Here is a 47,050-nt window from a genome sequence, read left to right as displayed (position 1 = left end):
AAGGGAACAGCGAATCCATCACCAAGTCAACCAACAACTTCTCCAATAAAAGATATGCCACTGGAAGAGTATGAAATGTATCGGACGAAGAGTGTAATCAACCCTGACTCGGATACAATGACATTAGGTAAATATGAGCCTACAATTAGACCTGACGGGACTCAAGATTGGAGTACACCTGGTCCAAATTCATACATCAGCAAGGCTGGCGATACCACTTACTTTAGCTTAGGAGATGATTGGGATAAAATTACAGTTGAATATGGTTTGGATACAGAAGGCAAAGAAATGTTCAAATATTTCAATAAACCTGCGCTAGATGATGCGGTTGCACAAGGCAAGACCATTCGATTTTCTCATAATCCGGAACTTACTCAGTATGAAAAGTCAGCTATAAGATGGGAATGGGATTATTTGCAAGAAAAACATGGATATAATGGATTAAAACCCAAAGGGGGGTACTGGTATGGAATTAAATAATATGGATATTTTATCAGATGAATTTTTTGATATAGTTAAAAGAGTATTTAAAAATAAGATTAATGGTATAGTGTTTGATGATATAGTTGATGAACCCAATCGTCATACATTCAAACTGAACTTCCGCATCTATAATTTTGCTGGGGTAAAATTTCAGTACGAGAATGATTTCTTTGAGATTTATCTGTTTTTAAACGGCGAGGAAGGGTTATTGCTTTCTAAGCCAAACAGTCGTTATAGCGAAATAAGTGATTGGGATGCATATTTAAAAGAAATCATTGCAAAAATCGAGTCGTATATCCCAGAAAAGTATTTAAAAGCTAAGGGTTGGCGATAAAAGAGAAGGAGGTGTTCATATGTTGAAAAAAAGTATGCAAGAGCTAGCGACAGAAGTGAGTGAGCGTATTCAAAGAGCGTTTGGAGATAGGGCTTCAGACATGACCATTTACGATGTGGTAGAAGTACCAAATCATCAAATGTTTAGTATTAAATTTAAAGCCTATGATTATTATGAAGCTCATTTTGGTTATGAATTAAGTTTTACAGATTTTTATATTGTGATTAGTAAAGGGATTGGAATCTCACTCCCTAAAGAAAAATATGATTTTGGAAGTATAACAAATTGGGACAGCTACTTAAAAGAAATCATGGCAGAGATTGAATTACGTATCCCAGATGAGTTCTTACAAGCTAAGGGTTGGTTGTAAAATCGGTTTAAACTATAGTTTTACAACAGGCAAGTTCGCCTTTCTATGATAGAATAAATGAAGCAAGAGTTTACTAATGTTTTATTGGTAAACTTTTACTTTACAAGGACAACTACCAGAGACTCAAGGCAAGTCGCTATTATGAGGAGAATAAGGAAAGTCTCCAGTATGTAGATATGGGGATTAAGGCCTTAGCTGTTCTAGTAATGGCTGGGGGAACCGTACTAGCGGGTCCAACTGGTGGAGCATCACTAACAGCCACCTATGCGGCAGGTACTTATCTAGCCGCAGACAGTGCCTATTCGGCCATTAAGGGTCATACCATGCTTACAGGAACGCAGTTGACAACTGAGGAGCGAATATGGGCAGGTATTGATTCGGCAGTAACGATTGCGAGCATGGGTTCGGCAGGTTATTTGGCGAAACTAGCTAAGAGTGGGGCCGAAGGCTCTACCCTATTAAAAAACCTAGCGACGGCAGGGACACATGCGGACGATGTCAACGATGTCACTAAGGTTGTCTATGCGATAGGGACAGGTAAGGATCCAAGTTCAGACATTCAAAATCTCATGTTTGGTCAAATCATGGGCCTTGGAATGAACTCGGCAGGGAATTATATTGGTAAAAAATTTGGAGCACCGACCGTAGATGTGCCAGGCACCAAACCATCTCATCTGGATGTCCCACTTCAAGGCAAGCAAATACCTAAGCTGGATCCAGACAGTGTTCGCTTTAACAGTAGGCAAGACCTACATCTAAAAGCCAGCCCAGCTGATGGGACCCTGGCTAAGCTGAAAAACCATCCAACAGTCAGCATGGATGTGCCGAAGGTCAAGGATATATCAGGTGACAACGTATTCAAGGCTGTTAGCGGAGTCAAGCCAAGTGATGTGGACGTGCCGAAGGTGAAGGATGTCCACGATGTCGAAGCATCGAAGTATGATATCGAACGGATTAAAGAGAATATTAAAGAAAGCAAACTTGCGAGGGAATCCAGTAACTTTGACCAATATCTAGAGAAGGAGAAATTCCAGAAAACCTTGATTGGTATGGATCCTATGGACCGTCAAAGCTATCTTCAATGGCATGAATATGCGGAGGCAGGTATCGAACCATCCGATAGAGTCAAATTAAGAAATTGGTCAAATCCACCTGAGCCAGAATTTTACCTTAAAAATAAAAATGTGTATGATAATCCGGATTATTTTAATCAGTTAACAGGTGGTGCAATTTATCCAGGAACTCCTGAAAGTTCCTTAGGGAGAGTTGACGGCAGTATACATAAATATGGATTTTTGAATGGAAAATATAAAGAATCCGTAATATTACCTGGAACGAGAATAAATAGAATTGGTTCTAATCCGACAGGAAGGTATTTCTCTCCTGAAGGAGCAACATTTGGCGAGAAAGCTTTACCTCCGTTTATGAAACTCCAACCGAATTCAGATTACATTGTTCTGAAAGAAATACCAACAAAAGAAGGATTGGTTGCCCCTTGGTTTGATGAACCTGGTATGGGTATTCAACATTATACATACTTAACAATTGATGAATTAGAAAAAGGTAGATTTTTACTTAGATTGAAATAGGAATAATAATATGCTAATGAAATTAAAAAACAAAATTGAATCCGAAGTTGCAAAAATTGGAAATATAAAATTAGGTGAATTTGGGATTCATTTTTCCGAACAACCTCCCTATTTTCCAGAAGGAATTTCTATAATAGAAGATGGAAATGGGAGATATAATCTAGTTTTTACTGAACGAGGGAGAATAACATCCGAGATTTCTAAATTAGATGATAATGAAGTAACTTATCAAATTTTAAAGATAATCGTTAAAGATATTTCCTCACATAAAACTGATGAAAAGGATATAGATTTAATTGATAAATTGATCAAAAATAATGAATTTGAGAAAGTTAATCAATTAGTTGAGAAAGTACAAGAGAATAGATATCGATACGAAAAGGAATTATTTGAAAAGATCAGTCCATTATATACCTTATGGTTTGAAAAAGAGCACTAATAATTAGCATAAATCCCTTGTTATTTCAGTTCAAAACCCAAGAATTCCAAGTGGAAATGAAGATTCTGCTTTTGAAGGATTTTGGAAACCAGGAGGACAAACCTTCCCAAGAAATATGCCAGAAGCAGTCATTGACGAAGTTCCATGGGGAGAATTTACAATTAGAAAATTAGGAGGCGATTAAAATGAGTTTAACTAGAATAACATGGGAAGAGTTTGATACCTTTGAAAAGATTGAATCACCAAAAGGATATGATTTTCGAACACATGAAGGGAAATACTATACTTTTGGAGAGTTTGGAGTAGCTTCAGTTCGTCGTATCTTTGAGATTAATCCTTCTGATTTTAACGAATATTTATTAGGCAGGAGGACGGCAAGTGAAATTGATTTTAAAGCGGAGACCAATCGTTGGCCACCGACGGAAGAGGAAAAGAAAGCTAGTGAGAAACGATTCATAGAAGAGAGTCCTACATCTTTAAGTGATTTACCTGAAACTAGAGATTTATTTACTAAAGAAGAACTTGAAAAATTAATTCCGATTGCTGAGCAAATGTGGATTGACTGGAGAGGTAAACTTCCAGATGATTATGTGTCACCACTTAAGTAAAAGAGATATAAAATGAAACCAACTAACTTACAATGGGACGATGTCATCCAGTTTGAAGAAGTAAAAGGTTATGGTCAGCACATTTGGAGAGATGGCAATACTCTTTATTACGTTACTGAGGAAGGAGGAATTGCCCCTCAGCGTGTTGTTTATGAATTACCAAACGAGTTATTTGCCTTACTAGAGAGTGGTGATAGAACGATACGCGAAGTTTCTTGGAAGATTCAGAATGATTGTTGGCCACCAACGGAAGAAGAAAAGGACGAAATAAGAAAAAAAAGAGCTAGAGAAAAGCCAATTGTGCTGATATCAAACCGTAAAAATCAGTTGCTTTTTAGTAATAAAGAACTCGAAATACTTATTCCTCAAGCCGAACAACAATGGATAGAATCAATGGGTGAACTTCCAGACGATTATGTATCACCACTTAAGTAAAAGAGGTTTAAAATGAAACCAACAAAACTAGGCTGGGAAGATGTTATCCAGTTTGAAGAAGTAAAAGGTTACGGTCAGCATATCTGGATAGATGGTAATCATTTTTATTACGTTACTGAGGAGGGAGGAATTGCCCCTCAGCGTGTAGTTTATGAATTACCAAATGAGCTGTTTGCCTTATTAGAAAGTGGGGAGAGAACGGAGTTAGAAATATTAAGTAAACTTCAGACCGATCGTTGGCCACCGACGGAAGAAGAAAAGAAAGCTAGTGAGAAACAATTTATATTAAAAGGCTTAACTCCTTTAATAGCTAATCCTAAGAGTTGGGAATTATTTACTCAGGAAGAGCTTGAAAGATTAATTCCGCTTGCTGAACAGAAATGGATTGACTGGAGAGGCAAACTTCCAGATGATTATGTATCGCCACTTAAGTAAAAGAGGTTTGAAATGAAACCAACAAAACTAGGCTGGGAAGATGTTATCCAGTTCGAAGAAGTAAAAGGTTACGGTCAGCATATCTGGAGAGATGGTAATCATCTTTATTACGTTACTGAGGAGGGAGGAATTGCCCCTCAGCGTGTAGTCTATGAATTACCAAATGAGCTGTTTGCCTTATTAGAAAGTGGAGAGAGATCACTACTCGAAATATCTTACAAGATTGAGACCGATCGTTGGCCACCGACGGAAGAAGAAAAGAAAGCTAGTGAGAAACGATTCATAGAAGAGAGCCCTACATCATTAATTGATTTACCTGAAACTAGAGAGTTATTTACTCAGGAAGAGCTTGAAAGATTAATTCCAATTGCTGAGCAAATGTGGATTGACTGGAGAGGCAAACTTCCAGATGATTATGTATCGCCATTGAATTAGCCTGTGAGGAACTTGTTTATACACTGTTAGTTGTAGGCAAGTTCCTGTTTTTGCATTGAGGGCCTTGGGATGAACTCGGCAGGAAATTACTTTGGTAAGAAGTTTGGTGCACCATCTGTAGATCTACCAGGAGCTAAAGCATCTCATCTGGATGTCCCACTTCAGACCAAGCAGATACCCAAGCTGGATCCAGCTAATGTTCGTTTGGACAGTAGGCCAGACCTGCATCTAAAAGCCAGCCCAGCTGATGGGACCCTTGCTAAGCTAAAAAATCACCCAGCAGTCAGCATGGATGTACCGAAGGTTAAGCAAGTATCAGGCGACAGCGCAACTAAGGCTATTGGCGGAATTAAGCCAAGTGATGTGGACGTACCGAAGGCAAAGGGAACAGCGAATCCATCACCAAGCCAATCAAAAACTCGAGCAATCATTGATCAAAAACTACAAGAGTATGGTGTTTCTTGGGATGAGTTTAATCGACTAAGGAATACGCATGTGACCCAAATGACACAGTCTGAATATGATATGATGATTGATATTCGTAATACAATTCCGTATCCAAATAATTCAACAGTCATGCAAAAAATTATGCCTATTGAAGATGAGGTTTGGCTATTCAATAGGAAGGAAAAAGCAACAGTAGGTGGCTATGTAGCAAAACGTTCGGATGCCAAAAATATTACTACTATCCAAGAAGCTGTAGAAGGCTTGCGACTGGACTATGAAGGATCTCCATTTGTTGAAACTATGATTGATGCAAATGGCAATAGGGTTGCAGTACGTGATCAGAATGGTAATTTAGTTCTTAAAACCGATGCATACCTTCGTTTAGAGTATACTACTGATGAGACGGGCTATATTCAAATTCCATATGGGGATATGGATGGGAATTCAATCGATATCGATGGTAATATTAGAATGAATAGCTCTACAGGCAAGCCTGATAAAGTAATAGATCCTGCAAGCGGAAATGGCTTCATAAAATCAGATTCAGACGAGTTTTTGGTTCCAGAATATCGTCATTCAGATAGAAGTAGACTCAAGGAAGGCTCTAAATTGTATCTAAATGTCGGAGGAGAAGAAGTATTGGTTGGTAGGGTCAATAAAGATGGTATAATGGAATACGTGGAGGGATAAAATGCGTAAAGAATTTCTAGTTTACCAAAACAAAGTATATTCTAATTTTGTGAATTATATAAATGATTATATCCTGCTCTCGGAAGATCCAGCGATGTTGGAAGAAGGCTACGTTCCCTATAGTAATTTTGAAGATGAAGTCGAAGATGGGGTATATGGGAAGCTTATTTCTTATAGTGAGGTTAGTCAGAGGTATTCGGTTTATGATCGTGTCCTTTATAAAGGTCAGGAATTTGCAATGGCTGGTCACAAGCGTGGAGATGATGATTTTACAGCACCCGATTCTTATGTGCGAATATTGGTTTCTGATAAAGAATTTTTAAATGAAAACAATATAGCAGATGGTGCGGAATTGATGGATGATAAGTACGGTCTTATCACGTATGCATCAGGAAAAATCCCTGTCAGCGAAGTAACGATTCTACGTCGTAGAAAGGATTTGCCAGTAGACCGAAGGAGAAAAATATGAAATCAGTTAATTTTACAATAAAAAGCAACCAATCACTAAGAATTGGTGAGGTGCTTCAAGCAGAACTTTTTAAATGTTACAGCGTTTCCGCTAAGGATGCAGGATTAAAGCCATCTGCAGACTCTCTTATTTCGGATTTCCATTCTGTTCAGTTTGGGGTCAAAGAGAAGTCTAGTTTAGGGTTCCGTCTATCTTTTGATGATCAAGCCTATCAGGTATCTGTTCCAGATTTGGCGACAGCTTCTGACTGGACTGGGGCCTTGATGTTCTTGAAAACATTGCTCCTTCTCTTAGATGTAAGTGTGTGCGAACATGATGGTGTTGAGTATGATAAAGATTCTATTCTAGAATTTCATTTCACAGATATTTTCTTATCAGCTCTTTCAGAATTGACCAAGGAAGTAAAAGTCCATCCAATAGTAGAAGTTATGGGAGTGAAACGTCCTATTTACATCAATGAACTTTACCTAGGGCAGATTATCCATGTACCGGATGATCAACTCTTAAATAGTTATGACCAGCGTTTGCGCTTTACCCAACAGCTAAATGCTTATTACTCTGAGCAGCAAGTTTTTAAAGTAGAGCAAAATGGTGAGGATATCATCATTCCTATCAACTATCTAAATAGTGAAGGACGAACAATTTTGCCGGCTCAACCAGAGCTAGAACCTCAATATTTGCAACAGTATCGAGGAAGTAAGGTTGCAGTTGCACGACTATTTATCATGACAGCTGATGGGGAAAAACTAGCCGAGGTTCCTTATCGGGAATTCTTAGAGTCGTTGACGGAAGGTATTTATATGTTGGATGCCAAGTATGTTCTGGTCGACCCAATTTCACCGGAAACTCTGAAAAATCTAGAGTTTTAATACCATAAAAAGAGAGCGAACTCGCTCTTTTTTTATGATATAATGAAGGAGAATTCTTCCTCATCTCGGATGAATTTGCGGAGCTCAAGGTCAACCAATTAAAAAAATGATATGGTCATTGAGGACTATACTATCCATATCATGAATAAATTGGGTTAGTATAAAATGCTGAATGAATACTCATTAAACTAAGGTTATTCGTTTAAGAATTTCAAGTTGCTGAAATACTCTTATAAAAGAACACTAAAAATCACCAATCAGCAAAATATAATCAGTGATTAGATTGATGGTTTGAACTTATTGGTAAAATCTAGCTCAATTCGTGTATTTTTAGGGTAAAATTCACCCCAGTGTTCTTTGTCTTATACAATTTCTTCTTAGTATCAGTTTAGTATGATATAATTAAAAAAGAATAATTTAAAGGAGTTATAAATGAAAATAGGAAAAGGCATCAACTGGCTGTTGATTTTGTTATGTTCCTTAGTCCCGGTAGTGCTGATAAGTTCTCTCTTCTTCTTTAATCATAAGAAGCAAGATACAGAAGCAGTAAATGCTCCCACAACGGAACAGAGTTCTACTACTAGTGCGGCTACGACTAGTTCAACAACCACTAGTTTATCGACTACCCAAGATAGTGTTACGACTACGGAGGAAAAGCTTTCGACACAAGAAGAGCAAACGAATGCTAGATCACAAAAAATAGATGATCAAGCAATTCTAAACGGAGATTACTCTACTCTAGTTGGAACTTGGAGAAATGGACTCGGGCAAGAGTTTACATTCGATAAAAATGGACTAGTAAACAGTGGAAATATTGAAAAAGTGCGCATAGGAAACCATGGAACGATTGAATTCAGCATTAGAGATGGTATCTCAGGCTATGGAATGAGTATTTATCCTGCTGGGCTTATTATGCCTGGGTTAGATACTGATTTAACTAAAAATAGGCTGATTGCTGGTCAAGCTGCTCCAACTAGTTCAGAACAAGTTTTTTATAAAGTAGACTAAATGATTAACCATCTCATCAAATTTGAGATGGTTTTCTTCTTTATTTGTGAGTCATGATCATTTTATGAAGGTGAAGTAAACAGGGTTTAAAGTTGGATTTTTCCACTAGACATTCGTCTACTTTTTTTATATAATAAAACTAAAACAAAATGGTTGAATTTTTAAAATAAAGTCAACCTGCAACGAAAGCATCACGCTAGGAGGTAAAATATGTACCAACCAGAAAAACTCAAGGCTCGTAGGAAAGAGCTAAAACTAACACAAAAAGAGATTGCAGAGCAACTTGGGATTAGTTTTCAGGCTTATTCAGCTTGGGAGCGTGGAGTCAAGGAGCCTTCTAAAGAAAAGGTTAGTCAGCTAGAGAAAATCTTAAAAGTACCAAAAGGCTATTTTACTCAAATCGAAATTGTCCGTCTTTATAACAGCCTTTCCAATAAAGGAAAAGAGAAGGTAGTGCTCTATGCTCGCAACTTGGCTCAAGAAGAACAAGCCAAGAAGGTGACTGCTATTTCAGAAAAACTCTACGAGTATCATGTCTACGAACGCATGTCGGCTGGTATCGGAGCTTCAGTTTATGATGATCGAAACTTTGATACGGTTTATTTCAATGAAGAACTGGCTCACGATTTTGCTTCATGGGTGTCTGGAGATTCCATGGAACCCAAATATCAAAATGGTTCCGTGGCTCTGATTCGAGAGACCGGATTTGATTACGACGGTGCTGTCTATGCAGTGGTTTGCAATAACCAGACCTATATCAAACGGGTCTATCGAGAAGAAGATGGCTTACGTTTGGTCTCCATCAATCCTAAATACAAGGATATTCACATCTCTTACGAAGAAGATCCGCGGATTGTAGGCATTATCGTGGGTAACTTTGTGCCAATGGAGGGATAGTCTATGGGCTACTTTGATTATTCCAGAGAGCCCAAAAGTGATATTGCCTTTGTCGATATGAAGTCCTTTTATGCTAGCGTTGAGTGTGTAGAAAGAGGACTCCATCCCCTTAAAACCTCCCTTTGTGTTATGAGTCGGGCGGATAATTCTGTTGGACTGATTCTTGCCTCCTCGCCGATGTTTAAAAAGGTCTTTGGGAAAGCAAATGTTGGTCGTGCCTATGACCTCCCCTTTGATATCAAAACGCGTAAATTTTCCTACTACAATGCCAAGAAACAAGGTTTACGGACAGATCCAGCCTATGTGAAATTTATCGAAGATTGGGCTCGGGTGACCGTCATTGTCCCTCCTCGAATGGATAAGTATATCGCGGTCAATATGGAAATTCAGCGCATTTTCCAGAACTATGGCAGTCCAGATGATATTTATCCCTACTCTATTGACGAAGGCTTTATTGACCTGACCAGTTCGCTCAATTATTTTGTCCCAGATCGACAGATTTCTCGTAAAGATAAGCTGGATATGCTTTCGGCTCGTATCCAGCGAGATATTTGGCGGCAGACAGGGATTTACTCGACGGTCGGCATGTCTAATGCCAATCCTCTGCTTGCTAAGTTGGCCTTGGATAATGAAGCTAAGCGAACACCAACCATGCGGGCTAACTGGTCTTACCAGGATGTGGAAGAAAAGGTCTGGGGTATTTCTAAGATGACTGACTTTTGGGGGATTGGGCATCGAATGGAGAAGCGCTTGAATGGTTTAGGGATTCATTCGATTAAGGAATTAGCCAATAGCAATCCGGATGTTCTGAAGAAAGAACTTGGTCAAGCTGGGTTGCGCCTGTGGTTTCATGCCAATGGGATTGACGAGAGTAATGTTCATAAACCTTATAAAGCTAAATCTCACGGCTTGGGCAATTCACAAATTTTACCGAGAGACTATGTCAAACAACGAGATATCGAAATTATCCTTCGAGAGATGGCTGAACAAGTGGCTATCAGACTTCGAAGGGCCAGAAAGAAGACGACAGTGGTGTCTATCCATCTTGGTTTTTCTAAGCAGGAACAAAAACGCTCCATTCATACCCAGATGAAGGTGGAGCCGACCAATAACACCAGTATTTTGGTCGGCTATGTTCTGAAATTGTTCCATAGCAAATACACTTCTGGGGCGGTCAGAAGTATTGCTGTTAGTTATTCAGGATTTGTGGACGAATCCTTTGGATTGATTTCCCTTTTTGATGATGTTGACAAAGTAGAAAAAGAAGAAAGGCTCCAGACTACCATTGACTCTATTCGAGAGCAATTCGGCTTTACTTCTCTCTTGAAGGCGACTGCCTTAGAGGATGCATCGAGAAGTATTGCCAGAAGTAAGCTCATCGGAGGACACTCTGCTGGAGGATTAGATGGACTAAAATGATTGATCGCTCTTATTTGCCCTTCCAATCCGCGAGGGACTATCAGGATCCAGGCATGCAGAAGTGGATGGGTTTTTTTCTATCGGAGCATACGAGTTCACTTAGTGCAGAAAAAAATCGTGTCGATTTATCAACAGATTTGAATCCAGTCGAGAAGTTGCTCTTGCTATCTCAACTCTATATAAATCGACTAAAAGGGTATTTCGTGGTCAAGGAGAATAATCACAAAAGCACGATATTGGGTGAAGTAAGAGAATTATCTCCTCAAGAAGTCTCTGTTAAAACGGATGAGGGCTATAGATTAATAAGGGTAGATGATATTCTCTCAATCCAACTGTGTCAGGAGGAAGTTTATGACTAGAAAAGAGCTCTATGAAAACAAATTGCAGATGGATTATTTTTCAGATGACTACATTCGTTTTGAGGAAGATTTTCAAAAATACTCTGCCATGAATGTACCCTTGACTTTCTTGATTGATGATATTCTACGAACCATGGCTATGAACCAAAAGGACTACTTTGTCTTGAACAAGGAAAATGCCAAGGACGGAAGGGAACATCGGTTTTATTTTAGAGTGAAGATGGAAAAAGATTGTCCACGTACTCGAACCTATGCTTATCTTGGGCTGAAACAAAACTGCCCGTAGATTGCATAGGAAATACCGAAACATTAGTAAACATGGTATAATGAAGGAAAATCAGGAAGTATTACCTGGGAACAGGAGAAAAGCTTCTAGGAGGTAGCTTATGCTAGGAGCAATTATTGGAGATATTATTGGTTCTCGATTTGAGGCGGACAATCGTAAGAGTAAAGAATTTGATTTGTTCACTCAGGATTCTTGTCCGACTGACGATAGTATCATGACATTGGCGATTGCCAAAGCTTTATTGGCTAGTAGGGAAGATTGGAGTCAGCTCTCGAAAAATGCTGTGAAGTACATGCAAGAGATAGGGAGACAATATCCAGATTGTGGCTATGGTGGTCATTTTTTCTACTGGATCTTTTCAGATGATCCTCAACCCTATGGGAGTTATGGGAATGGCTCTGCCATGAGAATCAGCCCTGTTGGTTTTGCAGCAGAAAGCATAGAGCAGGCAAAAGCCTTGTCGCAAGCAGTGACAGAAGTGAGTCATGACCATCCTGAAGGACTAAAAGGTGCAGAAGTAGTTGCAGTAGCGATCTTCTTGGCTAGAAATGGTTCTAGTCGCCAAGAAATCAGAGACTATATCGATAAACATTACTATCCGATGGACTTTACCCTAGACCAAATCCGTGAAGACTATAGCTTTGATGTGACTTGTCAAGGGTCGGTTCCTCAGGCCTTCCAAGCCTTTTTCGAATCGCAAGATTTTGAAGATGCTATCAGAAATGCTATTTCGATCGGAGGAGATAGTGACACCATCGCTGCCATCTGTGGTGGTCTTGCGCAAGCCTACTATGGAATTCCTACTCCAATCAGAAATCAAGCAATGACCTATTTAGATGATCATTTAGTAGAGATAGTAGAAAGTTTTGAAAGTACCTATCCCTTCCAACCTAATAAATAATAGGTTGTGGGGAGTGAGGGTATAGGTATAAGATAAAAAAGTATCATTTCCAGCCATTCAGGAGCTATTTCTTGAATGGTTTTTTGTTTGTGTCTTGAAAGCAATTGAACTATACCAATTTTTATTCTTGACAAGCGAGAGAAACAAGTATATACTGTTTTTGCTGATTCGGCAAAGCGAGAATTAGACTATACCAATTTAAGGAGAAAGCACAGCTTGTCTGTGTCGTATATACTATGTGTGGAATTGTTGGTGTTGTTGGAAACACAAATGCAACTGATATTTTGATTCAAGGGCTTGAAAAGCTCGAATACCGTGGCTATGATTCTGCTGGAATTTTTGTCCTAGGTGGTGCTGAAAACCATTTGGTTAAGGCTGTTGGTCGTATTGCAGAATTGTCTGCTAAAACGGCTGATGTTGAGGGAACAACTGGTATCGGACATACTCGTTGGGCGACTCACGGGAAACCAACAGAAGACAATGCTCACCCACACCGCTCTGAGACAGGACGTTTTGTCTTGGTGCACAATGGGGTGATTGAAAACTATCTCGAAATCAAAGAAGAATACCTGGCAGGTCACCACTTCAAGGGACAAACGGATACTGAAATCGCCGTTCACTTGATTGGGAAATTTGCGGAAGAAGACGGCTTGTCAGTACTTGAAGCCTTCAAAAAAGCTCTTCACATTATCCGTGGTTCATATGCCTTTGCCCTGATTGACTCTGAAAATCCAGATGTCATCTATGTCGCAAAGAACAAATCACCACTCTTGATCGGTCTTGGCGATGGCTACAATATGGTCTGCTCTGATGCCATGGCCATGATTCGTGAAACCAACCAATACATGGAAATCCATGACCAAGAGTTGGTCATTGTCAAGGCTGACAGCGTTGAAGTGCAAGACTATGATGGAAACGTCAAAGAACGGGCTAGCTACACGGCTGAACTAGACCTTTCTGATATTGGAAAAGGGACTTACCCATACTACATGCTCAAGGAAATCGATGAGCAACCAACGGTGATGCGTAAGTTGATCCAAGCCTACACAGATGAGGTTGGTCAAGTTGTCGTAGATCCAGCTATCATCAAGGCTGTTCAAGGCGCGGACCGCATCTACATTCTTGCAGCTGGAACTTCTTACCATGCAGGATTTGCTTCTAAGAAGATGCTAGAAGAATTGACAGATACGCCTGTTGAACTTGGGATTTCCTCTGAGTGGGGCTACGGCATGCCACTTCTCAGTAAGAAACCACTTTTCATCTTTATCAGCCAGTCTGGTGAAACAGCTGATAGCCGTCAAGTTTTGGTTAAGGCCAATGAAATGGGAATCCCAAGCTTAACAGTTACAAACGTGCCAGGGTCAACTCTGTCACGTGAAGCCAACCATACTATGTTGCTTCACGCAGGTCCTGAAATTGCCGTAGCATCAACTAAGGCTTATACTGCCCAAATCGCAGCCCTTGCCTTCCTCGCAAAAGCGGTTGGTGAAGCAAATGGCAATGAAAAAGCCAAAGCCTTTGATTTGGTTCATGAGTTGTCTATCGTGGCTCAGTCTATCGAGTCAACCCTTTCAGAGAAAGAAATGATTGACGCTAAGGTTCGTGACCTTCTTGAAACAACACGCAACGCCTTTTACATCGGACGTGGTCAAGACTACTATGTGGCTATGGAAGCTAGTCTCAAACTCAAAGAGATCTCTTACATCCAATGTGAAGGTTTTGCGGCTGGAGAACTCAAGCATGGAACGATTGCCTTGATCGAAGATGGAACACCTGTTTTGGCCCTCTTGTCAGATCCAGTTCTTGCTAACCACACTCGTGGAAATATCCAAGAAGTGGCAGCTCGTGGTGCTAAGGTCCTCACCATCGCAGAAGAAAATGTTGCCAAAGATACAGACGATACCGTTCTTACGACCGTACACCCTTACCTCTCACCAATCTCAATGGTCGTACCAACACAATTAGTCGCTTACTTTGCAACCCTACACCGTGGACTCGATGTGGACAAACCACGTAACCTTGCTAAGTCAGTAACAGTAGAATAATAAAAAAAGTCTAGTTTAACTAGACTTTTTTTATTATAAATCTTGCATAGAAATCTTATTGAGTTCATTGACTACTTGCAGGATAGATAGTCGACTGATATTGATGACGAGCATATCTTCGAGACCTTTGATATCAAAATTAGTGATGATTGCATCATACTCACAATCTAAAATTTCTTCAATATTAAGAGTTTCCTTATCCCAAGTTTCATACTGGATGTTGTTAGAAGTATGGAATTCGTAGAGGGATATCAAAAACTGTGGATGGGCAAAGTCATACTCACTTAGGACTAAGACTTTGACTTTCTTTTTATGTTCAAACAATTGATCTGTAAGGCCCTCGGCGTGAGTAAAGAGAGTGTAGATTAGGTGAGAAAGGGCCGGAGTTTTCTCCTTTTGCCCCATAATACTCTTGTATCGCATCATTTCAAAGACTGTTGCCTCATAAAATTTGGGGAAGAATTTTTTTATCTTTCCAAGCGTGTAATCTTTATTTTGTGAAATGATTGATTCGGAGTTGATTTCTCTTCGCTCAAGCAAGGCAGTATTGTGTAAGTTCCAAATCAAGGTATCAGTATTTGAAAATTGAACACCAAATCTTCGAGTCAAGTTGTCTAGAATGTCTCGTGCAGCGTGGTAAGAACGATCCACTTGTTCGTAAGACTGACGGGCAACTAGGAAATCTTCAACTGTAAAGAAGAGGGCAGGTTCTGCAAAGGGACTGAAAATCTGATTGAGGTTTTCTGGTGTAATTTCAACATTGAGCCCTTGAGCCAATTCTTGCAGTTGCAGTTGGAAATCATCAAGCTGGTCGTAGATCGGACTCAACCAAGAAGTGCTTTGTTTTGGTAAACGGACAAAATAGCCTCTCTTCATTCGGTGCAAATCGACTGTAGCCTGCGTTCGGATTTGGTAGAGATTTTGATATTTTGCAGGGAATTTTGCTAAATTGATAAAGAAAGAAACAAAGTTATCAATATCTACTTCTTTGATTTCTGTGAAAGGCCACTCTAAAAAGCTATAGGCTTCGTGGAAATATTGGGAGAAGAAAAAACGAATATCTTTTTCGTCTCCAATGATAGAAATAGGAGTTACCTTCAGCTTAAAGCGATAGGTCCCGTCAAGTATCTTGTTAATATCTGCAACCTTCTTTCGTAAGGACGGAAGTGAGATATCTAGAGTTTCAGAAAGATGTTCATAGGTAAAGGGACTGTCTAGGAGGAAAAAGGCCTTTAAAATTTGAAAATAATCAGATGTTTGTAAAAAATATTGGTAGATTCGCTCGATGCCATTATTCTGGACATTGACCATCATAATCCCTGCAGTTGAGTGTCTGATATCAAAGTCAGGAAAGATTTCACGTAATTCCTTGATATCACTCTTGATGATGCGAGCATTGTAGTCAATGATTTTAGATAAATCATCAAGATAAATCCAGTCGGGATTTTCAAACAAATATTCTAAAATCTTTAATTGTCTTTGCTCTTTTTGACTGAGTAATTCTCTCATTATAAATAAACTCCCTAAGTAATGTTAGAATAATTAGAAAAAAAGATAATCGTAGATTGCCAGAGTTCTTATATAAAATAAAGTCACCCCTTAAGAGAGATTTGAAATCTATCGAAGAGGGGTGATACTTGGTAAGAAGTTTCTACTAGTCTTCAATCTACTTACGATATAAACGATCGTATTGGTAGTAGGGATCAAAGGTTACGTTAATTCCTAATTTACGGAGAACATTCTTGTCTTCATCTGTTAAGATAATCGTAGAATGAGCTTCGCTACCTTTGAGATTTCCGAGTTCTTTCATAGCGCGGTCTGCATCAGGATTCTGCATAGCTGTGATTGCAAGAGCGATAAGAATCTCATTAGAATGAAGACGTGGATTGCGACTACCTAAGTGATTGATTTTCAAACCTTGGATTGGTTTTACCACTTCGGGTTCAATTAACTTGGTTTCGGCATCGATGTTCGCTGATTTCTTGATAGCATTGATCACGGCAGCAGCTGTCGGACCAAAGAGTTCTGAATTCTTACCAGTGACGATTTCACCAGAAGGTAACTCAAGTGCTAGAGCAGGTCCATCGGTTTCTTCAGCTTTTTGTCGAGCAGCAACAGCAACCTTACGGTCAGCTGGCGTAATGCCGAGATCATTCATGAGAAGTTCGATTTTCTTGACAGCAGACTCAGCAACTTTTTCAGCCTTGAAGTCGAGAACTGTTTGGTAGTAGCGACGGATAATCTCTTGTTTTGATGCTTCAATTGCAGCATCGTTATCAGTGATTGCAAAACCAACCATATTTACACCCATGTCAGTTGGAGATGCATAAGGAGATTCACCCAAGATACGTTCGAGCATACGCTTGAGAACAGGGAAAATCTCGATATCACGATTGTAGTTGACTGTAGTTTCTCCGTAAGTTTGGAGATGGAATGGGTCAATCATGTTGACATCATCAAGGTCTGCTGTAGCAGCCTCATAAGCCAGGTTAACTGGATGATGGAGAGGGAGATTCCAAACTGGGAAGGTTTCAAACTTAGCATAACCAGATTTGATACCATTCAGTTGGTCGTGGTACATGTTGGACATACAAGTTGCCAACTTACCTGATCCAGGTCCAGGAGCAGTCACGACAATTAAATTGCGACTCGTTTTGATATAGTCGTTTTTCCCCATACCTTCAGGAGAGATGATATGGTCCATATCTGTCGGATAACCCTTGATTGGGTAATGGAGATAAGAGTCGATCCCATTTTTAGCTAATTGATTACGGAAGGTATCTGCAGCAGGTTGACCGGCGTATTGTGTGATAACGACAGAGCCGACAAAGATACCAAGTTCGTTGAATTTGTCAATCAAACGAAGCACTTCTTGGTCGTAAGAAATACCCAAGTCACCACGAGCTTTTGAGTGCTCGATATTGCTAGCGTTAATGGCAATAACAACCTCGACTTGTTCTTTCAACTCTTGCAAGAGTTTGATTTTGTTATCTGGCTCATATCCAGGAAGTACACGGGCAGCGTGGAAGTCCTCCAACATCTTGCCTCCAAACTCCAAGTAGAGTTTGCCGTCAAACTGGTTAATACGCTCCAAAATATGGTCGCGTTGTAAATTTAGATATTTTTCAGAACTAAAAGCTTGTTTTTTCATTTTTTTACCTCTATTTTCTATTATATAAAAAAAATAGAAGATAAGAAACTACAGAGTAATAAAAGTAAGAAAAAAGATAACGCAAACGCTTGCATAAATGATAAAAAAAGTCTATGATGGAGTAAAGTGAATTTAAAAGAGGTGAAAAGATGCAAGAAAAATGGTGGCATAATGCAGTTGTCTATCAAGTCTACCCTAAAAGTTTCAAGGATAGTAATGGAGATGGGATTGGTGATTTGCCTGGAATTACTAGCAAGTTAGACTATCTAGCTAAGCTTGGGATCACAGCGATTTGGCTTTCTCCAGTTTATGACAGTCCAATGGATGATAATGGCTATGATATTGCCAACTACCAAGATATCGCTTCTATCTTTGGAACCATGGAAGATATGGATGAGCTGATTGCTGAAGCCCAAAAACGAGATATTCGAATCATCATGGACTTGGTTGTCAATCATACATCCGATGAGCATGCTTGGTTTGTTGAAGCGCGTGAAAATCCCCAAAGTCCAGAACGTGACTACTATATTTGGCGAGATAAACCCAATGATTTAACCTCTACTTTTAGTGGTTCTGCATGGGAATACGATGAAAAGTCTGGTCAATACTATCTACACTTTTTCAGTAAGAAACAGCCAGACCTCAACTGGGAAAACGAAGAGCTCCGTCAAAAAATCTATGAAATGATGAATTTCTGGATTGATAAAGGGATTGGTGGATTCCGTATGGACGTTATTGACATGATTGGGAAAATTCCTGATCAGAAGATTGTCAACAATGGTCCCATGCTTCATCCCTACCTCAAGGAAATGAATCAGGCTACTTTCGGCGACAAAGAGCTCTTGACAGTAGGGGAGACATGGGGAGCAAATCCAGAAGAGGCCAAGAAATATTCGAATCCAGAAGGTCAAGAGTTGTCTATGGTCTTCCAATTTGAACATATCTGTCTTCAGTATCAGGAAGGACAACCTAAGTGGCACTACCAAAAAGAGTTAAATGTAGCGAAATTAAAAGAAATTTTCAACAAATGGCAGACAGAATTAGGAGTTGAAGATGGCTGGAATTCTCTCTTCTGGAACAACCATGACCTCCCTCGTATCGTCTCTATCTGGGGGAATGATCAAGAATACCGAGAAAAATCTGCCAAAGCGTATGCAATCTTGCTTCATCTCATGAGAGGAACACCTTATATTTACCAAGGAGAAGAAATTGGGATGACCAATTTCCCGTTTGAAACGCTGGACCAAGTAGAGGATATTGAATCCTTAAACTATGCGCGTGAAGCTCTTGAAAAAGGCGTTCCAATGGAAGAAATCATGGATAGCATTCGCGTGATTGGTCGTGACAATGCCCGTACTCCAATGCAGTGGGATGAGACAAAAAATGCTGGTTTCTCAGATGGTCAACCTTGGCTAGCTGTCAATCCAAACTATACAAAGATAAATGTAGAAGAAGCTTTAGCAAATCCGGATTCTATCTTCTATGCCTATCAAAAATTGGTAAAAATTCGTAAGGAGAATAGCTGGTTGATTCGTGCTGACTTTGAACTGCTAGAAACGGCTGAAAAAGTTTTTGCTTATACCCGTAAAGATGGAGATCGTCGTTTCCTTGTGGTGGCTAATTTGTCCAATCAGCAGCAAGAGTTTACAGTAGAAGAGCCAGTTAAGTCTATCTTGATTGAAAACACCTCGGTAGAAGGTGCTTTAGAGAAACAACTCTTGGCTCCATGGGATGCTTTCTGTGTCGAATTAGCTCATTAGACCTAAAAAACTCAAGTATCTAAGATGCTTGAGTTTTTTCTAAAATAAGTGTAGAAATTTCTTTAAAAAATATTAGTTTGAATTTTCTGAAAAAATTCCATGAAACCTCTTGCTTTTATATAAAAATAGGGTATAATGGTGAAAAATAGTATTTTAAAGGAGAATACCGATGAAATCGAAAAAGTTGCTCGCAGTAGCAGGGATAACGATGAGTGCAGCTCTTCTTTTAGCGGCTTGTGGAAAGACAGAGAAAAAAGCAGATGCTCCTACAACATTTTCATACGTATATGCCATCGATCCATCAACATTGGACTATAGCGTTACTAGTAAAAGTTCAACATCGGACGTCATTGCTAACTTGGTCGACGGACTCTTGGAAAATGACAAATACGGAAACTTGATTCCATCTCTTGCTGAAGACTGGTCGGTTTCACAAGACGGTTTGACCTATACTTACAAACTACGTAAAGGTGTCAAATGGTATACTTCTGAAGGTGAAGAGTACGCCGAGGTCAAGGCTCAAGACTTTGTGACTGGTTTGAAACATGCTGCTGATGGTAAGTCAGATGGCTTAAGTTTGATCCAAGATTCTATCAAAGGTTTAGCAGAATATGTCAGTGGTGAAAGCAATGACTTCTCAACAGTTGGAGTTAAAGCAATTGACGACTACACTGTTCAATACACCTTGAACCAACCAGAAAGTTTCTGGAATTCTAAGGTAACAACAGCGACTATGCTCCCAGTTAATGAAGAATTTCTGAATTCTCAAGGTAAAGATTATGGTGCAGCAACACCTTCAGGTATTCTCTATAATGGACCATATATTTTGAAGAACTTCACTTCAAAATCAGTGATCGAGTACGAAAAAAATCCAAATTATTGGGATAAAGACAATGTTAAGATTGACCACATCAAACTTACTTTCTACGATGGATCTGACCAAGAATCATTGATTCGTAGTTTCTCATCAGGAGCTTATACAACAGCTCGTCTCTTCCCAACAAGTTCAAACTTTGATTCAACTAAGCAAGAATACGGGGATAAGATTGTCTATAGTCCGCAAGAAGCGACCAGCTATTACTTTACTTTCAACGTGAATCGTCAGTCTTACAATAAAACAGCAAAGACAGATGAAGCACAAAAGACTTCTACAAAAGAAGCGCTTCTCAACAAAAACTTCCGCCAGGCAATCAACTTTGCTCTAGACCGTCATGCCTACTCTGCACAGATGAATGGTGAAGAAGGTGCAGACAAGATTATCCGTACTAGCCTTGTGCCTTATGACTATGTACAGGTCGGTGAAAAGACCTTCGGTGAATTGGCGCAAGAACAATTGGTAACATACGGAGATCAATGGAAAGATGTTGCTTTGACAGATGGTAAGGATACTATTTACAATCCAACAAAAGCAAAGGCCGCCTTTGAAAAAGCAAAAACAGAATTGCAAGCCAAAGGTGTAACCTTCCCTATTCATTTGGATATTCCTGTTGAACAGACAGATGTTATTGCTGTGCAACAAACCAACTCTCTCAAACAGTCTGTCGAAGCAGCACTTGGAAGTGAAAATGTTGTTATCGATGTACTTCAAATGACTGACAATGAGAAAATGAGTATCACATCTCAAGCCAAAGTGCCTTCTCAAAAAGACTATGACTTGAATGGAACTGGATGGGGGCCGGACTATCAAGACCCAGCAACCTACCTCAATATCTTAGATGCTAAGAAGGGTTCTGCCCTTAAACACTTGGGTATTACAAAAGGTAAAGATCCAGAAATCATGGCTCAAGTTGGACTTGATGAGTACAAGAAACTCTTGGATGATGCAGCATCAGAAACGAGCGACCTCAACAAACGCTATGAAAAATATGCTAAAGCACAGGCTTGGGTATCAGATAGCTCACTTCTTATCCCTGTAGCTTCTTCAGGTGGTTCTCCGACAGTTAGTCGTACAGTGCCATTCACAAAAGCTTACTCTCAAGTTGGTATCAAGGGAGATCCATTTGTATTCAAAGGCTTAGAATTGCAAAATGATATTGTAACTGCTAAAGAATACGAAGAAGCTCTCAAGAAATGGCAAAAAGAAAAAATCGAAACAAATGCCAAATACCAAAAAGAGCTAGCTAATCATGTTAAATAATTTTTGACTACCCATAAAGAAATCTTGTTTTTAGCAGGATTTCTTTCTTTTTTCGATTGCAATTAAGAGGTCGAATAGTATATAACTTTACTTTTAGGCTAAAATTTGATAATATAGTTATATGTCATAAAACCTAACATACAAGGAGAAATGAAACATGAAGCTTAAAAAACGTTTGATTGGAGCGGGGTTGACGCTTGCTGCTGTGGTCCTATTGACAGCCTGTGGCCAGTCAGCATCAGACGGCAAGACATACTCGTCTACCTTTGGTGCAGATCCGACAACCTTTAACTATCTCTTGGATTACGCTGGTGACAACACTGCCATTGTAACCAACTTGGTAGATGGTTTGCTTGAAAATGATAACTACGGGAACCTCATTCCTTCCCTTGCAAAAGAGTGGAGTGTTTCTAAAGACGGTTTAACTTATACCTACAAACTCCGTGAAGATGCTAAGTGGTATACTTCAGATGGAGAAGAGTATGCTCCTGTTAAAGCGCAAGACTTTGTAACTGGTATCAAGTACGCTGCTGATAACAAGGGTCAGGCCCTGGATTTGATTCAAAACTCTATTAAGGGTTTGGATGATTATGTAACAGGTGCTAATACAGACTTTTCAAATGTTGGTGTGAAAGCCTTAGATGATTACACAGTCGAGTATACTTTGACACGTCCAGAGCCATTCTGGAACTCAAAGACGACTAACAGTATTTTGTTCCCTGTAAATGAAGAATTCCTAGCTTCTAAAGGAAAAGACTTCGGAACTTTGAAACCTGATAGCATCCTTTATAGTGGACCATATTTGTTAAAAGATTTCACATCTAAATCATCTATCGAGTATGTGAAAAATCCACATTACTATGATCAAGAAAAAGTAACGATAGAAAAGGTAAAATTGGCCTACTTTGACGGTTCAGACCAAGACTTGACAATCCGTAACTTTGAAAGTGGTGCTTATTCATCTGCAGGTGTTTATCCAAACAGCTCAAACTTCGCTAAGACCAAGGAAAAATACAAGGACAATATCGTTTATAGCTTGCAAGATGCGACATCTTGGTACTATAACTTTAACGTCAACCGCGGTGCTTATAACCATACTGCAAAAACAAGTGATGAGCAAAAACAAGCAACTCAAGCTGCAGTTTTAAATAAAAACTTCCGTCAGGCAATCAACTTCGCCATCGATCGTACTGCCTACTCAGCACAATCAAACGGTGAAGAAGCAGCGAAAAATACCCTCCGTAACACACTTGTGCCACCAACTTTCGTACAAGTCGGAGACAAGACTTTTGGTGAAACAATTGCTTCAAAATTAGTCAACTATGGCACACAATGGTCAAATATGAATCTTGAAGATGCTCAAGATGGTTATTTCAACAAAGAAAAAGCGCAAGCTAAGTTTGCTGAAGCTAAAAAAGAATTAGAAGCCCAAGGTGTGAGCTTCCCAATTCATTTGGACTTGCCTGTGGACCAGGTTAACAAGACTTTGCTTTCAGGTACAAACTCAATCAAGCAATCAATCGAATCAACACTTGGTTCTGAAAATGTAGTGGTTGATGTTATTCAATTATCGACAGATGATTATACAAATGCAACAGCTCAAGCGCCAACTCCAGCAGATCATGACTATGATTTGAATTTGGATGGATGGTCAGCTGACTACCAAGATCCTTCAACCTACCTCAATCCTTTCAATTCTGAAGATGGATTCTATCTCAAGATTTTGGGACTTGATCCAAGCAAGGATGCAAATAAGATTACTAGTCTAGATTTGGACCAATTTACTCAAAAATTAAAAACAGCAGATGCAGAAAATACAGATGTAGCTAAGCGCTATGAAAACTATGCAGATGCACAAGCTTGGTTGATTGATAGTTCCCTTCTAATCCCAGTTGTATCAAATGGTGGTGGTGCTTCAGTGACACGTGTGACACCATTTACACGTGCTTACTCACTAGTTGGTATCAAAGGAACTGGAAGTAACTACAAGTACATGAGATTGCAGACAGATGTCGTTACAAGCTCTCAATTTGCTGAAGCGAAGGCTAAATGGGAACAGGAACGTAAAAATTCTGTCGAAAAGAGCCAAAAAGAATATGAAAGTCACGTTAAATAGTAAAAAATAGAGCTTATAAAAGCTCTATTTTTATTTTAGTTGTTTTTTAAAAACATTAAAGTTGATAAAAACAAAGATAAAGATGTATGCAATAAATACATCTTTTAAAGTAAGCGCTTCCTTGGCGAATATAGATAGCCTTGGAGGGTAGTTTATGATATAATTAAATTAAATTAATATGCAGAGGTATGCCATGAAAAGTAGACGAGTAAGAAAAAGTAAAACCAATAAATTTCAGCAAAGTTTAAACGTAGGTTTATTGTTAATCTACGTTGTTTTAGCTGTTTTTTTAGTATTTTTGATTTTTAGATATCAGATTTTAGCCGTAAACTATCTCAATATTATCCTGTCAGCAGTTCTTATCCTTGTGGCTTTGCTGTCCCTATTCTTAATAGTCAAAAGAAAAGCAAAAGTTTTCACTTTGATAGTGCTACTTGTTTCAGTATTATGTAGTTCGGTGGTTTTGGTTGCTGTTCAACGATTTGTGGGTCTTGCAAATCAATTTAACGCAAGTTCAAACTACTCAAGCTACACGATGAGCGTTGCGGTTCTTGCAGATAGTGAGATTAACAATGTTTCAGAACTATCAAGTGTAACTGCTCCAACAGGTTCAGATGCTGAGAATATTCAAAAATTGATGGATGACATTAAAACAACTCAAAGCAAAGACTTAACGGTAGAAGAAAGTTCTTCTTACTTGGCTGCCTATAAGAGTTTGTTAGATGGCGACACCAAAGCGATTGTCTTGAATAGTGTTTTTGAAAATTTGATTGAGCAAGAATATCCTGATCATGCTAAAAAAATCAAGAAAATCTACACTAAAGAGTTCAATAAGAAAGTGGAAGCACCAAAGGTAGCTACAGGAAATTCGTTTAATGTCTATATCAGCGGAATTGATACTTATGGTCCTATCAGTTCTGTTTCACGCTCAGATGTCAATATCATCATGACAGTCAATCAAGATACCAAGAAAATTCTCTTGACAACAACTCCGCGTGATGCTTATGTGCCGATTGCAGATGGTGGAAATAACCAAAAAGATAAGTTGACGCATGCCGGTATTTATGGTGTGGATGCTTCTATCCATACCTTAGAAAACCTCTATGGCATTGACTTGAATTACTATGTTCGTCTTAATTTCACTTCTTTCTTGAAATTGATTGACCTTCTTGGTGGTGTTGATGTTTATAATGACCAAGAATTTACGGCGCATACAAATGGTAAATTTTACCCAGCTGGGAATATCCATTTGGATTCAGAATTAGCTTTAGGTTTTGTCCGTGAACGCTACTCTTTGACAAATGGTGATGGAGACCGCGGTCGTAACCAACAAAAAGTTATTACAGCAATTATTCAAAAATTGACGTCGACTGAAGCTTTGAAAAACTACGACAGCATTATTCAAAGTTTGCAAGATTCAGTCCAGACCAACATGCCACCAGAAACAATGGTTAGCCTTGTTAATACACAGTTGGCTAGTGGTGGTAAATATACCGTTACCAATCAAGATTTGAAAGGTACTGGTCGTATGGACCTTCCGTCTTACGCTATGCCAGATAGCAATCTCTACATGCTAGAAATTGATCCAACAAGCTTAGAAACCGTTAAGGCGGCTATTAAAGATACCATGGAAGGAAAATAAAATGATTGACATCCATTCACATATAGTTTTTGATGTCGACGATGGTCCTAAAAATAGAGCTGAGAGCAAGGCACTTCTAGAAGAAGCCTACGCTCAGGGTGTTCGGACGATTGTTTCAACCTCTCATCGTCGAAAAGGGATGTTTGAAACACCTGAAGAAAAAATTGCGACAAATTTTAGTGAAGTAAAACAGTTAGCACAAGAAATCGCTCCAGATTTAACAGTAGTATATGGGGCAGAGATTTATTTCTCAAGTGATGCGTTAGAAAAACTTGAAAAGGATATGATTCCCAAGCTAAATGGAACACGCTATGCCTTGATCGAGTTTAGTATGAATACTCCTTACCGAGATATTCATAGTGCCTTGTCCAAGGTTCTCATGTTGGGGATTACGCCTGTGATTGCTCATATTGAGCGCTACCACGCTTTAGAAAATGATGAGAAAAAAGTGAGAGATCTCATCAATATGGGTTGCTATACTCAGATAAACAGTTCTAGTGTTTTGAAGCCTCGACTTTTTGGAGATACCTATAAGTTCATGAAAAAACGGGCTAAGTATTTTTTGGACAAAGACTTGGTTCATATCGTGGCTAGCGACATGCATAATCTAGATAATCGCCCGCCATATATGAGAGAAGCTTACGAACTCATTACTAAAAAATATGGAACAGAAAAAGCTCGAGAACTTTTTAAAACAAATCCTTCGAAAATCATAAATGACCAACTAATCTAGGAGAAATGATGAAAGAACAAGAAAAAATTGAAATTGATGTACTGCAATTAGTAAAAGTACTATGGAAACGCAAATGGATCATCGTGTTAGCGTCTCTTGTTGCGGGAGTGGTTTCCTTTGCTTATAGCTCGTTTGTGATCAAGCCTCAATACACGAGCACGACACGCATCTATGTTGTTAATCGTAACCAAACCGACAAGCCTGGTTTGAGTAACCAAGATTTGCAGGCAGGTGCATCTCTAGTAAAAGACTATCGTGAGATTATTCTCTCACAAGATGTACTTGAAAAAGTGGTAACAGACCAAAAGTTAACGATGGATGCGAAAACTCTTGGGAAAAAAGTTTCAGTGACTGTACCTACAGACACTCGTATCGTATCTATCTCAGTTCGAGATGGCAATCCTGAGGAAGCGAGTCGTATTGCAAATGCACTTAGAGAAGTTGCTGCCCAAAAAATCATTTCTATTACACGTGTTTCGGACGTAACGACCTTAGATGAAGCGAGACCAGCTACTTCTCCGTCTTCACCAAATATCCGTCGCAATGCAATGATGAGTGTTATCGTAGTCACAGGACTAGTGATTCTGGTCATCCTATTGGTTGAATTGTTGGATGACCGAGTAAAGCGCCCAGAAGACATTGAAGAAGTGATGCAATTGTCACTACTAGGTGTAGTTCCAAATCTTGAGAAACTATAGTAAAGAGGGAAAAATGGCAAAGTTAGAACTATCAGAAAAACGAATAAATACTGCAAAAAAAGCAGAAGAGTACTACAATGCGCTACGTACCAATATCCAGTTAAGTGGAGATGAGCTTAAAGTTATTGCGCTTTCTTCTGTAAGGCCTGGAGAAGGTAAGTCTACAACCTCGACGAATATCGCTTGGGCTTTTGCGCGTGCTGGATATAAAACACTTCTTATCGATGCAGATATCCGTAATTCAGTCATGTCAGGTGTTTTCAAGTCTAGAGAAAAAATCACAGGTTTGACAGACTACTTATCAGGGACTAAGGACTTATCGCACGGTTTATGTGAAACGAACGTAGAAAACCTATTTGTAATTCAATCAGGACCAATTTCACCCAACCCAACAGCACTTCTCCAAAGTGAAAAGTTTGAAGCGATGATTGAGACCTTGCGAAAATACTTTGACTATATCATTGTGGATACAGCTCCTATCGGGGTTGTCATTGATGCAGCCATCATCGTTCAAAAATGTGATGCCTCAATCTTGGTGGCAGAAGCTTCTTCAACTAGACGTAAAGAAATCCAAAAAGCTAAATTCCAGCTTGAGCAAACTGGGACACCTTTCCTAGGAGTTATCTTAAATAAATATAACGTGCATCTTGATAAATATGGTTCCTATGGAAACTACGGAAACTACGGGAAAAATAAGAAAAAGTAAATTTCAAAAATAAGATTATATGAAAAGTAGGTGGAGTTTAAGTGGAGATACGTGAAGTCTTATATAAAAGTTTTAAGCAACTTGCAGACTTCTTTATTGGATTGGTAGGGACGGTAGTATTAGCTTTTCCGGCTTCCGTAATTATTTTTATTATTTATAAAGCAAAAGGGTATAAGGGTAGCATTTTCTTTACTCAGTACAGAGTAGGACTACATGGAAAGAAATTTAAAATTATTAAGTTCCGTTCCATGGTTGAGAATGCTGAGGAAATTCTCTTGGCAAATAAAGAGCTACATCAAAAATATATTGAGAATAGCTATAAGTTGCCACCTAACGAGGATCCTCGTCTAACGATTATTGGGAACTTTATCAGAAAAACAAGTATTGATGAATTTCCTCAGTTTGTAAATGTATTACGAGGTGATATGAGCTTTATAGGTCCCAGACCGATTCTGGATAAGGAATTAAAAGAATATACCGAAGACGAACAGAAACTATTGCTTTCGGTGAAACCAGGAATAACTGGTATGTGGCAAGTTTCTGGGAGAAGTGAAATCTATTATCCTGAACGTTGCGAGATGGAGTTGTACTATCCTAGACATCAATCTTTTAAATTGGATGTAAAAATATTTTTATTAACCATTAAGCAAGTTTTGTTAGGAAAAGGGGCTCATTAAAGAACAGATATGTTTTGTTAGGATTTTGTTATCTGTTGATGAGTATGAAATGCAAATTATATGAAATCAAATACTGGTAGTCATGCTTTAGAGTTTTGAATGGGATTGCTGCCAACTCTAAAATTTGGTAGATAATTCTTTCAAGGTTATTTAATCTGAATAGTCTATTAGACGCGTGGCAGAAGAGTTAACTAGTTTCTAAGGTGAACTCTGCGAAACTAGAGTGCAGGTGTTTGATTTCTTTTTTAGCGTAAACAGTTTAATCTAAATGAAGGGGGTTATAATGACAAAGAATTATAAAATTATCGTAGCAACGCACAAGCAATTTACAATGCCTGAAGATGCTGAGCTTTATCTACCCATCCATGTCGGTAGTGAAGGAAAAGAAAAATTAGGATACCAATGTGATGATGAAGGAGATAACATTTCTAGCTTAAACCCCTATTATTGTGAGTTAACTGGACTTTATTGGGCGTGGAAAAATTTAGACTGCGATTATCTTGGATTGGTACACTACCGTCGTTATTTCACGTCGAAAAGCCAATCGTATAACGAATCGCTTGACATGAATGATGTCATCTTATCGAACTCAGAAGTGAAAGATTTACTGTCAAAATATGACGTTATTGTTCCTAAAAAACGGAAATATTACATTGAAACCTTGTACTCACACTATGCACATACACATGATGCTAATCATCTAGATGTGACGCGCCGAATTATTAGTGAGTTGAGACCAGACTATATCGAGGCTTTTGATCGAGTTATGAAACAGCGCAGTGGTTATATGTTCAACATGTTTATCATGTCAAAAGAAAATGTAGCAGCCTATTGTGAATGGTTGTTTCCGATTATCGATGAGTTATACCGAAGACTGGATATTACAGGCTATTCTGCTTTTGATGCTAGATTATTTGGTAGGGTCAGCGAACGCTTGTTCAATGTTTGGTTGGCAAATCAAGATTTACGGATAAAAGAGGTTCCGTTTATCTATATGGAAAAGATTAACTTATTCCAAAAAGGGAAATCTTTCCTTCAAGCAAAATTCTTTGGAAAAAAATATGGACAGAGTTTTTAGATAGGGATAAAACATAGGGATGAAATTAGTAATAAAAATAAAATCTGTACCAGAACTGTTACCTCTTAGTGCATTAGGGATATTTTTGACGGTATCGATATTAAATACAACTTTTTATGTTCAATTTATACCTATATTAGTTTATAAATTAGTGATAGCTTTTTCGCTCTTTCTTTTAGCCATAAAGGAATCATTTAAAAGAAAGTACGATTATAGAGCTCTCTTAGGGTTATTTGCAACAATTTTAATTTATGTTGCTGTTGGTAAAACGACTGCCCTAAGTACAAATGTCGCAGTAGGTATCTTATTTATTTATACTTTACGAGATGTTCCTTTTAAAAAGGTGGCTACAACCTCTTTATTTGTCAGTACATGCTTGCTCTTATTTGTGATTATGAGTTCAAGATTGGGAATAATACCTAATTATCTAGAAATTTCTGGGCCTCGAGTACGTAGTTACTTAGGTTTCAGATATGCATTATATCCTTCTATCTTACTGATGAATATTGTTGCTATCGTATTCTATTTAAAGCAAAGTAAAATACAATATTGGCAATGGATTTTGTTGTCATTGTCTGTGTATTGGTTGTATAGCAAGACAGATTCTCGTTTGACATTTTATAGTTCTTGTATTTTGTTAGTTTGCAGCTTATTAATAAAGTGGTTTCCAAATATATTTTCTAAGTTGGGAAATGTATTTAGAATCTTTAAACTGACCTTTATTGTAAATGCAATCATTAGTTTTTGGGTATCCTTTACATTTCCCAATTCCGGTTATCCTCTGATCAATGATTTTCTTTTTAAAGCAAACCATATGTTAGGTGGTCGTTTATATCTAGCAAATAAATCTTTAAACTTATATGGTTTTGGATTGATTGGACGCCCAGTCGAATGGAACGGGAATGGTCTGACTGTCGAAGGGGTAAAAAATAATCAAACGTATCTGTATGTGGATAATTTATATGTTCAGATTTTACAAAAATATGGTTTATTGATCCTGTCAGTGATGCTCTCTGTTTTAACTTTAACGCTATTTAAAGTAATTAAGAAAGGCCAATGGGTTCTTGCTCTGATATTGATTTTGATGAGTTTTCATTCTATGATTGATGATTTGAATTTGTACCTTCATAACAATATTTTTTGGGTTTTGATTGGGGTTTTAATCTACCCAGATTATCAGTTTGCTGATGAAAATGATGGTAATAATTCGTTTGAAACAATCGTATAGTCGAACACAAAGGAATATTGGTTGGTTTCAGACTAAACAGCTTTCAAAATGTAGATAAGAAAGATATTCTAAACCTGTTTTTGTTAATTTATAGGACTGGAATGGATGGTCAGTTTATCTACTTCTTTACAGATTATTTATGGTATTTTTTATGAAACAAAACTTAATTTCTATTATTATTCCTTTACATAATGGAGCGGATACGATTAATAGAGCAGTAAAAAGTGTACTAAATGGTACATTTTATCACGATATGATTGAAGTGATTATTGTTGAAAATGGTTCGACAGATCAATCATTCGAGATTGCCAAAAAATTAGCAACAGAACATTCAAATATACGAGTCTATCAATCGGATAAAGGGACTAGTTTTGCTAGAAACTTGGGAATTGAAAAATCTAAAGGGAAGTGGCTGATTTTTTTAGATGCAGATGATTATTTGGTGGAATCGAATCTGAACATAATTATTGAAAATTTAATAACCAATCCTACAGATTTATGCGTATATAACTATGAAAAAGGCTCTAAAGAAATAGAACTTTTTTCAGAAGAGGTAGAATTGATAAATGATCTTAACCCGTTTATAGTTCGATTTCTTTCTGAGCCAACCAAATACATGACAGTATGGGGAAAGGTGTTTAATAAACATCTAATTGACGAACTTGGGTTAAAATTTAATACAAATTTAAGAGTTTCAGAAGACAGTGATTTTTATCTTCGATTTCTATTGGCGATGCACAGTCTAACCTTATACCCTCAAACTTTATACCATTACTCAATCGATTCACCTTCAACAATGAGGACATTTTCTTCCGATAAATTAGAAGGTTATATTGTTTCGTTGGATGAGAGTTCAAAGGCGTTAGAAAATGTTGATGATGCTATTCGAGAAGCTTTTTCATTATATAAGTTGGCGCATTTTAATTTAATAATGGTTAGAGAAGTGTTCCATTTTGATAATGCAAAGAGTTTTAGAGAAAAACTCAGAGAAATGATTAGGCTTTATAAGATGCCTATGTTTTCTGAGCCTATACAAAATTTATCTATCTCTGATGTAAGGAATTTATCCCTTGTACCTCTATTTTTCTTGAAAATACATTTGTATCATTTAGCGGCATTGGTTTACATTATTCGAGTGAGGCAAAACAAATTCAAAGAAGGAAGAAAAAGTTAATGAAAAGAATTCTAGTATTTGGGATGAATCAAAATCCTGGCGGAGTCGAATCATTTATTATGAATTATTTTCGTGAATTTAATCGCGAAAAGTTAGCCTTAGATTTTTTATGTAATTCAAATGATAAAATAGCTTATGAGGATGAACTTATTTCTAAAGGAGCAAGAATTTTTCATCTAACAGCGAGAAGTAAAAATCCGGTACGATATTATTGGGAAATGTATAGATTCTTCAAAAAATATGCATCGGATTATCAGGCAATTTGGGTTAATATTAATAGTTTGGCAAATATTGACTATTTAAAATTTGCAAGATATTTTGGTATTCCGGTTCGAATTGTACACAGCCATAATAGTCAAAATATGGATACCAAGCTTCGCGAAAAATTACATAATCATAATAGGGACAGAATTGAAAAGTGGGCAACCGATTTCTGGGCTTGTTCGCACGAAGCTGCAAAATGGTTTTACAATCAAGAAACTATTGGAAAAGTTAAGATTATACCAAATGCTATTAATATGAATGCTTCTATTTTTTCTTCTGAAGCACGAAATAAAATTCGAACTGATTATGCATTAGATAATAAATTTGTGCTAGGTCATGTAGGACGTTTGCATTTCCAGAAGAATCAAGAATTTATGATAAGAGTATTAGCTAAATTACAGGAATTTAGAAATGATGTCTGCTTAGTTCTAGTTGGTCAAGGCGAAGACTTGGATAAATTAAAGTTATTGGCTGAGGAGCTATCTGTTCAAGATAAAGTTTACTTTGTAGGTGTTCAGTCGAATATATCAGAATGGTTAAGTGCTTTTGACTTATTCTTTTTCCCTTCAAAATTTGAAGGCCTGCCATTAGCTCCTTTAGAGGCTCAAGCGAACGGTCTTCCTATACTATTGTCGGAAGAAGCTATGCCTCAGGAGGCAAAAATTAATGAAAATATTTTTTATTATTCATTGAAAGCCGATGAAGAAAGATGGGCAAAATTCCTTGATGAAATGATTCGTACAACAACTCGTTTAGATTATGAAGATATACGAGATAATTTTGAGAAATCTGGCTACGACATTAAGATAGCTGCTCAAAACCTTGAAAAACAATTACTAGAATTAGTTTAGGGAAGATAACATGGAGAATAAAATTGATTTTGTAGTTACTTGGGTTGATGGGAATGATCCAAAGTGGCGAGAGGAAAAGAGGAAATACGAAACTCAAGATGGTAGTCCGAACTTGAATGATGAATCTAGGTTTAGAGACATGGATTTGTTTCAATACTGGTTTCGATCAGTAGAAAAATATGCTCCCTGGGTCAATAATATCTATTTTATTACATATGGACATTTACCTGAGTGGCTGGATACAAATCATCCTAAATTGAAAATAGTAAAACACGAAGATTATATTCCGTCCGAGTATTTACCGACTTACAGTTCAAATGTGATTGAACTAAATCTTTTTAGGATTAAAGATTTAAGTGAGCATTTTGTTCTGTTTAACGATGATATGTTTGTTAATACGTTTTTAGAAAAGGAAGATTTGTTTAAAAATGGCTTGCCTCGATTGTTGAGTATATATCGACCGTTAGTCCCAACTAAAGAATTTGATTATATCAATTTTAATCATTTACTAATCATGAACAAATACTTTTATGATAAAAAAACATTCTCACAACATAGAAGAAAGTTTTTGAATACAGGTTATGGGAAATTTAATCTGTATAATCTATTTAGCATCTTTTATTCAGGAATTATTGGCTATCATGATGCACATGTTGCTGTGCCTCATCTAAAAAGTACTTTTGCTGAGATTTGGGAAAAAGAAGGAGAACTTCTACATCAAATTTGTAAAAATAAATTCCGTTCTACGAAAGACGTTAATCATTGGTTGATGAGCTATTGGAACATTGAAACAAATTCATTTATGCCACAAACTATTCGTGTTGGTGAATATACACCTCTTGCATTTTCGGATAAAATTGAATCGATTATTCATAAAGGAAAAAATAAATTTCTGTGTATAAATGATGATGAACATACTAAAGATTTCAATACCGAAGTCAATTTTGTTCGCAAAATATTTGAGAAAAAATTTCCTGAAAAGTCTAAATTTGAAAAGTAGAGGAATCTGGATTGAAAGAACAAGAATTACATAAAATGACAATTCTAGCCTGTAAAATAGTTTTATTTAAAAAAGAGATTTTAGGGATAGTAGATAGGACGGGTTGAGATGAAAGTATTAAAAAACTATGCCTACAATCTTTCTTATCAATTGTTGGTGATTATACTCCCAATTATTACGACTCCCTATGTAACACGGGTTTTTTCATCGGATGATCTAGGAACGTATGGTTATTTTAACTCCATCGTTACGTATTTTATCCTCTTAGCAACACTAGGAGTTGCCAACTATGGAACAAAGGTCATTTCAGGGCATCGCAAGGAAATTGAAAAAAACTTTTGGGGAATATATTCCCTGCAACTGAGTGCGACTATTTTTTCTCTATTCTTATACATTGTTCTTTGTCTGGCACTTCCTTTTATGCAAAATCCAGTAGCCTACATTTTAGGTTTGAGTTTGGTTTCGAAAGGTTTGGACATTTCCTGGCTCTTTCAAGGGTTGGAGGATTTTCGAAAGATTACCGTTCGAAACATCACGGTAAAACTCGTTGGTGTCATCTCTATCTTCCTCTTTGTTAAATCTGCAAGCGACCTTTATCTCTATGTCTTTTTGCTTACCATATTTGAACTTTTGGGGCAACTCAGTATGTGGTTACCAGCAAGAGAGTTTATTGGAAAACCGCATGTTGATTTAGAGTACGCCAAGCGTCACTTGAAGCCAATCATTTTATTATTTCTACCTCAAGTTGCTATTTCTTTGTATGTCACGTTAGACCGTACCATGCTTGGAGCACTAGCGTCTACAAAAGATGTAGGGATTTATGATCAGGCTCTAAAGTTAGTAAATATCCTCCTGACTTTGGTGACTTCCTTGGGGAGTGTTATGTTGCCTCGTGTTGCGCACCTCTTATCATCGGGTGAACACAAGGCGGTTAATAAAATGCATGAGATGTCCTTCTTGATTTATAATTTGGTCATTTTCCCAATGATGGCAGGGATTTTAATCGTCAATGATGATTTTGTTCAATTTTTCCTTGGGCAAGATTTTCAAGATGCGCGCTATGCAATTGCTATCATGATTTTCCGTATGTTCTTTATCGGTTGGACCAATATTATGGGTATTCAAATCTTAATCCCTCATAATCAAAACAAGGAATTTATGATTTCAACAACAGCTCCTGCGATTATCAGTGTAGGATTAAACTTGCTTTTCCTACCAAAGCTTGGTTATATCGGAGCAGCCATTGTCTCTGTCTTGACTGAAGCGCTTGTATGGGCAATTCAATTGTTCTTTACTCGCAGATACATAAAAGATGTTCCGATTATCGGATCGATGATGAAAATTATTCTGGCATCAGCTATCATGTATGGACTCTTGCTGGTTTCAAAAACAGTTATACATTTTTCGCCAACCATAAATGTTCTAGCATTTGCTGTGCTTGGTGGAATCATTTACTTAATTGCAATTCTATCTCTGAAAGTGGTAGATGTGAGAGAATTAAAACAACTTATTAAAAAATAATGGAGTGAATTATGTACGATTATCTGATTGTTGGTGCAGGTTTGTCTGGGGCAATCTTCGCACACGAAGCAACGAAACGCGGTAAAAAAGTAAAAGTGATTGACAAGCGTGATCATATTGGTGGAAATATCTACTGTGAAAATATTGAAGGCATCAACGTTCACAAGTACGGTGCCCACATTTTCCATACGTCCAACAAAAAAGTATGGGACTATGTCAACCAATTCGCTGAATTCAATAACTATATTAACTCACCAGTGGCTAACTACAAGGGCAATCTTTACAATCTTCCCTTTAACATGAATACTTTTTATGCTATGTGGGGAACCAAGACTCCTCAAGAAGTCAAGGACAAGATTGCCGAGCAAACTGCTGACATGAAAGACGTTGAGCCTAAGAACTTGGAAGAACAAGCTATCAAGTTGATTGGCCCAGATATCTATGAAAAGTTGATTAAGGGCTATACAGAAAAGCAATGGGGACGTTCTGCAACAGACCTTCCTCCGTTTATCATCAAGCGCCTCCCAGTGCGTTTGACCTTTGATAATAACTACTTTAATGACCGTTACCAAGGAATTCCAATCGGTGGTTACAACGTCATCATTGAAAATATGTTGGGCGATGTAGAATTAGAACTTGGAGTTGACTTCTTTGCTAATCGTGAAGAGCTGGAAGCTTCAGCTGAAAAAGTTGTCTTTACAGGGATGATTGACCAGTACTTTGATTACAAACATGGGGAGTTGGAGTATCGCAGTCTTCGTTTTGAACATGAAGTTTTGGACGAAGAAAACTATCAAGGTAATGCCGTGGTTAACTACACTGAGCGTGAGATTCCTTACACTCGTATCATTGAGCATAAGCACTTTGAGTATGGTACCCAACCGAAGACAGTTATCACACGTGAATACCCAGCTGACTGGAAACGTGGAGATGAACCCTACTACCCAATCAATGATGAAAAGAACAATGCTATGTTTGCCAAGTACCAGGAAGAAGCCGCTAAAAATGACAAGGTTATCTTCTGTGGACGTTTGGCAGACTATAAATACTACGACATGCATGTGGTTATTGAACGTGCTTTAGAAGTCGTAGCAAATGAGTTTGACTAAGAGAAACGATAATCTATGAAATACTACTTAAAAGAAGAATTTCTTCATGACAATAACGCTAAAAATGCGGGAAATAAGGCTCGCAATGATGTTGAAGAGATTGTAAAAAAAGAAGGTTACCAGCCATTGATTCTATCGGTTGATGATTGGTACCAGATGAATATCCTAAAAGCTCAGCGACATAAAGCAAAGGCTTTTGCTCAAGTTTTGAGTCAAATGAATAAAGGGGATATACTTTTGATTCAATTCCCTATGTTACATCATAGTTTTTTTACCACAGGACTTGTAAAAAAAGCGCAAAAAAGAGGGATAAAAGTCTATCTATTAATCCATGATTTAGAAGTGCTTCGTCATGCAAATTCAACTTCATTGCCTCTAAAGTACCGAATTCGCATGCATCTTCAAGAAGGAAGTTTGCTTAAAGCAGCGGACGGAATCATCGCGCATAATCCTGTCATGAAATCAGTTTTGGTTGAAAAAGGCATCGCAGAAGATAAGGTCATCAGTCTTGAAATTTTTGATTATTTGATTCCGAATTTTCAAGAAAAAACAATCCAAACAAAAGACCAACCAATTATTGTAGCAGGTAATTTGGCACAGGAGAAAGCTGGGTATCTCTATGCTCTTCCAGAAGCTCCAGTCTATAACCTCTATGGTGTCGGTTTTGACGAGAGTAGAGCTCTTGTAAATGAAACTTACTTTGGTTCCTTCTTGCCAGACGAACTTCCTGCAGCTCTTGAGGGTGGTTTTGGACTTGTCTGGGATGGTGACAGTGCGGATACCTGCAGCGGACTATTTGGCGAGTACCTTCGTTACAATAACTCACACAAGGCGTCTCTTTATTTAGCGTCTGGTTTTCCACTGGTGGTATGGAAACAGTCAGCCTTATCTCACTTTGTTCTTGAGAATGGTTGTGGGATCGCAGTGGAATCACTTCATGATTTGAAGAAAACGATTGAAAATCTTTCAGATGCTGATTATCAAATTTTGGTTGAAAAATCTAAATATATTGGTAAAAAAATACGAGATGGTTTTTATCTAACGAATGCTTTGAATGAATTAACAAAATAAGAGGTCGTTATTGACCTCTTTTTTATTAAAAATCCGAACATAATATACAGTTTTTTTACAAAGGGATTAAATATTAATTCCTATTACAAAAATGAATGTTTCATGAATGGATTTGGATAAAATTTCTATGGGAAATGGTTGATTTTCAGAATAATTTTCAGGATTTTTAATAGTTTTACACTATTTTTTGACAAAAAAATATAAAATTTAGGACTTGTAATGGAATATTAAAATAAATTTAATGAAAAACCTTCGATAAAATCATAAAAAAATAGCCACGAATCGGATTTTTGTGATATAATATTCTGTGAATAGCTATGCCTTCTTGTAGCTATTAAAAAAATCAAAGTGTGAAACTTGGAAGATAGAGAGGACGCAATGTAATGACTAGAAATGGTTTTTTTACAGGCTTAGATATTGGAACGAGCTCAATTAAAGTGTTAGTTGCTGAGCTTGTAGATGGTGAAGTAAATGTAATCGGTGTTAGCAACGCCAAAAGTAAAGGTGTCAAGGATGGAATTATCGTTGATATCGAAGCCGCTGCGACGGCTATCAAATCTGCTATTTCTCAAGCAGAAGAAAAAGCAGGGATTTCAATCAAGTCTGTAAACGTTGGACTTCCAGCGAACTTGTTGCAGGTTGAACCAACTCAAGGAATGATTCCTGTAACGTCAGACACAAAAGAAATTACAGATCAAGATGTTGAAAATGTTGTTAAATCTGCTTTGACAAAGAGCATGACGCCAGATCGCGAAGTAATCACTTTTGTGCCAGAAGAATTTGTGGTTGACGGTTTCCAAGGTATTCGTGATCCACGTGGCATGATGGGTGTTCGTTTGGAAATGCGTGGGCTACTCTATACAGGTCCAAGAACTATTTTGCACAACCTTCGTAAGACTGTTGAACGTGTTGGTGTTCAAGTTGATAACGTGATTATTTCACCACTTGCTATTGTTCAATCTGTTCTGAATGAAGGTGAACGTGAATTTGGAGCGACTGTTATTGATATGGGTGGTGGTCAAACAAGTGTTGCAACCATCCGTAACCAAGAGCTTCAATACACAAATGTTTACCAAGAAGGTGGCGATTACGTTACAAAAGACATTTCAAAAGTTCTTAAAACTTCTAAGAAGATCGCAGAAGGCTTGAAACTTAACTACGGTGAAGCTTACCCTCAACTTGCAAGTAAAGAGACTTTCCAAGTTGAAGTTATTGGGGAAGTAGAACCTGTTGAGGTTACTGAAGAGTACTTGTCTCAAATTATTTCAGCTAGATTGAAACACATCTTCGAACAAATCAAACAAGATTTGGAAAGAAGACATTTGCTTGACTTGCCAGGTGGCATTGCTCTTATTGGTGGAAATGCTATTCTTCCAGGTGTTGTTGAGCTTGCCCAAGAAGTACTTGGTGTACGTGTGAAACTTTACGTGCCAAACCAAGTAGGTATCCGCAATCCAGCATTTGCTCATGTGATTAGTTTATCTGAATACGCTGGAAGCCTTACAGAAGTTAATGTTTTGGCTCAACGGGCTATCAGAGGAGATCAAGTTTTACGTCAACAACCAATTGACTTCAGAACTCCAAGCCAGGAAAAACCTGCAGCTTCTCAACGTTCAGTATTTGGAACAACTTCGACTGAGTCAGTGGAACCAGCTTATACAACTGAATCAACACTTCCAAATCAATCAGAAGAAAAACCAAAAGGTAAGTTAACTGAACGTTTCCGTAGCTTGATCGGAAGCATGTTTGATGAATAGGATAGAGGAATAAAATATGACATTTTCATTTGATACAGCAGCAGCACAAGGTGCAGTAATTAAAGTAATTGGTGTCGGTGGTGGCGGAGGAAACGCCATTAACCGCATGGTTGACGAAGGCGTTTCAGGTGTTGAGTTCATCGCAGCCAACACAGATGTACAAGCTTTGAGCAGTACAAAAGCTGAAACAGTTATCCAGCTTGGCCCTAAATTAACTCGTGGACTTGGTGCTGGAGGACAACCTGAAGTTGGTCGCAAGGCTGCTGAAGAAAGCGAAGAAGTAATCACTGAAGCAATCAGTGGTGCAGATATGGTCTTCATCACTGCTGGTATGGGTGGTGGTTCTGGTACAGGTGCTGCACCAGTTATCGCTCGTATCGCTAAAGGTTTAGGCGCTTTGACTGTTGGTGTGGTAACACGTCCATTCGGTTTTGAAGGAAGTAAACGTGGTCAATTCGCAGTTGAAGGTATTAACGAACTTCGCGAACATGTTGATACTCTTTTGATTATCTCAAACAACAATTTGTTAGAAATCGTTGATAAGAAAACTCCACTTCTTGAAGCTTTGTCTGAGGCAGATAACGTTCTTCGCCAAGGTGTTCAAGGGATTACAGATTTGATTACAAATCCTGGTTTGATCAACTTGGACTTTGCAGACGTGAAGACAGTAATGGCAAACAAAGGAAATGCCCTCATGGGTATCGGTATCGGTAGCGGAGAAGAGCGTGTTATTGAAGCGGCTCGTAAAGCTATCTACTCACCACTTCTTGAAACAACAATCGATGGAGCAGAAGATGTCATCGTTAACGTAACAGGTGGTTTGGATATGACCTTGATTGAAGCTGAAGAAGCTTCAGAAATCGTCAATCAAGCTGCTGGACACGGTGTAAACATCTGGCTCGGTACTTCTATCGATGAATCAATGAAAGATGAAATCCGTGTGACTGTTGTTGCAACTGGAGTTCGTCAAGATGCAGTAGAAAAAGTTGTAGCACCACAACCAAGACAAGCATCATTCCGTGAGCCAGCAAGAACTGGACACACTCACACTTACGACCGTCATTTTGATTTGGCTGAAACAGCTGAACTTCCAACTCCTTCTCAACGCCATACTGAAGCACCTAAAGCATCAGCATTTGGTGATTGGGACTTGAGACGTGATTCAATTGTTCGTCAAGGTGAATCAGTTGTATCACCGGTTGAGCGTTTTGAAGCTCCATCTTCTGATGAGGATGAGTTGGAAACACCACCATTCTTTAAAAATCGTTAATAAAGATGGATTTAAAAGAAAATACAAATCAGGTATTTCAACAGGTTACCAAAGCAATTCAAGAAACCGGCCGTGAAGACGGTTCGGTTTCTGTAATTGCCGTAACAAAATATGTTGATATTGCAACTGCAGCTAATTTGATCGACCAAGGAGTTAAACACATCGGTGAAAACCGTGTCGACAAATTTCTTGAAAAGTATCATGCTTTAAGTGATAAAGATGTTACTTGGCACTTGATTGGTAGCTTACAAAGAAGAAAAGTGAAGGATGTTATTCCTTATGTAGATTATTTTCACGCTTTAGATTCTTTGAAATTAGCTCAAGAAATTCAAAAACGTGCCAATCGTAAGGTTAAATGTTTTTTGCAGGTCAATATTTCTGGAGAAGAAAGCAAGCATGGTTTTTCGAAAGAAGAACTTTTAGCAGTCTTAACAGACTTGTCTAGCTTGGATCAAATAGAGTATGTCGGTCTTATGACCATGGCTCCGTTTGAAGCTCAAACAGAAGAGTTGCAAAAAATCTTTAAAGAAACGCAAGAGTTGCAACAATACATTCGTGAACAACAACTCCCCAATATGCCAATGACAGAACTAAGTATGGGAATGAGTCGTGACTATAAGGAAGCGATTCAGTGTGGCTCGACTTTTGTTCGAATTGGTACAGCATTTTTTAAATAGGAAATAATCATGTCATTAAAAGATAAATTTGATAAATTTATAGATTACTTTACAGAAGATGGAGATGAAGTTGCTTCAGATGTTGTAGCCGCACGTTCTGAACGTCCACTAGCTTCAGTTCCTCCAAAAAGAGAATTACCTCAGCAAGCTTCTGTTGCTCAAGAATCTTCTCCAGTTGAAGCAAAAGAAAAAAACATTACAAAACTTCATGCTCGTCAACAACAACTAGCAATTGAAAGTCATCGTAGCACTGAAAAAGTTACTATCGACGTTCGTTACCCACGCCGTTACGAAGATGCAACAGATATTGTTGATTTATTGGCGGGGAATGAGAGTATCTTGATTGACTTCCAATATATGACAGAAGTTCAAGCTCGTCGTTGTTTGGATTACTTGGATGGAGCACGTCATGTTCTTGCTGGTGAGTTGAGAAAAGTCGCACATACAATGTACCTTTTGACACCAGTTGGTGTTGTGGTTAACATTGAAGATATCCGTTTGCCAGAGGAAACTCAAAGTGAAGAGTACGACTTTGACATGAAGAGAAATAGAGTACGTTAATGTTTCTAATAATTCGTTTTATCCAAAATGCTACAGATATCTATTCGATGATACTTGTAGCTTTTGCTCTATTATCATGGTTTCCAAATGCTTACAACACCCAGTTGGGTAAGTTTTTAGAGACTTTGTGTAAACCAATTCTTGAACCTCTGAAACGTCTACCTCTTCAAATTGCAGGTTTGGATTTCTCCGTTTGGATAGCTCTAATTCTTATCCGTGCAATCAGTCGCTATCTTATCAATTTGCTGGTTATGTTATGAGTAAAGAACTTTACCAACATTTTGCAACTGAGGATATTCCATTTATTGACAAGGGCCTAGAATGGATAAGGCAGGTAGAAGAACATTACGCACCAATCTTAACTCCTTTTATAAACCCCCACCAAGTTTTTATCTTGGAGACGCTGGGAAATAATAGAGGAGTAAAGACGTTTACTAGTAGCAGTTTTGTTCCTACAGAGTATGCAAGGGTGATACTTGCACCGGATTATTTTACGCCGAGTTTAGAAGATTTTGAAATGACCCTGCTTGAGATTGAGTACTCCGGCAAGTTTCAACAGCTAACCCATTCAAAAATTCTGGGTACAGTTCTCAATCGATTGGGTATCGATCGTAAGTTGTTTGGGGATATCCTTGTGACTGAAGAAAAGGCTCAGATTGTAGTGGATCAAAGATTCACTACCTTGTTTCAGGATGGCATTCAAAAAATTTCTAAGTTGCCTGTAAATTTAGTGGCGCATTCTTTTTCGGATATGATAGAATCAAAAGATGAGTATCAAGAAAAAGAAATATTAGTTTCAAGTTTACGTTTGGATACCTTCTTATCAAGTATATTGAAATTATCACGTTCTCAAACTTCAGCTCTGGTTGAAAAGAAGTTAGTTCAGGTCAATTATCATATAGTTGAAAAGTCAGACTATCAGGTAAAACTTGGTGATTTGATCAGTGTTCGACGTTTTGGGCGAATTGTTTTGCTTAAAGAAAACGGTCAAACAAAAAAGGATAAGAAAAAATTAACAGTCCGACTACTATTAAGTAAGTGAGAAGAAATATGTCAATTACACCACAAGATATTGTTGATAAAGTTTTCTCAACGAAATTCCGAGGCTACGATAAGGAAGAAGTTGACGAATTTTTAGATAAGATTTATATTGACTACGAGGAATTAGTTCGATACAAGGATGAGACAGAACCTTATATTAAAAGACTAGAAGAACGTCTTTCCTATTATACGAATGATATTCCTAAGAGAACAGTAACAAATGGCGAAAAGCAAGAGCAAGAACCAGAAGCAATACATGATTCTATTTTTTATTAAATAAGTGAGGAAAAATATGCCAATTACATCGTTAGAAATTAAGGATAAAACCTTTGGTGTTCAATTTAGAGGTTTTAATCGTGAAGAAGTTGATGAATTTTTAGATATTGTTGTTCGTGACTATGAAGATTTGGTTCGTAGCAATCATGAAAAAGATCAGCATATTAAAAATTTAGAAGATCGTCTATCTTATTTTGATGAAATCAAAGATTCGTTGAGCCAGTCAGTTTTGATTGCTCAAGATACAGCTGAGCGTGTAAAACAAGCAGCAAACGATCGTTCTCACAATATCATCCAACAAGCTGAACAAGATGCACAACGTTTGCTTGATGAAGCTAAGTACAAAGCTAATGAAATTTTGCGTCAAGCTACTGATAATGCTAAGAAAGTTGCTGTAGAAACTGAAGAATTGAAGAACAAGAGTCGTGTCTTCCATCAACGTTTGAAATCAACTATCGAAAGCCAATTGGCTATTGTGGATTCATCTGAATGGGAAGAAATTTTACGTCCAACTGCAACTTATCTTCAAACAAGCGATGAAGCATTTAAGGAAGTTGTCGAAGAAGTATTGGGTGAAGCAGCATCTTCATATCATGAAGAAGAGCCAATTGACATGACTCGTCAATTTTCTCCAGAAGAAGTTGCAGAACTTCAAGCACGTATTGAAGCAGCCAACAAAGAATTGTTAGAAGCAGAGCAAGCTGCTGAAGAATCAGCTGAAACAGAAGTTGAAGTTCAACCAGTTGCTGAAACTCCTGTTGAACCAACTCATGAGGAAGAACCTCAAGACGATGCGAACACTCAACAAGAGTCAGTCCTAATTTTATAAGAGTTTAATAAGAGAACAAGAATTTATCAAATATATTTCTAGCGAGTAGGAGATGGTGGAAGCCCTACAATCCCTGTTGGTAAATTTATCCTCTCTTAGCATCAAGTCTGAAAATAGTAAGACTTGACGTTGCCCACGTTACGGGAAAAGAGGGAAAAAGACCTAGTCTTTTTCCGAACAAAGGTGGTACCACGATTTTCGTCCTTTTTGCGAGTCGTGGTTTTTATATTGTCAATTTAAATAAAAGGAGTAATAATGAAACTAAAAGAAACCCTCAATCTTGGGAAAACAGATTTTCCAATGCGTGCCGGTCTTCCAACCAAAGAGCCAGTTTGGCAAAAAGAATGGGAAGAAGCAAAATTGTATCAACGTCGTCAAGAGTTAAATGAAGGAAAACCTCACTTTACTCTTCACGATGGTCCTCCGTATGCAAACGGAAATATCCACGTTGGACATGCTATGAACAAAATCTCAAAAGATATCATTGTTCGTTCAAAATCTATGTCAGGTTTTTATGCACCTTACATCCCGGGTTGGGACACACACGGTTTACCAATTGAGCAAGTCTTGGCTAAACAAGGTGTCAAACGTAAAGAAATGGACTTGGTTGAATACTTGAAACTTTGTCGCGAATACGCTCTTTCTCAAGTAGATAAACAACGCGAAGACTTTAAACGTTTGGGTGTTTCAGGTGACTGGGAAAATCCTTATGTAACTTTGACGCCTGACTATGAAGCAGCGCAAATCCGCGTCTTCGGTGAAATGGCTAACAAAGGCTATATCTACCGTGGGGCTAAGCCGGTTTACTGGTCATGGTCATCTGAGTCAGCCCTTGCTGAAGCGGAAATCGAATACCACGACTTGGTTTCAACATCTCTTTACTATGCCAATAAGGTCAAAGATGGCAAAGGTGTCCTAGACACTGACACTTATATCGTGGTCTGGACAACAACTCCATTTACTGTTACAGCTTCTCGTGGATTGACAGTAGGTGCAGAGTTTGATTATGTCGTAGTGAAACCTGCTGGATCCGACCGCAAGTATGTCGTAGCATCTGAGCTCTTACCAAGCCTTTCTGAAAAATTCGGTTGGGAAAATGCTGAAGTTCTTGCGACTTACCAAGGAAAAGAATTGAACCATATCGTTACAGAACACCCATGGGATACGGAAGTTGATGAATTGGTGATCCTTGGTGAGCATGTAACGCTTGATTCAGGAACTGGTATCGTCCATACTGCTCCTGGTTTTGGTGAGGATGACTACAATGTAGGTATTGCCAATGGCCTCGAAGTTGCTGTTACTGTTAACGAACGCGGAATCATGATGGAGAATGCTGGTCCTGACTTTGAAGGTCAATTCTATGACAAGGTTGTACCAACGGTTATTGAAAAACTTGGTGATTTGCTCCTTGCTCAAGAAGAAATCTCTCACTCCTACCCATTTGACTGGCGTACGAAAAAACCAATCATCTGGCGTGCAGTTCCACAATGGTTTGCCTCAGTATCAAAATTCCGTCAAGATATCTTGGATGAAATCGAAAAAGTGAAATTCCACTCAGAATGGGGTAAAGTACGTCTTTACAACATGATCCGTGACCGTGGTGACTGGGTAATCTCACGTCAACGTGCCTGGGGAGTTCCTCTTCCAATCTTCTATGCAGAAGACGGAACGCCAATCATGACAGCTGAAACAATTGAACATGTAGCTCAACTCTTTGAAGAGCATGGGTCAATCATCTGGTGGGAACGTGATGCTAAAGACCTCTTGCCAGAAGGATTTACGCATCCAGGTTCACCAAATGGGGAATTCAAGAAAGAAACTGACATCATGGACGTTTGGTTTGACTCAGGCTCATCATGGAACGGAGTAGTGGTTAACCGTCCAGAACTTAAATACCCAGCGGATCTTTACCTTGAAGGTTCAGACCAATATCGTGGTTGGTTCAACTCTTCTCTTATCACATCTGTGGCGAATCATGGTGTGGCACCATACAAGCAAATCTTGTCACAAGGTTTTGCTTTAGATGGTAAAGGAGAGAAGATGTCTAAATCTCTTGGGAACACCATTGCTCCAAGTGATGTTGAAAAACAATTCGGTGCTGAAATCTTGCGTCTTTGGGTAACCAGTGTAGACTCAAGCAATGACGTACGTATCTCGATGGATATCTTGAGCCAAGTGTCTGAGACTTACCGTAAGATCCGTAACACGCTTCGTTTCTTGATTGCTAACACATCTGACTTTAACCCAGCTGAGGATGCCGTCGCTTACGAAGAACTTCGTTCTGTTGATAAGTACATGACCATTCGCTTTAACCAGCTTGTCAAGACTATCCGTGATGCTTATGCTAGCTTTGAATTCTTGACTATTTACAAGGCACTAGTAAACTTTATCAATGTTGACTTGTCAGCTTTCTACCTTGATTTTGCCAAGGATGTTGTTTACATTGAAGGTGCTAAATCACTTGAACGCCGTCAAATGCAAACAGTCTTCTATGATATTTTGGTGAAAATCACTAAACTCTTGACACCAATCCTTCCTCACACTGCCGAAGAAATCTGGTCATATCTTGAGTTTGAGGCAGAAGACTTCGTTCAATTGTCAGAATTACCAGAAGCTCAGACTTTTGCCAACCAAGAAGAAATCTTGGATACCTGGTCAGCCTTCATGGACTTCCGTGGACAAGCTCAAAAAGCTTTGGAAGAAGCGCGTAATGAAAAAGTGATTGGTAAATCACTTGAAGCTCACTTGACAGTTTATCCAAACGAAGTCGTGAAAACACTTCTTGGAGCTGTTGATAGCAATGTTGCTCAACTCTTGATTGTTTCAGATTTGACTATCGCAGAAGGACCAGCTCCAGAAGATGCAGTGGCCTTTGAAGATGTAGCTTTCACGGTTGAACGTGCAGCTGGTGAAGTTTGTGACCGTTGCCGTCGCATCAATCCAACAACGACTGAACGCCACTACCACGCAACCATCTGTGATCACTGTGCAAGCATCGTCGAAGAGAACTTTGCAGACGCAGTCGCAGAAGGATTTGAAGCTAAATAATTTAACAAAAATACAGGAGTTACTCCTGTATTTTTTTAAAAATTAAAACTTTAATAAAAATATGGTATAATATACTTTATTAAAATAAAAGGAGATATTTATGAAGACAAAAACACTTGCACAAGTAGATGGATTTATTGGTATCATTGCAGGAGCT

46 protein-coding genes, 2 pseudogenes and 1 other annotated feature (1 of these 49 cut by a window edge) are annotated in these 47,050 nt (G+C 38.2%); of the genes and pseudogenes, 46 read left to right on the top strand and 2 right to left on the bottom strand.

The window, feature by feature from the left end; all coding sequences use genetic code 11:
- The 19 genes and pseudogenes from HMPREF1481_RS10915 to glmS all read left to right on the top strand — a co-directional run.
- Window positions 1-480, top strand: a pseudogene (locus tag HMPREF1481_RS10915) (T7SS effector LXG polymorphic toxin); the annotation flags it as partial.
- Window positions 467-817, top strand: a complete 351-nt coding sequence (locus tag HMPREF1481_RS08020; protein WP_016466178.1) for a hypothetical protein — start codon at window positions 467-469, stop codon at window positions 815-817. The pseudogene HMPREF1481_RS10915 and the gene HMPREF1481_RS08020, both read left to right, overlap by 14 nt.
- Window positions 818-836: 19 nt before the next feature.
- A complete protein-coding gene (locus HMPREF1481_RS08015; protein WP_016466177.1) occupies window positions 837-1,187 on the top strand; it encodes a hypothetical protein in 351 nt (116 codons plus the stop codon).
- 176 nt (window positions 1,188-1,363) lie between these two features.
- Entirely contained in the window at window positions 1,364-2,776 is a 1,413-nt protein-coding gene (locus HMPREF1481_RS10910; protein WP_016466176.1) for a TNT domain-containing protein, read from the top strand.
- A gap of 10 nt (window positions 2,777-2,786) precedes the next feature.
- On the top strand, window positions 2,787-3,215 hold the full coding sequence (locus HMPREF1481_RS08005; RefSeq protein WP_016466175.1) for a hypothetical protein: 429 nt from the start codon (window positions 2,787-2,789) through the stop codon (window positions 3,213-3,215).
- A gap of 185 nt (window positions 3,216-3,400) precedes the next feature.
- Window positions 3,401-3,823, top strand: a complete 423-nt coding sequence (locus HMPREF1481_RS08000; RefSeq protein ID WP_016466174.1) for a hypothetical protein — start codon at window positions 3,401-3,403, stop codon at window positions 3,821-3,823.
- 12 nt (window positions 3,824-3,835) lie between these two features.
- Complete coding sequence (locus HMPREF1481_RS07995; protein WP_016466173.1) at window positions 3,836-4,258, top strand: hypothetical protein; 423 nt, start codon at window positions 3,836-3,838, stop codon at window positions 4,256-4,258.
- A 12-nt stretch (window positions 4,259-4,270) separates the two neighbouring features.
- On the top strand, window positions 4,271-4,693 hold the full coding sequence (locus HMPREF1481_RS07990; RefSeq protein ID WP_016466172.1) for a hypothetical protein: 423 nt from the start codon (window positions 4,271-4,273) through the stop codon (window positions 4,691-4,693).
- A gap of 12 nt (window positions 4,694-4,705) precedes the next feature.
- The gene (locus HMPREF1481_RS07985) at window positions 4,706-5,128 is read left to right on the top strand and encodes a hypothetical protein (RefSeq protein WP_016466171.1); all 423 of its coding nucleotides are present in this window, start codon (window positions 4,706-4,708) and stop codon (window positions 5,126-5,128) included.
- 69 nt (window positions 5,129-5,197) lie between these two features.
- A complete protein-coding gene (locus HMPREF1481_RS07980; protein WP_016466170.1) occupies window positions 5,198-6,265 on the top strand; it encodes a hypothetical protein in 1,068 nt (355 codons plus the stop codon).
- Between the two features lies 1 nt (window position 6,266).
- Window positions 6,267-6,734: a hypothetical protein gene (locus tag HMPREF1481_RS07975; RefSeq protein ID WP_016466169.1), complete on the top strand. Its 468-nt coding sequence runs from the start codon at window positions 6,267-6,269 to the stop codon at window positions 6,732-6,734.
- Window positions 6,731-7,603: a DUF4299 family protein gene (locus HMPREF1481_RS07970; RefSeq protein WP_016466168.1), complete on the top strand. Its 873-nt coding sequence runs from the start codon at window positions 6,731-6,733 to the stop codon at window positions 7,601-7,603. The genes HMPREF1481_RS07975 and HMPREF1481_RS07970 overlap by 4 nt, the downstream gene beginning before the upstream one ends.
- 432 nt (window positions 7,604-8,035) lie before the next feature.
- A complete protein-coding gene (locus HMPREF1481_RS07965; protein ID WP_016466167.1) occupies window positions 8,036-8,611 on the top strand; it encodes a DUF6287 domain-containing protein in 576 nt (191 codons plus the stop codon).
- A gap of 210 nt (window positions 8,612-8,821) precedes the next feature.
- Window positions 8,822-9,508 carry an XRE family transcriptional regulator gene (locus HMPREF1481_RS07960; RefSeq protein ID WP_016466166.1) on the top strand — a complete coding sequence of 229 codons (687 nt, stop codon included), beginning with the start codon at window positions 8,822-8,824 and terminating at the stop codon, window positions 9,506-9,508.
- A 3-nt stretch (window positions 9,509-9,511) separates the two neighbouring features.
- A complete protein-coding gene (locus HMPREF1481_RS07955) occupies window positions 9,512-10,927 on the top strand; it encodes a Y-family DNA polymerase (RefSeq protein ID WP_016466165.1) in 1,416 nt (471 codons plus the stop codon).
- Window positions 10,924-11,286, top strand: coding sequence for a hypothetical protein (locus HMPREF1481_RS07950; protein ID WP_016466164.1), 363 nt, complete (start codon window positions 10,924-10,926; stop codon window positions 11,284-11,286). Before HMPREF1481_RS07955 ends, HMPREF1481_RS07950 begins: the two co-directional genes overlap by 4 nt.
- Window positions 11,279-11,572 carry a DUF5960 family protein gene (locus tag HMPREF1481_RS07945; RefSeq protein ID WP_016466163.1) on the top strand — a complete coding sequence of 98 codons (294 nt, stop codon included), beginning with the start codon at window positions 11,279-11,281 and terminating at the stop codon, window positions 11,570-11,572. The genes HMPREF1481_RS07950 and HMPREF1481_RS07945 overlap by 8 nt, the downstream gene beginning before the upstream one ends.
- Window positions 11,573-11,672: 100 nt before the next feature.
- The gene (locus tag HMPREF1481_RS07940; protein ID WP_016466162.1) at window positions 11,673-12,473 is read left to right on the top strand and encodes an ADP-ribosylglycohydrolase family protein; all 801 of its coding nucleotides are present in this window, start codon (window positions 11,673-11,675) and stop codon (window positions 12,471-12,473) included.
- Between the two features lie 236 nt (window positions 12,474-12,709).
- Entirely contained in the window at window positions 12,710-14,518 is a 1,809-nt protein-coding gene (glmS, locus tag HMPREF1481_RS07935) for a glutamine--fructose-6-phosphate transaminase (isomerizing) (protein ID WP_016466161.1), read from the top strand.
- A gap of 33 nt (window positions 14,519-14,551) precedes the next feature.
- On the opposite strand, the gene HMPREF1481_RS07930 is transcribed toward glmS, so the two are convergent.
- Window positions 14,552-16,027, bottom strand: coding sequence for a M protein trans-acting positive regulator PRD domain-containing protein (locus tag HMPREF1481_RS07930; RefSeq protein WP_016466160.1), 1,476 nt, complete (start codon window positions 16,025-16,027; stop codon window positions 14,552-14,554).
- A 157-nt stretch (window positions 16,028-16,184) separates the two neighbouring features.
- A complete protein-coding gene (locus HMPREF1481_RS07925; protein ID WP_006149519.1) occupies window positions 16,185-17,669 on the bottom strand; it encodes a DUF1846 domain-containing protein in 1,485 nt (494 codons plus the stop codon).
- Between the two features lie 149 nt (window positions 17,670-17,818).
- Between HMPREF1481_RS07925 and HMPREF1481_RS07920 the strand changes: the two genes are divergently transcribed.
- From HMPREF1481_RS07920 to HMPREF1481_RS07795, 27 genes and pseudogenes are all read left to right on the top strand, one after another.
- Window positions 17,819-19,429, top strand: coding sequence for a glycoside hydrolase family 13 protein (locus HMPREF1481_RS07920; protein WP_016466159.1), 1,611 nt, complete (start codon window positions 17,819-17,821; stop codon window positions 19,427-19,429).
- A 169-nt stretch (window positions 19,430-19,598) separates the two neighbouring features.
- Window positions 19,599-21,566 (top strand): peptide ABC transporter substrate-binding protein, encoded by a 1,968-nt coding sequence (locus HMPREF1481_RS07915; protein ID WP_016466158.1) that lies wholly within the window; start codon window positions 19,599-19,601, stop codon window positions 21,564-21,566.
- 157 nt (window positions 21,567-21,723) lie between these two features.
- The gene (locus HMPREF1481_RS07910) at window positions 21,724-23,682 is read left to right on the top strand and encodes a peptide ABC transporter substrate-binding protein (protein WP_016466157.1); all 1,959 of its coding nucleotides are present in this window, start codon (window positions 21,724-21,726) and stop codon (window positions 23,680-23,682) included.
- Window positions 23,683-23,875: 193 nt separating this feature from the next.
- On the top strand, window positions 23,876-25,324 hold the full coding sequence (gene cpsA / locus HMPREF1481_RS07905; protein WP_016466156.1) for an LCP family glycopolymer transferase CpsA: 1,449 nt from the start codon (window positions 23,876-23,878) through the stop codon (window positions 25,322-25,324).
- Between the two features lies 1 nt (window position 25,325).
- A complete protein-coding gene (cps4B, locus tag HMPREF1481_RS07900; protein WP_016466155.1) occupies window positions 25,326-26,057 on the top strand; it encodes a capsular polysaccharide biosynthesis protein Cps4B in 732 nt (243 codons plus the stop codon).
- A gap of 8 nt (window positions 26,058-26,065) precedes the next feature.
- A complete protein-coding gene (locus HMPREF1481_RS07895) occupies window positions 26,066-26,755 on the top strand; it encodes a CspC family polysaccharide chain length determinant protein (protein ID WP_016466154.1) in 690 nt (229 codons plus the stop codon).
- Between the two features lie 13 nt (window positions 26,756-26,768).
- Window positions 26,769-27,461, top strand: a complete 693-nt coding sequence (locus HMPREF1481_RS07890; RefSeq protein WP_016466153.1) for a tyrosine-protein kinase — start codon at window positions 26,769-26,771, stop codon at window positions 27,459-27,461.
- 41 nt (window positions 27,462-27,502) lie between these two features.
- A complete protein-coding gene (locus HMPREF1481_RS07885) occupies window positions 27,503-28,138 on the top strand; it encodes a sugar transferase (protein WP_016466152.1) in 636 nt (211 codons plus the stop codon).
- A gap of 283 nt (window positions 28,139-28,421) precedes the next feature.
- Window positions 28,422-29,216 (top strand): DUF4422 domain-containing protein, encoded by a 795-nt coding sequence (locus tag HMPREF1481_RS07880; protein ID WP_016466151.1) that lies wholly within the window; start codon window positions 28,422-28,424, stop codon window positions 29,214-29,216.
- Between the two features lie 19 nt (window positions 29,217-29,235).
- Window positions 29,236-30,444 carry a hypothetical protein gene (locus HMPREF1481_RS07875; RefSeq protein ID WP_016466150.1) on the top strand — a complete coding sequence of 403 codons (1,209 nt, stop codon included), beginning with the start codon at window positions 29,236-29,238 and terminating at the stop codon, window positions 30,442-30,444.
- Window positions 30,445-30,595: 151 nt separating this feature from the next.
- Window positions 30,596-31,618, top strand: coding sequence for a glycosyltransferase family 2 protein (locus HMPREF1481_RS07870; protein ID WP_016466149.1), 1,023 nt, complete (start codon window positions 30,596-30,598; stop codon window positions 31,616-31,618).
- The gene (locus tag HMPREF1481_RS07865; RefSeq protein WP_016466148.1) at window positions 31,618-32,733 is read left to right on the top strand and encodes a glycosyltransferase family 1 protein; all 1,116 of its coding nucleotides are present in this window, start codon (window positions 31,618-31,620) and stop codon (window positions 32,731-32,733) included. The genes HMPREF1481_RS07870 and HMPREF1481_RS07865 overlap by 1 nt, the downstream gene beginning before the upstream one ends.
- Window positions 32,734-32,743: 10 nt before the next feature.
- Complete coding sequence (locus HMPREF1481_RS07860) at window positions 32,744-33,733, top strand: Stealth CR1 domain-containing protein (protein ID WP_016466147.1); 990 nt, start codon at window positions 32,744-32,746, stop codon at window positions 33,731-33,733.
- A gap of 108 nt (window positions 33,734-33,841) precedes the next feature.
- Window positions 33,842-35,254: a flippase gene (locus HMPREF1481_RS07855; RefSeq protein WP_016466146.1), complete on the top strand. Its 1,413-nt coding sequence runs from the start codon at window positions 33,842-33,844 to the stop codon at window positions 35,252-35,254.
- Between the two features lie 11 nt (window positions 35,255-35,265).
- Window positions 35,266-36,363: a UDP-galactopyranose mutase gene (glf, locus tag HMPREF1481_RS07850; RefSeq protein WP_016466145.1), complete on the top strand. Its 1,098-nt coding sequence runs from the start codon at window positions 35,266-35,268 to the stop codon at window positions 36,361-36,363.
- A gap of 15 nt (window positions 36,364-36,378) precedes the next feature.
- Complete coding sequence (locus HMPREF1481_RS07845; protein ID WP_016466144.1) at window positions 36,379-37,434, top strand: sugar transferase; 1,056 nt, start codon at window positions 36,379-36,381, stop codon at window positions 37,432-37,434.
- A gap of 383 nt (window positions 37,435-37,817) precedes the next feature.
- Window positions 37,818-39,009, top strand: a pseudogene (gene ftsA / locus HMPREF1481_RS07840) (cell division protein FtsA); the annotation flags it as partial.
- Window positions 39,000-39,191 carry a cell division protein FtsA C-terminal domain-containing protein gene (locus HMPREF1481_RS11020; RefSeq protein ID WP_414264406.1) on the top strand — a complete coding sequence of 64 codons (192 nt, stop codon included), beginning with the start codon at window positions 39,000-39,002 and terminating at the stop codon, window positions 39,189-39,191. The pseudogene ftsA and the gene HMPREF1481_RS11020, both read left to right, overlap by 10 nt.
- 16 nt (window positions 39,192-39,207) lie before the next feature.
- Entirely contained in the window at window positions 39,208-40,461 is a 1,254-nt protein-coding gene (gene ftsZ, locus HMPREF1481_RS07835) for a cell division protein FtsZ (protein WP_016466142.1), read from the top strand.
- A 5-nt stretch (window positions 40,462-40,466) separates the two neighbouring features.
- On the top strand, window positions 40,467-41,138 hold the full coding sequence (locus HMPREF1481_RS07830; RefSeq protein WP_016466141.1) for a YggS family pyridoxal phosphate-dependent enzyme: 672 nt from the start codon (window positions 40,467-40,469) through the stop codon (window positions 41,136-41,138).
- 9 nt (window positions 41,139-41,147) lie between these two features.
- Window positions 41,148-41,699: a cell division protein SepF gene (locus HMPREF1481_RS07825; RefSeq protein ID WP_016466140.1), complete on the top strand. Its 552-nt coding sequence runs from the start codon at window positions 41,148-41,150 to the stop codon at window positions 41,697-41,699.
- Complete coding sequence (locus tag HMPREF1481_RS07820) at window positions 41,699-41,959, top strand: YggT family protein (RefSeq protein ID WP_016466139.1); 261 nt, start codon at window positions 41,699-41,701, stop codon at window positions 41,957-41,959. Before HMPREF1481_RS07825 ends, HMPREF1481_RS07820 begins: the two co-directional genes overlap by 1 nt.
- A complete protein-coding gene (locus HMPREF1481_RS07815; protein WP_016466138.1) occupies window positions 41,956-42,741 on the top strand; it encodes a YlmH family RNA-binding protein in 786 nt (261 codons plus the stop codon). Before HMPREF1481_RS07820 ends, HMPREF1481_RS07815 begins: the two co-directional genes overlap by 4 nt.
- A gap of 8 nt (window positions 42,742-42,749) precedes the next feature.
- Window positions 42,750-43,016, top strand: coding sequence for a DivIVA domain-containing protein (locus HMPREF1481_RS07810; RefSeq protein ID WP_016466137.1), 267 nt, complete (start codon window positions 42,750-42,752; stop codon window positions 43,014-43,016).
- A gap of 16 nt (window positions 43,017-43,032) precedes the next feature.
- Window positions 43,033-43,845, top strand: a complete 813-nt coding sequence (locus HMPREF1481_RS07805; protein ID WP_016466136.1) for a DivIVA domain-containing protein — start codon at window positions 43,033-43,035, stop codon at window positions 43,843-43,845.
- Window positions 43,842-44,054: a binding site (T-box leader), on the top strand. Its footprint overlaps the gene before it by 4 nt.
- A gap of 46 nt (window positions 44,055-44,100) precedes the next feature.
- A complete protein-coding gene (gene ileS, locus HMPREF1481_RS07800; RefSeq protein WP_016466135.1) occupies window positions 44,101-46,893 on the top strand; it encodes an isoleucine--tRNA ligase in 2,793 nt (930 codons plus the stop codon).
- A 100-nt stretch (window positions 46,894-46,993) separates the two neighbouring features.
- A protein-coding gene (locus HMPREF1481_RS07795) for a hypothetical protein (RefSeq protein WP_006149702.1) crosses the window boundary here: on the top strand, window positions 46,994-47,050 show its start. The gene runs 312 nt beyond the window's last position; only the first 57 of its 369 coding nucleotides appear in the window; its start codon is at window positions 46,994-46,996; its stop codon lies beyond the right edge, outside the window.

This window comes from Streptococcus sp. HPH0090 (genome assembly GCF_000411475.1).
Lineage (GTDB): Bacteria > Bacillota > Bacilli > Lactobacillales > Streptococcaceae > Streptococcus.
Note: the sequence above shows the minus strand (reverse complement) of the source record. Positions and strands in the feature narration are given on the sequence as shown.

Coding starts and splice junctions, on each gene's coding strand:
- HMPREF1481_RS08020 (WP_016466178.1), top strand. CDS start 467: ATGGAATTAAATAATATGGATATTTTATCAGATGAATTTTTTGATATA.
- HMPREF1481_RS08015 (WP_016466177.1), top strand. CDS start 837: ATGTTGAAAAAAAGTATGCAAGAGCTAGCGACAGAAGTGAGTGAGCGT.
- HMPREF1481_RS10910 (WP_016466176.1), top strand. CDS start 1,364: ATGGGGATTAAGGCCTTAGCTGTTCTAGTAATGGCTGGGGGAACCGTA.
- HMPREF1481_RS08005 (WP_016466175.1), top strand. CDS start 2,787: ATGCTAATGAAATTAAAAAACAAAATTGAATCCGAAGTTGCAAAAATT.
- HMPREF1481_RS08000 (WP_016466174.1), top strand. CDS start 3,401: ATGAGTTTAACTAGAATAACATGGGAAGAGTTTGATACCTTTGAAAAG.
- HMPREF1481_RS07995 (WP_016466173.1), top strand. CDS start 3,836: ATGAAACCAACTAACTTACAATGGGACGATGTCATCCAGTTTGAAGAA.
- HMPREF1481_RS07990 (WP_016466172.1), top strand. CDS start 4,271: ATGAAACCAACAAAACTAGGCTGGGAAGATGTTATCCAGTTTGAAGAA.
- HMPREF1481_RS07985 (WP_016466171.1), top strand. CDS start 4,706: ATGAAACCAACAAAACTAGGCTGGGAAGATGTTATCCAGTTCGAAGAA.
- HMPREF1481_RS07980 (WP_016466170.1), top strand. CDS start 5,198: ATGAACTCGGCAGGAAATTACTTTGGTAAGAAGTTTGGTGCACCATCT.
- HMPREF1481_RS07975 (WP_016466169.1), top strand. CDS start 6,267: ATGCGTAAAGAATTTCTAGTTTACCAAAACAAAGTATATTCTAATTTT.
- HMPREF1481_RS07970 (WP_016466168.1), top strand. CDS start 6,731: ATGAAATCAGTTAATTTTACAATAAAAAGCAACCAATCACTAAGAATT.
- HMPREF1481_RS07965 (WP_016466167.1), top strand. CDS start 8,036: ATGAAAATAGGAAAAGGCATCAACTGGCTGTTGATTTTGTTATGTTCC.
- HMPREF1481_RS07960 (WP_016466166.1), top strand. CDS start 8,822: ATGTACCAACCAGAAAAACTCAAGGCTCGTAGGAAAGAGCTAAAACTA.
- HMPREF1481_RS07955 (WP_016466165.1), top strand. CDS start 9,512: ATGGGCTACTTTGATTATTCCAGAGAGCCCAAAAGTGATATTGCCTTT.
- HMPREF1481_RS07950 (WP_016466164.1), top strand. CDS start 10,924: ATGATTGATCGCTCTTATTTGCCCTTCCAATCCGCGAGGGACTATCAG.
- HMPREF1481_RS07945 (WP_016466163.1), top strand. CDS start 11,279: ATGACTAGAAAAGAGCTCTATGAAAACAAATTGCAGATGGATTATTTT.
- HMPREF1481_RS07940 (WP_016466162.1), top strand. CDS start 11,673: ATGCTAGGAGCAATTATTGGAGATATTATTGGTTCTCGATTTGAGGCG.
- glmS (WP_016466161.1), top strand. CDS start 12,710: ATGTGTGGAATTGTTGGTGTTGTTGGAAACACAAATGCAACTGATATT.
- HMPREF1481_RS07930 (WP_016466160.1), bottom strand. CDS start 16,027: ATGAGAGAATTACTCAGTCAAAAAGAGCAAAGACAATTAAAGATTTTA.
- HMPREF1481_RS07925 (WP_006149519.1), bottom strand. CDS start 17,669: ATGAAAAAACAAGCTTTTAGTTCTGAAAAATATCTAAATTTACAACGC.
- HMPREF1481_RS07920 (WP_016466159.1), top strand. CDS start 17,819: ATGCAAGAAAAATGGTGGCATAATGCAGTTGTCTATCAAGTCTACCCT.
- HMPREF1481_RS07915 (WP_016466158.1), top strand. CDS start 19,599: ATGAAATCGAAAAAGTTGCTCGCAGTAGCAGGGATAACGATGAGTGCA.
- HMPREF1481_RS07910 (WP_016466157.1), top strand. CDS start 21,724: ATGAAGCTTAAAAAACGTTTGATTGGAGCGGGGTTGACGCTTGCTGCT.
- cpsA (WP_016466156.1), top strand. CDS start 23,876: ATGAAAAGTAGACGAGTAAGAAAAAGTAAAACCAATAAATTTCAGCAA.
- cps4B (WP_016466155.1), top strand. CDS start 25,326: ATGATTGACATCCATTCACATATAGTTTTTGATGTCGACGATGGTCCT.
- HMPREF1481_RS07895 (WP_016466154.1), top strand. CDS start 26,066: ATGAAAGAACAAGAAAAAATTGAAATTGATGTACTGCAATTAGTAAAA.
- HMPREF1481_RS07890 (WP_016466153.1), top strand. CDS start 26,769: ATGGCAAAGTTAGAACTATCAGAAAAACGAATAAATACTGCAAAAAAA.
- HMPREF1481_RS07880 (WP_016466151.1), top strand. CDS start 28,422: ATGACAAAGAATTATAAAATTATCGTAGCAACGCACAAGCAATTTACA.
- HMPREF1481_RS07875 (WP_016466150.1), top strand. CDS start 29,236: ATGAAATTAGTAATAAAAATAAAATCTGTACCAGAACTGTTACCTCTT.
- HMPREF1481_RS07870 (WP_016466149.1), top strand. CDS start 30,596: ATGAAACAAAACTTAATTTCTATTATTATTCCTTTACATAATGGAGCG.
- HMPREF1481_RS07865 (WP_016466148.1), top strand. CDS start 31,618: ATGAAAAGAATTCTAGTATTTGGGATGAATCAAAATCCTGGCGGAGTC.
- HMPREF1481_RS07860 (WP_016466147.1), top strand. CDS start 32,744: ATGGAGAATAAAATTGATTTTGTAGTTACTTGGGTTGATGGGAATGAT.
- HMPREF1481_RS07855 (WP_016466146.1), top strand. CDS start 33,842: ATGAAAGTATTAAAAAACTATGCCTACAATCTTTCTTATCAATTGTTG.
- glf (WP_016466145.1), top strand. CDS start 35,266: ATGTACGATTATCTGATTGTTGGTGCAGGTTTGTCTGGGGCAATCTTC.
- HMPREF1481_RS07845 (WP_016466144.1), top strand. CDS start 36,379: ATGAAATACTACTTAAAAGAAGAATTTCTTCATGACAATAACGCTAAA.
- ftsZ (WP_016466142.1), top strand. CDS start 39,208: ATGACATTTTCATTTGATACAGCAGCAGCACAAGGTGCAGTAATTAAA.
- HMPREF1481_RS07830 (WP_016466141.1), top strand. CDS start 40,467: ATGGATTTAAAAGAAAATACAAATCAGGTATTTCAACAGGTTACCAAA.
- HMPREF1481_RS07825 (WP_016466140.1), top strand. CDS start 41,148: ATGTCATTAAAAGATAAATTTGATAAATTTATAGATTACTTTACAGAA.
- HMPREF1481_RS07820 (WP_016466139.1), top strand. CDS start 41,699: ATGTTTCTAATAATTCGTTTTATCCAAAATGCTACAGATATCTATTCG.
- HMPREF1481_RS07815 (WP_016466138.1), top strand. CDS start 41,956: ATGAGTAAAGAACTTTACCAACATTTTGCAACTGAGGATATTCCATTT.
- HMPREF1481_RS07810 (WP_016466137.1), top strand. CDS start 42,750: ATGTCAATTACACCACAAGATATTGTTGATAAAGTTTTCTCAACGAAA.
- HMPREF1481_RS07805 (WP_016466136.1), top strand. CDS start 43,033: ATGCCAATTACATCGTTAGAAATTAAGGATAAAACCTTTGGTGTTCAA.
- ileS (WP_016466135.1), top strand. CDS start 44,101: ATGAAACTAAAAGAAACCCTCAATCTTGGGAAAACAGATTTTCCAATG.